This window comes from Stieleria bergensis (assembly GCA_007745635.1).
Classification (GTDB): domain Bacteria; phylum Planctomycetota; class Planctomycetia; order Pirellulales; family Pirellulaceae; genus Stieleria; species Stieleria bergensis.
The window spans coordinates 2,594,937-2,652,607 of sequence record CP036272.1 but is presented as its reverse complement, the minus strand read 5'-3'; the positions used below and the strand labels follow the sequence as shown (position 1 = coordinate 2,652,607).

At 54.9% G+C, this 57,671-nt stretch carries 34 protein-coding genes and 3 pseudogenes (2 of these 37 cut by a window edge); 27 read left to right on the top strand and 10 right to left on the bottom strand.

Features of this window, described 5'->3' with window-relative positions; genetic code table 11:
* The 11 genes and pseudogenes from SV7mr_RS08980 to SV7mr_RS08940 form a co-directional block, all read left to right on the top strand.
* A protein-coding gene (locus SV7mr_RS08980) for a 3-keto-alpha-glucoside-1,2-lyase-like domain-containing protein (RefSeq protein ID WP_145271218.1) crosses the window boundary here: on the top strand, window positions 1-1,144 show its 3' portion. The gene continues 2,084 nt to the left of window position 1, outside the view; only the last 1,144 of its 3,228 coding nucleotides appear in the window; the start codon falls outside the window, past its left edge; it ends in the stop codon at window positions 1,142-1,144.
* A gap of 73 nt (window positions 1,145-1,217) precedes the next feature.
* Window positions 1,218-2,612, top strand: coding sequence for a sulfatase family protein (locus SV7mr_RS08975; protein ID WP_145271216.1), 1,395 nt, complete (start codon window positions 1,218-1,220; stop codon window positions 2,610-2,612).
* Window positions 2,613-2,735: 123 nt separating this feature from the next.
* On the top strand, window positions 2,736-4,151 hold the full coding sequence (locus tag SV7mr_RS08970; protein WP_145271214.1) for a sulfatase: 1,416 nt from the start codon (window positions 2,736-2,738) through the stop codon (window positions 4,149-4,151).
* Between the two features lie 14 nt (window positions 4,152-4,165).
* Window positions 4,166-7,315, top strand: a complete 3,150-nt coding sequence (locus SV7mr_RS08965; protein ID WP_145271212.1) for a DUF1592 domain-containing protein — start codon at window positions 4,166-4,168, stop codon at window positions 7,313-7,315.
* 4 nt (window positions 7,316-7,319) lie between these two features.
* Complete coding sequence (locus SV7mr_RS08960) at window positions 7,320-8,573, top strand: DUF1552 domain-containing protein (RefSeq protein ID WP_145271210.1); 1,254 nt, start codon at window positions 7,320-7,322, stop codon at window positions 8,571-8,573.
* A gap of 739 nt (window positions 8,574-9,312) precedes the next feature.
* The gene (locus tag SV7mr_RS25220; RefSeq protein WP_419188294.1) at window positions 9,313-9,435 is read left to right on the top strand and encodes a hypothetical protein; all 123 of its coding nucleotides are present in this window, start codon (window positions 9,313-9,315) and stop codon (window positions 9,433-9,435) included.
* 1,291 nt (window positions 9,436-10,726) lie between these two features.
* Complete coding sequence (locus SV7mr_RS08955) at window positions 10,727-13,990, top strand: DUF1588 domain-containing protein (RefSeq protein ID WP_145271207.1); 3,264 nt, start codon at window positions 10,727-10,729, stop codon at window positions 13,988-13,990.
* A 5-nt stretch (window positions 13,991-13,995) separates the two neighbouring features.
* On the top strand, window positions 13,996-15,411 hold the full coding sequence (locus SV7mr_RS08950; RefSeq protein ID WP_145271205.1) for a DUF1552 domain-containing protein: 1,416 nt from the start codon (window positions 13,996-13,998) through the stop codon (window positions 15,409-15,411).
* 294 nt (window positions 15,412-15,705) lie between these two features.
* The gene (locus tag SV7mr_RS25215) at window positions 15,706-15,852 is read left to right on the top strand and encodes a hypothetical protein (protein WP_419188293.1); all 147 of its coding nucleotides are present in this window, start codon (window positions 15,706-15,708) and stop codon (window positions 15,850-15,852) included.
* Between the two features lie 12 nt (window positions 15,853-15,864).
* A pseudogene (locus SV7mr_RS08945) lies at window positions 15,865-16,716 on the top strand (sulfatase-like hydrolase/transferase); the annotation flags it as partial.
* Window positions 16,703-17,207, top strand: a pseudogene (locus SV7mr_RS08940) (IS256 family transposase); the annotation flags it as partial. The pseudogenes SV7mr_RS08945 and SV7mr_RS08940, both read left to right, overlap by 14 nt.
* A 213-nt stretch (window positions 17,208-17,420) precedes the next feature.
* On the opposite strand, the gene SV7mr_RS08935 reads toward SV7mr_RS08940, so the two are convergent.
* Both SV7mr_RS08935 and SV7mr_RS08930 read right to left on the bottom strand, forming a co-directional pair.
* A complete protein-coding gene (locus SV7mr_RS08935) occupies window positions 17,421-18,584 on the bottom strand; it encodes a hypothetical protein (protein ID WP_419188292.1) in 1,164 nt (387 codons plus the stop codon).
* 39 nt (window positions 18,585-18,623) lie between these two features.
* Window positions 18,624-18,788 (bottom strand): Lacal_2735 family protein, encoded by a 165-nt coding sequence (locus SV7mr_RS08930; protein ID WP_145271199.1) that lies wholly within the window; start codon window positions 18,786-18,788, stop codon window positions 18,624-18,626.
* Between the two features lie 794 nt (window positions 18,789-19,582).
* Between SV7mr_RS08930 and SV7mr_RS08925 the strand changes: the two are divergent.
* The 4 genes and pseudogenes from SV7mr_RS08925 to SV7mr_RS08910 all read left to right on the top strand — a co-directional run.
* Window positions 19,583-20,670 (top strand): annotated as a pseudogene (locus SV7mr_RS08925) (IS3 family transposase); the annotation flags it as partial.
* Between the two features lie 175 nt (window positions 20,671-20,845).
* Window positions 20,846-21,331, top strand: a complete 486-nt coding sequence (locus tag SV7mr_RS08920; protein ID WP_145271197.1) for a hypothetical protein — start codon at window positions 20,846-20,848, stop codon at window positions 21,329-21,331.
* 339 nt (window positions 21,332-21,670) lie between these two features.
* Window positions 21,671-21,985, top strand: coding sequence for a transposase (locus SV7mr_RS08915; protein WP_145271091.1), 315 nt, complete (start codon window positions 21,671-21,673; stop codon window positions 21,983-21,985).
* A gap of 97 nt (window positions 21,986-22,082) precedes the next feature.
* Entirely contained in the window at window positions 22,083-22,952 is an 870-nt protein-coding gene (locus SV7mr_RS08910) for an IS3 family transposase (RefSeq protein ID WP_145271088.1), read from the top strand.
* A 165-nt stretch (window positions 22,953-23,117) separates the two neighbouring features.
* Here the strand turns inward: SV7mr_RS08910 and SV7mr_RS08905 are convergent, their stop codons facing one another.
* The 3 genes from SV7mr_RS08905 to SV7mr_RS08895 form a co-directional block, all read right to left on the bottom strand.
* A complete protein-coding gene (locus SV7mr_RS08905) occupies window positions 23,118-23,729 on the bottom strand; it encodes a hypothetical protein (protein WP_145271195.1) in 612 nt (203 codons plus the stop codon).
* Between the two features lie 1,771 nt (window positions 23,730-25,500).
* A complete protein-coding gene (locus tag SV7mr_RS08900; RefSeq protein WP_419188291.1) occupies window positions 25,501-28,167 on the bottom strand; it encodes a serine hydrolase domain-containing protein in 2,667 nt (888 codons plus the stop codon).
* Window positions 28,168-28,524: 357 nt separating this feature from the next.
* Window positions 28,525-29,976, bottom strand: coding sequence for a sulfatase-like hydrolase/transferase (locus SV7mr_RS08895; protein ID WP_419188290.1), 1,452 nt, complete (start codon window positions 29,974-29,976; stop codon window positions 28,525-28,527).
* Between the two features lie 459 nt (window positions 29,977-30,435).
* Between SV7mr_RS08895 and SV7mr_RS08890 the strand changes: the two genes are divergently transcribed.
* Window positions 30,436-30,972 (top strand): putative adhesin, encoded by a 537-nt coding sequence (locus SV7mr_RS08890; protein WP_145271191.1) that lies wholly within the window; start codon window positions 30,436-30,438, stop codon window positions 30,970-30,972.
* A gap of 382 nt (window positions 30,973-31,354) precedes the next feature.
* Here the strand turns inward: SV7mr_RS08890 and SV7mr_RS08885 are convergent, their stop codons facing one another.
* The 5 genes from SV7mr_RS08885 to SV7mr_RS08870 form a co-directional block, all read right to left on the bottom strand.
* Window positions 31,355-34,825, bottom strand: coding sequence for an AAA family ATPase (locus tag SV7mr_RS08885; RefSeq protein WP_145271189.1), 3,471 nt, complete (start codon window positions 34,823-34,825; stop codon window positions 31,355-31,357).
* Complete coding sequence (locus tag SV7mr_RS08880) at window positions 34,822-36,081, bottom strand: metallophosphoesterase family protein (protein ID WP_145271187.1); 1,260 nt, start codon at window positions 36,079-36,081, stop codon at window positions 34,822-34,824. Before SV7mr_RS08880 ends, SV7mr_RS08885 begins: the two co-directional genes overlap by 4 nt.
* Before the next feature lie 781 nt (window positions 36,082-36,862).
* Window positions 36,863-37,069 carry a cold-shock protein gene (locus SV7mr_RS08875; protein ID WP_145271185.1) on the bottom strand — a complete coding sequence of 69 codons (207 nt, stop codon included), beginning with the start codon at window positions 37,067-37,069 and terminating at the stop codon, window positions 36,863-36,865.
* Window positions 37,070-37,181: 112 nt separating this feature from the next.
* The gene (locus SV7mr_RS25210; RefSeq protein WP_419188289.1) at window positions 37,182-37,343 is read right to left on the bottom strand and encodes a hypothetical protein; all 162 of its coding nucleotides are present in this window, start codon (window positions 37,341-37,343) and stop codon (window positions 37,182-37,184) included.
* A gap of 92 nt (window positions 37,344-37,435) precedes the next feature.
* Window positions 37,436-38,752 (bottom strand): DEAD/DEAH box helicase, encoded by a 1,317-nt coding sequence (locus tag SV7mr_RS08870; RefSeq protein ID WP_145271183.1) that lies wholly within the window; start codon window positions 38,750-38,752, stop codon window positions 37,436-37,438.
* Window positions 38,753-39,787: 1,035 nt separating this feature from the next.
* On the opposite strand from SV7mr_RS08870, the gene SV7mr_RS08865 reads away from it, so the two are divergent.
* The 11 genes from SV7mr_RS08865 to SV7mr_RS08815 all read left to right on the top strand — a co-directional run.
* Window positions 39,788-40,327 carry a sigma-70 family RNA polymerase sigma factor gene (locus tag SV7mr_RS08865; protein WP_145271181.1) on the top strand — a complete coding sequence of 180 codons (540 nt, stop codon included), beginning with the start codon at window positions 39,788-39,790 and terminating at the stop codon, window positions 40,325-40,327.
* Window positions 40,324-41,712 (top strand): FecR family protein, encoded by a 1,389-nt coding sequence (locus tag SV7mr_RS08860; RefSeq protein ID WP_145271179.1) that lies wholly within the window; start codon window positions 40,324-40,326, stop codon window positions 41,710-41,712. Before SV7mr_RS08865 ends, SV7mr_RS08860 begins: the two co-directional genes overlap by 4 nt.
* A 16-nt stretch (window positions 41,713-41,728) precedes the next feature.
* Entirely contained in the window at window positions 41,729-45,004 is a 3,276-nt protein-coding gene (locus tag SV7mr_RS08855; protein ID WP_419188288.1) for a sulfatase-like hydrolase/transferase, read from the top strand.
* A 117-nt stretch (window positions 45,005-45,121) separates the two neighbouring features.
* Window positions 45,122-46,894 (top strand): outer membrane protein assembly factor BamB family protein, encoded by a 1,773-nt coding sequence (locus SV7mr_RS08850; protein ID WP_145271177.1) that lies wholly within the window; start codon window positions 45,122-45,124, stop codon window positions 46,892-46,894.
* 36 nt (window positions 46,895-46,930) lie between these two features.
* Window positions 46,931-47,962 (top strand): alpha/beta hydrolase, encoded by a 1,032-nt coding sequence (locus SV7mr_RS08845; RefSeq protein ID WP_419188287.1) that lies wholly within the window; start codon window positions 46,931-46,933, stop codon window positions 47,960-47,962.
* 350 nt (window positions 47,963-48,312) lie between these two features.
* Window positions 48,313-50,796, top strand: coding sequence for a virginiamycin B lyase family protein (locus SV7mr_RS08840; RefSeq protein ID WP_145271170.1), 2,484 nt, complete (start codon window positions 48,313-48,315; stop codon window positions 50,794-50,796).
* On the top strand, window positions 50,793-53,237 hold the full coding sequence (locus SV7mr_RS08835) for a DUF1592 domain-containing protein (RefSeq protein ID WP_145271168.1): 2,445 nt from the start codon (window positions 50,793-50,795) through the stop codon (window positions 53,235-53,237). The genes SV7mr_RS08840 and SV7mr_RS08835 overlap by 4 nt, the downstream gene beginning before the upstream one ends.
* 45 nt (window positions 53,238-53,282) lie before the next feature.
* Window positions 53,283-54,545 carry a DUF1552 domain-containing protein gene (locus SV7mr_RS08830; RefSeq protein WP_145271166.1) on the top strand — a complete coding sequence of 421 codons (1,263 nt, stop codon included), beginning with the start codon at window positions 53,283-53,285 and terminating at the stop codon, window positions 54,543-54,545.
* A 111-nt stretch (window positions 54,546-54,656) separates the two neighbouring features.
* Window positions 54,657-55,976 carry a PQQ-binding-like beta-propeller repeat protein gene (locus tag SV7mr_RS08825; RefSeq protein WP_145271164.1) on the top strand — a complete coding sequence of 440 codons (1,320 nt, stop codon included), beginning with the start codon at window positions 54,657-54,659 and terminating at the stop codon, window positions 55,974-55,976.
* A gap of 338 nt (window positions 55,977-56,314) precedes the next feature.
* Entirely contained in the window at window positions 56,315-57,151 is an 837-nt protein-coding gene (locus tag SV7mr_RS08820; protein WP_419188286.1) for a carboxylesterase family protein, read from the top strand.
* A 413-nt stretch (window positions 57,152-57,564) separates the two neighbouring features.
* Window positions 57,565-57,671, top strand: partial view of a c-type cytochrome gene (locus SV7mr_RS08815; RefSeq protein ID WP_145271160.1) — the 5' portion only. The gene runs 2,728 nt beyond the window's last position; 107 of the gene's 2,835 nt are visible here — the first part of the coding sequence; the start codon lies at window positions 57,565-57,567; its stop codon lies off the right edge, out of view.

Below are 57,671 nucleotides of genomic sequence, written 5' to 3'. Positions count from 1 at the left end.
TCCAGAGCTTCAGGTCGAAGCTCTGCTGGCTCTTTCGCGAGTGGCTGGCGTCTGCCCACAGCATCGAGGCGAATCCAGCCCTGCTGTGGACACCAAGATGCGCGACAAACTGCTGACCGCGGTACTGGCGATCGATTGGGCAGAGTTGGATGCCACAACTCAGCTCACGTTGCAACGCACATTGCAAATCATTCTCACTCGCTTCGGTCGTCCCGATGATGAGATGGTTGGAAAGCTGACAGCGGCCCTGGACCCTTTGTTTCCGTCCGAGTCCTTCGAGCTGAACTGGCTGTTGTGCGAAACTCTCGCCTGGCTGGAATCACCGACGGTCGCAGCGAAAGCGATGGCGTTGATCAAGGCCGCTCCGACGCAGGAAGAGCAGGTGCAGTATGCCCGTTCGATCCGATTTTTGAAAGCTGGCTGGAACCATGAGTTGCACACCGCGTACTTTGAATGGTTTCTCAAAGCCGCCAATTATCGTGGTGGAGCGAGCTTCGCCAAGTTCATCGAGTTCATCCGTAACGACGCGGTCGCATCGCTGAGTGTCTCTGAGAAAGAGTCGCTCAATGAGGTTCTGGCCAAGAAGCCAACGGAGAAGTCCGCACTTGAAAATCTCGGCGACATTTTCGCGGGGCGTTCCGAGACGCAGTGGACGCTTGACGAACTCTCGCAAGCGGCTCGCACGGACCTGAAACAGCGGGACTTTGACAACGGACGCAAAATGTTTGCCGCTGCTGCCTGTTACGCCTGTCATCGCTTTGGAAATCAAGGCGGTATGACCGGTCCCGATCTGACGTCCGCCGGCCGTCGCTATTCGGCCCACGACCTGCTCGACCAGGTGATCCATCCCAGCAAAGTCATCAATGACCAGTTCTCGTCGGTAAAGGTGCTTACCGAGGATGGCGTTATCTATACAGGCGTGGTCGTCAACTTGAACGGCGACCAGATTACACTCAATACGGATCTTACTGCTCCCGACAAACGAGTGACGATCAACCGCAATTCGGTTGAACAGATCTTTGTTTCAAACGTCTCTCCGATGCCGGCCGGTTTATTCAATCGGATGACGAAAGACGAGATCCTCGATTTGACCGCCTACTTGATTAGTGGTGGGGATTCAAAGCACGAGCTCTTTAAGAAGTAGGGCGACTTGCGCCGAGTTCATGAGCAGCCATGCTGCTCATGGACAACCATCAAACCAACCATCGGACGACAGCATGAAACACATTCTTTGCGCGCTCTCTTTTCTCTTGATTGTGGCAAACGCAGCCGCCGTTGAATCAAAGCCTCCTAACATCGTTCTGATCCTCTCTGATGATCAGGGGTACACCGATTACGGATTCATGGGGCATCCGGAAATTGAGACGCCCAGCCTTGACAAGCTAGCGAAGGAGAGCGCCTTGTTTCGCCGAGGTTATGTTCCCACTGCGTTGTGTCGTCCTTCTTTGATGACGTTGATCACCGGTCTCTATTCACATCAGAATTTAACGACCGGCAACGATCCAGCGAACACCGCTGCAAATAAGGCTCACGCTCAGAAGGCGGGCAAAGACGCCAAAGAACTTCTCATCTCTCACATCGACAAGACGGGATCGCTGCCGAAGTGGCTGAAAGAGCGAGGTTACGTGAGCCACCAGAGCGGTAAGTGGTGGGAGGGTTCTTACCAGCGAGGCGGATTCACCGAAGGCATGACAGCGGGCTACCCGAATCCTCGCGGGCGACACGGCGATGCCGGGCTCAAGATCGGACGCGAAGGATTGGATCCGGTCTTGGATTTCATCGATCGCTCTGTGAAGGACGAAAAGCCCTTCTTTGTCTGGTATGCCCCGTTCATGCCGCATACGCCACACACTCCTCCGGCTCGACTGTTAGAAAAGTACAAGGCGAAGGGAGTCCACGAGCGGATCGCGAAATATTATGCGATGTGCGAATGGTTCGATGAAACCTGCGGAACGCTGATCAATCACATCGATGACTCAGGGATCAAAGAAAACACACTCGTGTTCTACATCTGTGACAATGGGTGGATTCAGAGCGAAAAAGGCAGCTATGCAATGCGATCCAAACGCAGTCCGAATGAGCACGGCACGCGGACGCCCATCATGTTCCGCTGGCCGGGAACCATCCCAGCACTGGACCGCCCCGAGCTGTGTTCGTCAATCGATTTCGTCCCGACCGTTCTGGCCGCCGCCGGAGCAACTGGCCCACACGACTTCCCGGGACTCAATCTCCTGCCGGAACTGAAGTCTGGCAAAGCCATCGAGCGAGAGACCTTGTTCGGCGAATCGTTCGCTCACGATATCGCCGACATCCAGAACCTTCAGGCATCACTCCTGTATCGCTGGGTGATTAAAGGGGACCATAAACTGCTGCTGACCTATGATGGCCAACCAGGGAAAATGAAGTATCCGCCAACCAGCGGAGAGCCTCAACTGTACAATCTGAAGTTAGATCCCAAAGAAGAAAACAATCTTGCCAGCAGGAATGCCGAGCGTGTCATACAATTGAGCGAGCTCTTGAACGAATGGTACATTCCCGATCAGCGGCAGGTCGGCAAGTTTACGTCGTCGGCTCCCAAGGCAGGCAAGCCGAAACAAGAACCGCGCGGATAACGGCACCAAGGCAGCCAGCCCGACGCGTCATTGAGCGAGAGAACACCGCGCGCTAAGAAGTGGCGGCTCAATGCAGTGGGCTCTCAACTGCCGTCGTTTGGCGGCTTAACACAGGCAACACCCATGCACATCTACAAGCTCATCTTTGCAACAGTTATTCTGTTCGCCGCGTTGTCGAATGTCACGTTGGCCGAGGAGAAGCGTCCCGATATCGTGTTTATCATCGTCGATGATCTGAACGATTGGATTGGTTGCCTCGCTGGGCACCCGGATGCGCAGTCGCCGAACATCGACGCTTTGGCCACAAGCGGCATGCTGTTCTCGCAAGCCTATTGCAACTCGCCGCAATGTCGTCCGTCTCGAACCAGCCTGATGGCCGGCGTCTATCCGTTCAAGACGGGAACCTATTTTAACGCTCGCTTCCGCAAAGAAACCGGCGTCACAACGCCGACTCTGCAGCAGTTTTTCATGAACAACGGCTATCGCGTTGCCAGTGGCGGGAAAGTGTTCCATGGCACGCCCGGCAAACATGGTGATTCGCTGTTTAGAAAGCCCAAGGATCCCGCACCGCCGCCGGGAAAGAATAACTTCAACGCCATGGCAGCGCCCAACGACGGGTTTGCCCTGGATGCCAAAGACGAAGAAATGAGCGACTACAAAGTGGCTCAGTGGGCGACGGAACAATGGAACACTGTCACCGATAAACCGCTCTTGATGACTGTCGGCTTCTTTCGTCCCCATCGTCCGCTGCACGTACCGAAGCCGTGGTTCGAGAAATTCCCGCTCGCATCAATTCGCCGCCCTGTTGAACCGGAGGGCGTGGATGACTGGGATGACCTGCCCGAATTCGCTCGGCGACTCGCTCGCACTCATGCTCACAAAGCGCTTCACAACGGCCAGAGCGATCACGAATACATCGTTGCCAACGACGATTGGGAGGCGACCATTCGAGCCTATCATGCGTCGGTTGCATTCGTTGACCGCCAGATCGGCCGGTTTCTGCAGAGCCTGAAGCAGAACCCTCGTGGACGCGAAACCTATGTCATGCTGGTCAGCGATCACGGATGGCATCTGGGGGAAAAGAAGCATTGGTGCAAAGGAGCGATCTGGGAACAGACAACGCATATTCCCTTCATGGTTCGCGGTCCGGGAATCAGGCCCGGAAGCAAGTGCACACAACCAGTGAGTCTGATCGATGTCTATCCGTCACTGGTTGACCTCGCCGGATTAGGCGTGCCACAATGGCTCGACGGAACATCCATTCAGCCTCAACTGGCTAATCCTTCGGCGTCTCGCGGGCCTGCGATTTCTTCGTATGGTGAAGGCAACACTTCGGTCCGCACCGAACACTGGAGATACATTCGGTATGAGGACGGTTCAGAGGAACTTTACGATCACCGAACGGATCCCAACGAATGGACCAACCTGGCAACCAAACCGGAGCACAACCAAACAAGGAAGAGTCTGGCTCGAATGATCCCGGACAATCAGCATCCAGGACTCAAAGTCCAGACGTGGCTGGATAAGTTTCAGAAGTGAGCATTGCGATTAAAATGAACAACCTTTCTCGTCACAGCCTGCTTTTCCTGTGTGGTTTTGTGGTCAACGAACGAAGCACGCTTCTGTCGCGGCTTGCATTGGCCGTGCTCATTGCGTTTGGGATCGCGATCTTCGCCCCAGTGAGTGATGCGCAACTGAGTCATCAGGCAGATTTGGCAGAGACAATGACCACGCTCTTTGACAAACACTGCGTGGATTGCCACGACGGCGGGGAGGCCGAGGGCGGATTGGACCTTCCATCGCTTGAATGGAATCTTGAGGATCCTCATCTGGCCGGTATCTGGGTGAAGATTCATGATCGACTTGCTTCCGGGGAAATGCCGCCAAAGGATGCAGGCCATTTGAGCAAGGGCCGGCGCGACTCGGCGGTGAAGGATCTGGCCAATCGAATCGTCCGGTTTCAGACAAACAGGGACGCACGTCACGGACGCTCCGTTTCACGTCGGGTGAATCGTTTTGAATACGAGAACATTCTTCGCGATCTTCTGCACGATCCTTACCTCAAGATCGCTGATCAGTTACCCCTGGACGGTCAGGTCCATGGCTTCGCGAAAGTGGGCGAAGCGCTTGATGTTTCTCATGTGCAGGTCGATGCCTATCTGGATGCAGCCGAATTTGCGCTTCGCCGTGCGATTGAGTTTCCCACCAGCAAGCCAGATTCCACGACGCAGCGATATTACGCTCGTGAACAAGCGAAGATGTGGGCCGGGAAAGGGAATCTCGGCTGGGCGCGCTGTTCACTCGCGCTGGAAGGCTTGAACATCAACGAGGATTACTCTTTCAACAAGAGAGGCTTTGCTGCTCCGGTGGAGTCGTCCCCATCGGCGGGAACCATCGTCGACGATACCGAGGCGGAACGCACCGGGCCCTGGATCCAGTCCACGCGTCGATCCAATCACATCGGTGACCACTATCTGGCTGACGACAACAAGCACACGGGCGCCTACGCGATCACGTGGAAGGCTAGATTGCCGAAACCAGGGACCTACGAAGTGCGAGTCAGTTTCTGTGGCGGAGAAGGCCTCGCCAGGACCGCGCCGTATCGGGTTCGCCACGCCAACGGCGAAACCGACCTGTCTATTGATCAAAGACAGAAGCCGCCAATTCAAGGGCGGTGGTTTCCTCTGGGACGTTTCACATTCGACCGCGCAGCGGAGGTATCGCTGAGCAACAAGGATGCCCAGGGTTGGGTGATCGCGGATGCCGTTCAATTCGTTCACGTCGATGATTTGGAGAAAAAGATCACTCAGGTTCGGCCTCTGGAAGATGCGTCCACCGCCATTTTTCGAGGAGCCTATACCCCGTTCTACTATGGCTTCGAAAAATTCAAAGCGCCGGTCCGAGGTGATTACAAGCTTCGCCTCAAGGCACGATCGGTGCTTCGCCAGACGGACTACGTTGATTGGGAAGGCGAGAAGAAGCCGCGTTTCTATCCGGATTTGGTGCTGGATGCCTCGCGACGCTATCCGACTCCTGTCAATGACCGGGTCTCATCCGGAAAACGCAGTGAGCCGGTCAAGGTGTACTCGTCCACGCTGGACGAACCAAACACCCAAAGCAAGTTGCCGATTGGAGTCTTTGAGGCGCCGCCGGAAACGCCAGGGGTTTCTCAGCTAGAAGCGTTTCTGGAGAAAGGGGCCATGGTAAAACTCGATTGCATGCGATTGCCAAGTCCGATGGTTCCCGCGATGCCACATACGATCCAGAAAACGGATGGTGCGTATCCCGGCGTCGCGTTTCATTGGCTGGAAGTTGAAGGACCGATCGTCAAGCAGTGGCCACCCGCTTCCTACAGGGCGTTGTTTGGCGACGTGCCATTCCAGCAAGCGGGCCGCCATGTTCAGGCGGTCTCTGAACAACCAGTAAAGGATGCCGGCACGTTGTTGGCGGCGTTTATGGATCGGGCGTATCGGCGTCCGGTTGCCGAGGCGGAGTTCGATCGATTCTACCGATACACGAAGCAGTTGCTGAAGGAGGGCGAGACGTTTACGGAGGCGATGATCGCGACGTATTCGGCGGTGCTGGCTTCGCCAGAATTCCTCTTTCATTGCGGCGCGCCGGGAGAACTCGATGATTTTGCGCTCGCCGAACGAATCTCATTTTTCCTTGGCGAATCGATGCCGGACCAGCACCTTCGCTCCCTGGCTGGACAAGGAAAACTTCGCGAGCCTGATACGCTTCGAGCGGAAGTCGATCGCCTGCTCGAAAAGCCGGAAGCGAAACGATTCGTAAAGGAGTTCCTCAATTCCTGGCTCAAGCTCGACAAGATCAATGACACCGATCCTGACCGGGAGCTCTATCCGGAATACGCTGGAGACTGGTGGCTGGTGAACTCGATGGTCGAAGAGTCTCGTCTCTATTTCGCTGATCTGATTGATCGCGATCTGCCGGCTCGCAACATCATCGATGCGGATTACACGTTTCTTGATGAACGTCTGGCTCGACATTACGGCGTTCCTGGCGTCTTCGGCCCCGCGTTCCAGCGCAAGTCTCTTCCAGAGAATAGCCCTTACGGCGGAATCCTGACTCAGGCTTCGGTGCTAAAGGTGACAGCAAACGGAACCGTTACGTCGCCGGTCTTACGCGGCGTGTACGTGATGGAGCGACTGCTGGGTGATCCCCCTTCTCCGCCGCCACCGTCTGTCCCCGCCGTGGAACCGGATATCCGTGGTGCGGCAACGATTCGAGAGTTATTAAAAAAACATCGGGCCGACTCATCCTGTGCCAGCTGTCACCGAAAGATCGATCCTCCGGGCTTCGCGCTGGAGAACTTCGACGTCATGGGCCGCTGGAGGCAGAACTATCGCTCACTCGCGGAGGGATCCATGCGAGTCGAGGGAGTGGGCCGAAGTGGTAACGAGTTTGTTCACTACATCGGAAAGGAAGTCGATGCTTCCGGTGTGATGCCCAGCGGTGAACCCTTCGCTGACATTCTCCAATTCAAGAAACGACTCCTGCAGGATGAAGAAGCCATTGCACGGAATTTGACCGAGCAGCTTTTAGTCTATGCCACCGGAGCACCCGTTCGTTTTGCGGATCGCGATGACGTTTCAGTGATTCTCGAAAAGAGTCGGCCGTCGGAGTTTGCCGTTCGTACCATTATCCATGAAATCATTCAGAGTCCATTGTTCCTGCGGAAGTAATCTGATGACAACATCTCGTCGAACAGTGCTGCGCGCCGCTGGTGTCGGTCTGAGTCTACCTGTGCTTGAATCCTTCGGGGCTGAACGTGCAAAGGCATCGCCGAAGCGCATGATCGCGATCAACCAGGATCTCGGCTTCATTCCTAAACACTTCTTTCCGAAAACGTCGGGCAGGGACTATGCCTTGTCCCCTTACCTCAAGCAAATCGCGGCGCACCGAGGGCAGTTCACCGTGTTCAGCGGTCTCTCTCATCCCGGCGTTGACGGGGGACACCGCGCCGACAAAACGTTTTTGACCGCGGCTCCCCATCCCGGGCGAGCGAGTTTTCGGAACAGCATTTCACTCGACCAAGTGATCGCCAATGAATTGGGTCATGAGACGCGTTTCCGGTCACTTTCACTTGGGATCAACGATACAAGAAGCTTGTCCTACACCCAGGCCGGCGTTGAGATTCCCACCATTCAAAGTGCGGCCGAACTGTACAAGAAGATGTTTCTTCAGGGGGATCGCAAGGCGATGCAGCGGCAATTGGTGCGGCTGCGTAAAAAAGGAAGTATTCTCGACGTCGTGATGGGACAGAGCTCTGATCTTAGCAAGCGCGTGAGCGTTTCGGATCGCGAGCGGATCGATCAGTTTCAAACCGCCGTCCGCAGCCTCGAACAGCGGCTCGCCGAGGCCGAATCGTGGGAGACGCGGCCCAAGCCCAACGTGGACGAAGCCAAGCCGGATTACCCAAGCGACAAGAAGGAATTCTTCGCAATGGTGCGCATGATGAATGACATGTCTCGGCTCGCCTTCCAGACGGACTCCACTCGGGTGATCACCCTGTTCCTGGGCAGTGTGCGCACCCCGGGCGTGAAGTTTGACGACGGCAGGTCGCTCGGTGGTTACCACAACCTCTCCCATCACGGCAAAGACGAGCGGAAGTTGAAACAGCTGGAGGAAATCGAAGTGGCGCAGATGGGGTTGTTCGGCGAACTGCTTGGCGATCTGAAGGCCGTTGACGAGCCCGATGGCAGCCTGCTGGATCACACCATGGTGCTCTATGGATGCCACATGGGAGATGCCAACATCCACAACAACAAGAATCTGCCGATCATTTTCGCCGGCGGCGGCTTCCGCCACGGCCAGCACCTCGCGTTCAATCCGCAAAGCAACAGGCCGCTTGCCAATCTCTATCTGAGCATGCTCCACAACATGGGGCTGCAGACCGACCGCTTCGCAAGCAGCACTGGCACGCTGACAGGGCTGGTGTGAGTCAACCAGCAGAACGCTGATGGCGTGCTCCCCAAAAGCTGCTCCCACTGTTAGCACGGTTGACCGGCCGAGATCGTCAGGATCGAGGACTGGTTGCACAGCCAGAAGATCCGCTTGCCTGTCACTGATCACTTGAGTAAACAGCTGCTCTGCGCGTCTTAAGAGGGCTTACTGAATGAGCCAGCGCCGCTGACAACGCATGGCTGAGAAACCTCCGGCGAAAGCCTGTGCAGCAGATAACATTTGCTCTCTGCTCGATTGGCCCGAAACCGCATGTGGAACACCTACGGCGTTCGGCAGCCCAGCGTGACGTTCCTTCGAAGCACATGATCAGAGAAACACGCCCAAGCAACCAGCCAAATCCAAGGTAGTGGCTTTCACAATTGCATCCAGAGTTCCGAACGCCAAAGGTGTTCTACCCCATAGCCCAGGGGCGCGCAGAGCACCCTGGGGACAGGCCCCACACACATCGTCTCCGAACGCCGCAGGTGTTCGACAACTGGTTCGGGATAGTCCCTTGGAATGCAAGCAACGCCAGGGCTTCTCGCCCAAACCCTTGCACTAGAAAAATGACACCAGCGTCGCTGGTCATGCAAGCGCTGATAATCTGCCGAGGACAGTCCACCGAAACTTGCAATCGTCGCGAAACCGGGAATGAACCACGAAGGAGGCGAAGAGCACGAAGGATGCGGTCACAAACATCCTCCGCTGCAAGAACTGTGAGGGGCCTGTGCAGCACATGAACCCGCTGCTGGAAATCCCCGAGCGAGCGCTGGATCAGCTTGTGCGTTGGCAGCACACCGAAGACTGGGCTCACTGCCAGCAAGCGTCAATTCAAGCCGAAAACGCGACCCGCCGATAACACGTCGGCTGAGACCAAGGCATTGGAATCACCTCAATGCTCTGCAATCCCCACTTAAAAAGCTCGTTCGAGTTTTTTGACCTCACGGCGGTCTGCCTTCGGGGAGCGCGTTCTAACTTGCGTGGCGAAGAAAATCAAAACACAGAGGCACCGAGAACATGGAGAGTTTCTTCGAATCTCAGTTCTATGATCCGGGGCTGATCCGGGTTTCAACTCGGTTGCCGCCACACTGGAACGCTCCCGGTCGCGCAGCGGCGACAGTAAACGGGACGCAGGCGGGTGCCGCGCCCGCGAGGTCGTTCCATGACTTATCCCTTCGTGCTCATCGCGTCCTTCGTGGTTCCATTGCCGAGGCCTTGCCCCGTCCGCACAGAGTTGCCTGGAATTTAAACGACGTAGGGTGCCGTGCTTGCCATTCCGGAATGTGTCAACGACTTTGTGACACTTTTGCGATCAGATCTCATGTCTTACGATACCGATAGCCAACGAATCGTCCCATTCATGAGAGCAGTGTCAGTTTCACGGTTGGAATCGGTTGCCAGCGTTGTTCCTCAATGGGATTGCGTCCGCTCTCCGCCGAATTCAACGCTTGAAATCAAGACTTTTTAGAAAAATCAGTTCTGGTCTGGCAGCAGGCGTTGAAAGACTCGCGGTGGCAAAAGGCCGGACGAGTACTTTGTTGGGAAAAAAGCGTTTATCAGATTGCTGATCGCCAGTCACCACCGTCCTTGGTGGCGCCTCCAACGTGTTCCGAGGACATCGGCACCTCTGCGACGCGTCACTGCAACTTTAAGCAAAGAATCACCAGAGAGACGGTCAGTGTTTTGAACAACAGTCGGGGCATCCCACTGAACAGTTCTGGTTCACTGTCATTGAATCGTGGGAAGGTCGAACTCTCGAACCAGTGCTTTTCAATAGCGTTTTGCATTGCGTCAAGAATACGCTGGATTTTGGCTTGTTTCGGATAGCGCTTTAGGCAGCTCAGGTGCGGTTGGTTCGAATTCAATTTTGTCGCGAAATTTGTTGGGTTTTGGCGTTTGTTTCCGGGGAGCTAGCAGTGCGTTGGCGTTTGATGCCAGGAGAGTTTACAATCTTGAAGTGAGGTCTTTTAACCACACGTCTCTTTCTGACGAAGATGCGTTGACTGCCCGATCGAAGCGGCTTACATGCAATTGGGTAGTGCCGCATCGTCTTCTTACATTGCCTGTCAAAAATGATTACGTTTGAAACGTTGGCAGGAACGTGGAAAGCACAACTTCTAGCCTTAGCCATCACTGGTGTGTGAACTGAAATGAAGTCGACGAGTTATGCAATGCTTCTGTGCGGCTTAGAATTGATGGTTTTCGGTTGGCTTTGCAGCCCTCCGCTTGCTGTCCGTGCTGAGGCTCAAGAATCAGGCTCTTCTGATGAGTTGCGCTCTGAGACCACTTTAGCAGCGTCTCAGCTAAGTCCGGTCGAGTTGGAAGATGCGGCCACACGTGTCTTAAGCCGCTACTGTGTTTCTTGCCACGGCCCCGACAAGCAAGAGGGCGAAGTGGAGCTCAACGACTTGGTAGCAATGGACGCAGTCGCGCGGCAGACGCTTCTAGCGAACGTTCATGAACTGGTCCACCTTGGAGACATGCCACCAAAGGACGCGAAGCAGCCAAGCGAGGCCGACCGCAAGGTTCTGTTGAACTGGCTGAACAGCCAACTCAACGGCAAGGCGGCCCAGGCGCTGGCGGAAAAGCTAGAACGCTTTGAGTATGGCAACGTGATCGATCATGATGATTTGTTCTCGGGCCAATACGCTCATGTGCCTGGCTACACTCACGATCGACGCTGGATGATTAGCGAATTCATTTTCAGTGAGAAGGTCAATCGGTTACTGGATTACCAACCTTCGCGAACGATCTATGGTGTTCGGCAGCAGGTCGCTGGAGACAGCGGGGTGCACTGGAGTCCAAAGACGGAACACGGCAACAAGTTTCGTCGCACGATCACCAATCCATTTCTTCTGCCAGAAAAAATCGGCGTGCGGTACTACGGCACGGAATCGCTAACGACGGGGCATTTGCTGACCATGGTCACCAACGCCAAGCGGATCGCGGCGCACATGTCGTCCGAATCCGTGATGAAATCTCAGTTCCCAGCAATGGGCGCATTCATGCAACGCGAACTGAAGGACCGCGAAACACTGCGTTTACGCAAAGCCTTCCTGACGACCGACGGGTACATGGAACAACTGCTTCAAGCGATCTATGGCGACCAACATGAGGCACTTTTACCCACTTTGAAACGCGTTGAAATTCCATTCCCAGGCATGCGACCGAGGAAATTCCCAGGGGAGAAAACGTATCGCATTCAGCGTCCTGAGTTTCTCGGCGGTCTGGATAAGCAAGACGTTGATGCGGTGTTTCGCAGTCTCGTAACGTATAAGACAACGCCCTATGAAGTCACTGAGGACGCAACTAAGACGCTCAAGGATAGCGCTGGTTCGACCTGGACGCCCTACATGGACCAACAGCGCGCTGACTATCAACGCATTGTCCTGCAAGCCGAACGTGATTGGTTTATGGCTGGGGTACCAGAACATCGTATTCGGAATCGTGTTGAGTTAATGAAGTTGTTCTGGGATCACTGGGACATGAATTTGATTTACCGCGAAGCCAAGAAGCGTGGTTCGGCGCCGGTTTACAAACCCCTGAATGACGCCGAGATGCAAGTGATAACTGCGACGATCAAAACGTATCGTCAAAAGGGTGACAGCTACCAAACGATTATTGACCAATGCCTGCTTGACTGGACCGAGTCGCTGGAGCGAGTCAGAGCGGAAGCGGGTGACGCAGATGATGTGTTGATTGATGAACTGATCGTCGAGTTATACGCCTGTGTCTTCGAACGCCCACCCAGCGAATCCGAGCGTGTCCAGAATCGAGAACTGTTTGAGCAACTGATTAGCAAGCTTGGTCGTTCGCAGGCGATCGCCAAACTCATCGAGTCGTTCATCCTGGACACCGAATTTGTTTACCGTCACGAATTTGGGACCGGCACTGCGGATCAACATGGTCGACGATTGATGTCGCCGACCGATGCAAGCTATGCCCTGGCCTACGCATTGACCGACTCAAGCCCTGATGTGGAACTGAAACAAGCCGCTTTGACCGGTCGTCTCCTGACGCGTGAAGACTACGAACGCGAGGTGCGGCGGATGCTCCAGCGTCGTGACCGCTGGACGATTATCGACGAAGCGGTGCAGGCGGCCAACCTGAATCCCAGCGTCACCAATCAGCCGATCCGGAAGCTGCGATTCTTCCGAGAATTCTTTGGCTATCCCAAGGCGATCAAAGTTTTTAAGGACGATAGCCGGTTTGGGGCTGGACGGCACGAACCCGCCGTCAGTCGCCTGATTGAAGAAGCTGACATGTTGGTCGAGTTCATTCTTCAACAGGATCAGCAGGTCTTTGAAAGCTTGCTTACAACGGACAAGTTTTACGTCTTTCATAACGGTGACAATGCGTCGATGAAAGCAGCGTCTGATTCGTTGCATGACATCTACCTCTACTTCAAGGACAAAAACTGGCAGGCATGGGAGCCAGAGGACGTCGCTCCGCACGAGGCTTTCTTAAGGACTCACTGGGAGTTTCAACGCGAGAAGGAGGGCGATCATGTGAAAATCCTTCGGAAACTACAAAAGCTGATGCTCGGACTTCAACTGCACTTCGATGCGGGGCAATCCGGTGCCCTGCCCTACATGAAAAATGGCATGGGCTACTGGCATGGTGGACCAGTGCTCGGTCGCAGTGGGCAGCAGATGCGCGGCGAGCAGGTCACGACCTATTGGAATCTGGACTGGCGGAGCTGGGACTTTCCAACTCAACAGCCGGCAAAGATCCCCCATCGCAAAGGGCTGCTTACTCACCCCGCCTGGCTGATCGCGCATGCACAGAACTTGGAAACCGACCCGATCCACCGCGGTAAGTGGATTCGTGAAAAACTGCTCGCAGGGACCATTCCCGATGTGCCAATCACTGTCGACGCGGTGATTCCGCCGGACAATGGTAAGACGCTCCGGCAGCGGATGGAGAAACGGACTGGCGAGAGTTATTGCTGGAGATGTCATCAAAAGATGGACCCGCTGGGATTCCCGTTCGAGAGCTTCGACGACTTTGGACGATACCGCACAGAGGAAAAACTGGAACACCCCGACAATCTCATCGAGCCTGCCAAACGAGAGACAACGAATGAATTCGGCGCAAGCCTACCGGTCTACAAGACCCTGCCTGTTGATACACGGGGCGTGCTCGACGGGACAAACGATCCCGACCTCGATGGCGAAGTCGACGGTGCATTCGACTTAGTGGACCGACTTGCCAAGTCCGACCGGGTGCGCCAGTCAATCATCCGCCATGCCTTCCGTTACTTCCTGGGACGCAATGAAACACTGTCCGATTCGAAGACACTGATTGACGCCGAACAGGCGTACCTTAAGAGCAACGGCAGCTTTGATGAAGTTGTTGTCTCGCTGCTGACCTCCGACTCATTTATCTACCGTAAGCCAACCCCTGAGGACTAATCGTCATGGTGATCCATCGACGTGAATTCATCAAAACGACCGCCACAGGCGCCGTGACCATGGCCATGACCCCGGCGTTCAACCATCTGCTTGCGGCGCCCGCCTCTGCAGTGGAATTGAACCCCGACCGGCCCCCACACCGCTTTATCTTTATTCGAAAGTCCAATGGCAACCTGCCACAGCAATTTGCACTTCCCTCTTTCTCGGCTGAACAAGCGAAGAAGGACAAGGAGAAGCAGGCGTTCGAAGTTGATCTCGATAAGCACGAGCTCCCCCAGTGGCTCGGGGCGCTTGACGGTTTCAAAGACCGAATGACGATCCTGCATGGCGTCTCAATGTCCGTCAGTGGCGGAGGTCATTACTCCTACTCTGGTTGCATGGGGGCGTTCAAGGCCGGCCGAAATGTGTTAAGCAATATCAAGCGAGCGACGATCGACTTCGAGTTGGCAAAACTGTTTCCGTCGCCGTTTGGCCATGTCGAGATGTCGTTGGCAGTTCCCCACGGTCGTGAGATTCGGACAGGCATTGTCTCGGGTTATTCCGCGCCCGCTGCCCAGCAACGCAATTATTGCTATGCCGATCCAATGACCGCATACAACGAACTCTTCAAGTCGGTGACCAATCCAGACGCCGTCGCTTCTGACAATGCCTTGTTGGATTATCTTCACCAGAAAGAGTCCCGACGTCTCAATGGGCTGCGCGGCGGTGAACGGCTGAAAATCGACAACCAGGTTAACTCACTCAAGTCAACTCGCGATCGGAATGCCAAGGTTGCGGGGCTTGCAACGAGGATTAATAAGCACCTTCCTGGGCTCGATCCCATCCATGCGGGCGGCGGCCAGAATGCAACGCTGCCTCAGAAACAAGCTGCCTTCACTGATGTGATTGTTGGCGCCTTGGCGGCCGGCCTGACCAACGTTGTGACCTACACCATTGATGACCTGGGCACCAAAATTGCATCTCTGCCTGAGAACCAGGAAAAGACGACCATCCATGCAGTCGGCCACGGTGGAGGTGATCCTGGTGGTCGTGCAGCGTTCATGCGTAACGTTATCAAGACGCACCATATCAAACAGGTTCAGACGCTGGTCACAAAACTGATGGCCATCCCCGAAGGCACTGGTACGCTGTTTGACAATACGACAATCATCTATCTGCCAGAGACCGGAGCTGGGCACCATAGCCCTGACACCGAGGCTCCGATGATCGTTATGAGTGGGAAGAACAGCAAGCTTGATCTTGCTGGGCGGTTCATCCGATTGCCATTTCATGGAACGGAAGGCCATAAGACCCTAAGCAATTGGTATACAACGTTGCTCAACGCCTACGGCAACCCCATTGAACACTACGGTGACCAGGACCTAACCATGCAACGCAAAGGTTTGAAACAGACTGGCGCCATTGAACAGTTCTTGGCCTAAGCGGGAATTCAATGCCCCAGCCTAACCGCACGCTATCGCGTTGTGGCTGATCTGCTGTGTTTGGTCGCTTTGGCCGAATCATTGCGCTGTGCCGAACCATTGCATCGGCTTTGTGTGTTGCACTCAAGCAACAGTGTCCCTTTCGAGACAGATGAGAACTACAGAGCCCTACAGAGGTGGCTATTTTAACGCGCGACGACGAGACATCCGATCCTTCAGCGGCAAGACGGATCGATGTAGGGTATACTCCAAAGCCTGTGGACTGAATGAGCCGTGCGTTGAAATGAGCAGTGAATGTTACGCCATCTATCGATCACCTGTGCCGCTTGTCTCCTCCTTTGCATCGACGTCGCTGGACTGTTGGCCGAAGTCCCTTTGAATGGTGCATCGCGACCAAATGTCTTGTTCATTGCGATTGACGACCTGCGTCCCGCTTTATGATGTTATGGTGACCGTCTGGCCAAGTCGCCCAATCTGGACCACTTTGCGAAAAACGCCCGACAATTTAATCCTGCTTATGTTCAACAAGCGGTCTGCGGGCCGTCGCGGACAGCGCTTCTGACTGGCCTGTTGCCAGATCACACTCAGGCTTGGCACAACCGCAATCGTTTCCGTGACACTCTGCCGGAGCATGTGACGCTGCCACAGCTTTTCAAGCAGAACGGTTATCGCACACTCAGTTTTGGAAAGGTTTTCAGCGGCAATGAGAGGGAGCTTGACCCGATTTCGTGGTCAGAACCTGAAGTCCTAAGACGCACAGGCTGGAAGAACTATCTGCTTCCGCACAACCAGGGCAAGGGAAAGAAGCAGGCGGCTTACGAAGTCGCTGACGTGGCGGAAGCTGCCTATCCCGATGGTAAACTTTCCGATCTCGCAGTGAAGACCCTTGAGAATCTAAAGCAAGGCGGTGGGCCGTTCTTCTTGGCGGTTGGATTCTTCAAGCCTCACTTGCCTTTTAACGCACCCAGGAAGTACTGGGATCTGTACGACGGAGCGGCGTTTGAATTGCCGGACGAACTGCGCGATCCAGTGAAATTATCTCCCGAAATCGCCCTGCATTCTCATCGTGAACTGGGCGGTTACAAGGGCGTGCCGAACGACGAAGACCTGGACGTCAACCAAAGTCGAATTCTGCGGCACGGTTACTATGCCTGCGTGAGCTATGTTGATGCACAAGTCGGCAAAGTGCTCGATGCGCTGGAGCGACTCGGGCTCGGCCAGAATACGATTGTTGTGATCAGGGGAGACCACGGTTTCGCCCTGGGGGAAACGAATGGAAGTGTCCCGCTGATTGTTAAAAGTTGAAGGATGGTCTCCCGGAAGGCAGAATACTGCCTTTCGCCATTTCTCAATTTACGTCGGCTGCAACCAACGGGGAGACCATCATGAACGAAGTTAATCTTATTGAATCCCTTGGCCAAGTTCCTGCGTCGGAAACCGGTCGCGTCTTTCGAGACTTTTTGCGAGGCCAAGTGCGTGAAATGATCTGTGAAGTCATGGCCTCTGAAGTCACTGAGCTTTGCGGCTTCAAGCATGCACCCTCCTCCAGTGATCATTACCGCGCTGGCTCAGCGTCAGGGCGTGTGCTCTTGGAGGGCGAACGAGAGGACATCGATCGGCCACGAATGCGTCACAAAACATCTAGCGGAACCAGCAAAGAGGTTGAACTGGCCAACTACAAGGCCGCCAAGGACCCCCAGCAGTTGCAAGCACAGAACGTGCAAGCGATTGTTTCCGGCGTTAGCTCGCGAGCCATCGAGGAGATCAAGCCAATTTCTCCCGGCGTCAGAGCCAGCGAATTCACCGCTGCACAATCAGTGCCAGTAAGCGGCAATTTGAGTCAAAACCGCCACCCGCCGACGACCACCTCGGCTGAGACCAAGCCATAGGAATCACCTCCAAGATCGAACATCTCCAATCAAAAAGCTCGTTCGACTTTTTTGACCTCACGCCATCCACAGTTCTGGCAAGAGTGATCGCGGGCGCCGTCTGATCGACCGACGCTAGACTCAATCCGTCGGCAGCATCACCCATAGCTCGGGTCGGCCGATATTGCAGTGAACTGCTCGGACGAGCATTCCCATGCAAGCCCAGGAAACGAACAGCGTGATCCGGGCCGCATGCCATGCAATTGGGGCGTTACCGGAGGCAGCGGAACGGCGATTATCGACGCTCGGAACGGGATGGAAGATCGTTTCGATCAATGCCGATCGTCGCGGTTCATCATCCTGCAACATATCAAGAGTCTTCACCGTTTGTTTGAAAACCTCCGGTGAAGCTCCAGACTGAAGGACTTTGCCGTCAATCGCATACGATGCCTGGCGGCTAAGTGTCGGCAAGGTCAGCAAGCCTAAGAATGTCCAAAGGTTGAAGCCCAGGCACGTCATCGTCAGCCCGGCAACGCTCGAAACGCTGGCTCCCGGTAAGAGTGTCGACAATGCGAAACCCACGATCACCCAGACAAGTGCCAGTAAAAGGCTACGTGTTCGACTTCCGCTCTGGATCGCTTCCAGTCGTCGCGCTACCACGATTGCTAACTGCTCCGGTGAAAGTTTCGTTAGCGTTGATGCCGGCAGCACGACCGTCTCCATTCCGGGCAAACCGACAATGCCTCCTGTGAAGCCGGTGTCGTGATGATCGAGGGCAGTGACCCGTCGTGACTTCCAACCCCACTTTGAGACTAAGGATTGAGCCTGCTCAATTACAGGGACCTCTTCCAACTTCTCTCCGGCGGTCGACCTCAAGGCTCCCACAAACTTGGCAATCTGAAGTTGCGAACCGACAAGAATGATCGCAAAGCCGGCGACACCCAATGCTGCACCAGATGCGCCCAGCCAACGTCCCATGAAAAGAATCACTAGGCTGGCCGCAACAAAGAGCGTTCCCTGGACAAGAACACCGCGGATCCACCCAGCCACAAAGTTCCCAAACGAAATCGTGTTTGGTCGCCAGCGATTCGGAAGTAGGAAACCACCCAGCAGATCCATAGGAAACAGAGCGGCAGCCAGGAAGCCGAAAAGCGAAACGAGAGACGCAAGGTCATTGCCGCTCCAAGACTCGGAGTTGGGCAGGATCTCGAGCGGGTACTGCCACAGGAGTAGTACCGTACTCAACACTACGATGCAGCCGACAGCGGACATGCCAAGAAGCAGACGAGCGCGGGCGTAGGTCATCGTTGAGTCCCAATGGTAAATTGTAGGTTCAGAAGGGTGCTATGCTTGCTTTTCCAACTCATCGAGATGCCGGCCAATCTCCTCCGCCTCGGTTCGCTTTTGGTCGCTCTTCTTCCGATTCACGGTAGAGAGGTCGTAAGACTCTTGCATAACCTTGTTAGACTTGGCTTGCAATTTGTCTTTGCTATTTGCTGAGACAAACATTGCTGGAGGTCTCCGTTGGGTTTGTTGATGCCATTTTTTGGGCGAGCCGATCACGATTGGGTATTCAACCAGAACACTTTTCACTATAGCGGGCTGGCTAGCAATTCCCGTTCCGGGAATTGACGTTCAGCAATCCTGTGGCACGTCCGTCGAAGAAGAGTTGAGTGCATATCACCGTTACGAGTTGCAGCATCGCTACTTCGAGCTTGCCCGGTGTCGAGCCTCCTCTCCCCGTATACAACTCAATTGACGCCGATTCTCTGTTTCGTGGAATTGAGCAAAGCGTTGGACGGACGGGACTGACGGGCGAAACCAATTCTTCGGTGGCCTCATTCGGTCCCAACTCCTGGGCCTTTCGATGCTGTCTCGGTTAACAGCTTGTGTTAACCGGTTCTCCATTTCTTCGTGGCAATAACGGTTTAACACAAAGAGAGACATCACTTGCCGATAGTGCAATGTGATAATGAGGCGACGGTTGTCCGATCTGAACCGTCTTGGCGACGAAGTTGGGTCTCCTGGTCAACAGGTTTTTACTCTGGCCTGTTAACCGGTCAGCCGGCCGACAGTGTGGCGACTTCTTGCCTAGCCCCTGTGCGGCCTGTGGGCGCGTCTTGATGGCTTTGATCTATCGGGAAAATTGACGCCGAATATCTTCGACCTCTCAGCGGGGTACAAAAACCTCGCCACATCCATTTTTCCAGTGCTTTTAAGCCCCTTTCTACTGGCGTGCTCCCCAAAAACTAATCCATCTGTTATGAAGGTTTACCGGCCGAGCCGGCCAAAGGAGACTTTTTATGACTAAGAAACGCAAACGACGGAAACCCGAGCAGATCGTGAAGGCGATTCAAGAAGGCGATGCGATGATGGCGGCGGGCAAGACAGAGGCCGAGGTGTTTCAAACGCTTGAAATCAGCGTAACGACCTGGGAGCGTTGGAAGAAACTGTATGGCGGAATGAAGTCGGATGAAGCAAAACGACTTCGTGAGCTTGAAGTCGAGAATCAACGACTCAAAGAGCTTCTCGCCGAGGCCGAGCTAGACAAGAAGATCCTCAAGATGGCCGCAGAGGGAAACTTCTGAGCCCGACGCGACGACGTGAGGCTGTTGCAAAGGCTCAGAAATCCTTTGCAGTGTCAGAACGTCGGGCATGCAAAACGCTTGGCCAACCGCGGAGTACTCATCGGTACCAAGCGAAATCCAAGAGCGACGAAGAGCGATTGCTTCGCCGCATTTACGAACTGGTTCGAGAATTCCCCCGCTACGGCTACCGGATGATCACGCGGATGTTACGCCGCGAAGGATGGACAGTGAATTACAAACGAATCTATCGGCTTTGGAAACGAGAAGGTCTTCGAGTGCCACGAAGAAAGGCGAAGAAACGCAGGCTTGGAAGCGTTTCAGGAGGGATCTGCCGTCGCCGCGCCGAACGCATCAATCACGTTTGGTCGATTGACTTTATCTTTGATCGAACAATCAATGGGCGGTCAGTGAAGATCCTTTCGTTGATCGATGAGTACTCACGAGAATGCATCGCCTTGGAGGTCTCACGCCGGTTCACCGGCGATGACTTGGTTGCCCTTCTAGTGGATGTGTTTGCAATTCGAGGCATTCCGGCATTTATCCGAAGTGACAACGGACCAGAGTTCATCAGTCGCCGCGTCCGCGATTTCCTTGGACGCATTGATGTCGGCACATCGTTCATTGAACCAGGTAGCCCCTGGGAGAACGGCTATGTCGAGAGCTTCCACAGCCGGTTTCGTGACGAGTGTTTGTCCTGCGAAGCGTTCAGCACGCTTGCCGAAGCGCAACAGGTAATCGGGCAATGGAGATCGACGTACAACCATCGACGTCCCCACAGCTCGCTGAGCGGGCTTACTCCTGCGGAGTTCGCGACCCGTTGTGCCGCTTCAACTCCAGTCGCTGCGCTCCTTACGTCGAAGCGGCACAACGAATGTGATTCAGTAACCCAATCCCTACCTTCATAACCCTGGACCAAGTTTCGGGGGCATTCCACTACCGCTCGATGCGTGCCCCAGCGATGTTACCGCACACCCCTTTTTGATCCTGCTTGCATCGAGTTCTCGGCAACAATTGGCGGCTCAGAACCGTCTGCTGAAAGCCGAAAACCAAATCCTGCGTTCGAAGCTCCCAAAGAGGATTGAGTTCACACCGAAGGACCGGGAAAAGATCCTCAAACACGGGAAGCCACTCGGAGGGAAGATACGTCAGCTGCTCACTATCATCAGCAATTCGACCTTCCGCCGCTGGGTTCGTGAGTCTGAAGATGGAACAGCAAAGCCGAAGAAAACGTCCAGTAAGGGCGGGCGGCCAAGGATCGAAGAGCCCGTGTCGTCAAAATACTCAGCCGAGCACTTCGTTCGGCAAAAAGCGTCTCAACGTGTTTGCCAAGTAGGGTATTTCGGCCGGTGTGATGGCCATCTAAACACCCGCGATAGCCTCATTATCGATTTGACTGGAGCGAATGCCGAGGCAGGGCTTCGCGGTTTCAGTGATCATGCTTTTCAGGCTGCAACGCATCGATGATTGTGATGCTTTTTGATTAGTCACTGAGGCGAGGATGAAGTTTGTTCTGCAACCTTGGCAGCTAATTGCCATTTTGCTTGCTGGCTGGGTAAATCGGCAACAGCAAGAAACAATCGATTACTTGCGCACCGAAAACGATATTCTCAAAGAGAGGCTTGGCAAAAAATGAATTCTGCTTAGCGACGATCAGCGTCGCCGACTGGCGGTGAAAGGCAAGGTGCTAGGACGCAAGCAACTGCAGTTGATTGGCACACTCTTTACACCCGATACTGTCTTGCCTCTCATGGAATTGGAATTTTGCCTCCGGTGAATTAATCTCACCCCCCGAGGAGAATTCTGATGACAAAAAAACGACGATCTTTCACCGCTTCACAGAAGGCTGATGCGGTTCGCAGGCATCTTAAAGACCAAATTCCTGTCTCGCAGATCGCTGACGAGATGCACGTCCAGCCAACGATGATCCACAACTGGATCAATTCCGTGCTTCAACAGGCTGAACGCTCTTTTGAGTCGCCGCGATCGACGAAGGCTGAAACGTCCAAGCACGATGCCAAGCTCCAGAAGATGCGTGAGAAACTCGACGCTAAGAACGAAGTCATCTCTGAGCTGATGGAGGAGAACATCCGCTCAAAAAAAGAAAATGGGGAGCTCTAACCGGTCGCTGGGTTCCTCACGATACACGAGACCAAATCGTCGATTACATCAACCATTGGACGAAACAAACTGAGCTGCCTGCAAAGCAACTGCTGCTGTGGCTTGGCTTGGCTTGGCGGCCAACAAGTTCCACACCTGGAAGAAACGCTACGGAATGGTCAATGACCACAACGGAAAGATCCCTCGCGACTGGTGGCTCGCGGATTGGGAGCGGCAAGCCATTGTCGCGTTCCATGACAAGAATCCACTGGAGGGTTATCGCCGATTGACTTTCATGATGCTTGACGATGACATCGTTGCGGTGAGCCCTTCGACGGTTTATCGCGTTCTCAAAGCAGCGGGGCGTTTGGACCGCAAATCCGCGACCAAGTCGCTCAAAGGAACAGGCTTCAAACAGCCTAAAAAGCCGCATAGCCATTGGCATACCGATGTTTCTTACATCAACGTTGGTGGAACGTTTTTTTACTTGATCACGGTACTCGATGGCTTCAGTCGTTACATCGTGCACCATGAACTTCGCGAGTCGATGACGGAAGTGGATATTGAGATTGTGATTCAAGCAGCGCTGGAAAAACATCCCGGTGTGAAGCCCCGAATCATCAGCGACAATGGTCCGCAGTACATCGCGAAAGACTTTAAAGCATTCGTTCGCTTCAACGGTTTGACGCATGTGACGACGAGTCCTTACTACCCGCAAAGCAACGGAAAGCAGGAGCGATTTTACGGGACGTTGAAGACGGAGTGCATTCGTCCCAATCCGCCGCGAGATCGTGACGAAGCGGTCAAGCAAATAGCTGCTTATGTGTGTCATTACAACGAGACGCGTTTGCACAGCGGGATCGGTTACATCACGCCAGCGGACTGCTTGAATGGCCTGTCCGGCGAGATCCATGCAGAGCGTGATCGCAAGCTTGAAGAAGCTCGTTCACGCCGTCGCGAGCAAGCATCACTTGCAATCGCGAGCTGATGTGAGAGACTGAGAGAACTTGGTCGGAGGATAGGGCACTGGTGAGGACCAACCCGAGCGCCGTGCCAAGTGAAACGTCGAAGGGCAGCGGTGTCAGACGATGTCGCTACTCTTCCCTTCGATGTTTCCACAATGCGAAAAACCTTCGGGCAGGATGCCTGATCTTCACGGCAGGAAGCCGCCATCCTGTACTACTCGCCGGTTAGCAAATTCCAATTCCCGTTGAACCAAGACATGACGGCGAACTCGCTGGATCGCTTCTAGAAGAATCGTGTCCTGACGGACATTCGATTCTCGATCGAGGCGATTTGCCCGATGCTCCATTTGAGGGTCATGAGTCTTCCCTCTGCACGCCTTGCGAAATCGAGGGTCCTGAGTAGGGTCAAAGCAAAAGAAGAGTCGTGTCGAGTGAGCGAGGTGCCTAGTGACCGGCGAAGACACACTATCAGCCCCTGGAAGAAAGCTTTCTCCCGCGTTGTCATAGAGCGAGACAACACGTGACACATCCTTTGAACGTTGATGGTTCCGATGCTCCTGTGTCGGCTGCAGATGGAACATGAATGGGCGCGGTAGCGTCACTGTGTGATCGCCCATGTTGACTTGATCATACAGATCGCCCTGAGTTTCCGTCTTTGCAATCGCAACCAACTTGTCAGGATCAGAATTGAGAAACTGTTGCTCTTCGTACTGATGAAGCCTCGCGTTAGCGGAGGTGTCTGCGTCCCCGACGGAAACCCCAAAGTAATTCGGCAGTATCTGCCTCAATTTCCAAGTCATGGAAGCCAAGAAGTAGCTCTTGCCACACGCAGGCGCTCCAAGAATCGAGAAGAAACTTGCTGGAACTTGAAAAAAAGGCCGGGGAATCTCAAGGTGGCAGTTGGGGCACGCTAGCTTTGAGCACCTATATCCTTCCGGATCGATCGCATCTCCCTCCATCGAGAATCTTGAAGGTAAAAACCTGAGCTGCGCGGAGTCACCCAGCTTTAAATCACCAATTAAATCAGGGTGCTCAGCAACCCAAAGCGCATCTTCTGAAACTAACTCGTGCCAACAATGTGGGCAAACGACTTGCCTCAGTAGCGTCACGCGAGATGCTGGAATGATAGATGTCATAGCTGTCGTGTGCGTAGAAACGCGTATGGGGTTAAGGCAAGCACATGTCTCGAGAAAATAAACTCGCAATGACGTCCAGCCGGAAGTGAAGTTTCAAATGCTGTCGATGCGGTTCGCGCGATTGCTATTCACGGCCGATAAGTCATCTATTCAGAACAAACAAATTGCGTACTCCGCACTTTAGCTAATTTCGGTGGATGGAAGCATTCCTCATCGCCGTCGCCGCTTTCTACTGGCCAAGCAAATGAAATTAGCGTTTCCAAAATCGCCAGACTCAATCGGCTCTGATCTCAGATCAAGTGGCCACACCTTCTTCACTCGCGGACTTCCAGGCATCGATTGCACGCGAATTTCTCCACGCGTCTCTTCCCAATCATTTCACTTCCACAATCAACGCCCGATTAAAAATGTTAAAGTCCATTGCAGAAACACCTAGCCTGAACAACGCGTCAAAAAGCGACAAGTACACCAAAAAAAAACAAGAATTATGAACATTTACATCCGACGACGCCTCGCTGCATCAGTCCACGGGTATCTGGAGGCGATCGTTGATCCTGAAAAAAACGATGCCCCGAAGAAAGATACAAAATGACGGGCACTCCGTCACGGTTTACAAACACAGCTTAGCCCGTCCCCGTTATCCGACAAGGTGGCGGCCTGCCATCTCGGTGGCAAACTTTTTCCTGCAACGGCCCCGATATCACCAGCGGTACAGATATTCACCATAACAGTGGGGAGCGGACCTCACGGACCCTAGCCGTCGGGCGAGACGTGAAGCATCACCGAAAATCCTCCAACCGCTCGTTGGGTTCCGAAGATGCCCAACCCTGTCTGCTCAGAAAGACATCTGGAACCCGGTAAAACTCACGCCTCTAAGCCAACAGCCTGTCACGAAGCGGAACAACATTCCCAAAGAATCGAAACTTCGGCAGCGAACCGAAAAAGCAAACCTGAAGGTAACGCGGGATGACCCATTGATTGCTAAAACTCCTGATGGTCTCTCTGGTGATTACTTGGGTTAGCTCACAGGGTGCGTGGCTTGCACGGCAGCCTACGTCTTTGCCGAACGCCGTAGGTGTTCCATACTCACAGCCCAGGGTCGCGCAGCGCACCCTGGGTAAGCGTGGCGATCAACCTGCCGAACGCCGTAGGTGTTCTACACTCGTTGCCGAACGAACCAAGGCAAACACGGCACACTACACGGGTTCAAAACACTGGTGCGTGGCTTGCACGGCAGCCTACGTCTTTGCCGAACGCCGTAGGTGTTCCATACTCACAGCCCAGGGTCGCGCAGCGCACCCTGGGTGAGCGTTGCGTTCAACCTGCCGAACGCCGTAGGTGTTCTACACTCGTGGCCGAACGAACCAAGGCAAGCACGGCACCCTACACGGGTTCAAAACAGTGGTGCTTGCTGTCGCGGCTTCAGAGCCCGTTATCAGTTACTGATGTTGATGGCGGGAATGATTCGCTGTGGCGCGGTGCTGAGCATCTTGCCCATCCCCTTGTTGTGTGAGGTGATGGCGATGATCAAATTCAATTCATCGATCATGATGATGAACTGTCCCCCCGCGCCTCGGCCGGACTTGATCTGGTAGGTCTTCCCATCGACATCAGCGTCATGCCGCCACCAAAAGTATCCATAGGAGGTGTCCTGTGGATTGGTGTGGATTCGGGAAGTCGCTTTCTCGATGAAACTGGCCGGTATGAGTTGCTGGCCATCCCAACGGCCAGCATTCTGAACCAACATGCCAAACTTGACCATGTCACGTGACCTCATGCTGCTGCCGGCGGCTGATTTGGGCAACCCGCTCACGTCGTCTTGCCAGCCAAAATTGGAAATCCCCAGCGGGCCGAGCAATTCGCCGTTGATGAATTCCTTTGCTGTTCCAGGCACAACCGTTTCAAGCACCTGCATCACGATCGACGGGTCTGAAGACTGATATTTGTATTGCTTGGACTGTGAAGTGATCGGTGCGGTGTGTTCAAGATAAGCTTGAATCTGACCTTGTCCTTTCAACACGCCCTGCGTCCTCCGCAGTTTATCGACTGTTGCTTTGTCGACGCGAATTCCTGAGTGCATGTTCAACGCATCATTGATCGTGATCGTCTCACAACCCTCTGCAAGCTTGCTCTGATCGATCTCCATCAGATACTCCAGCACTGGCCGATCCAAATCGCTCATTTTCAGATAGCCCAATTCAATGGCGCGTCCCAAAGCCAATGCCGTGTAGGACTTGGTAATTGACATCTGGTAGTGAGGGTAATTGGCTCGCCCACGACGATAGTACGACTCAAAAATCAAGCGACCGTCATGGTGAATCAACAGGCTATCGATTTCACCGTGTTGCCCCGCCGCGATCTCTTGTGCCAGGGCCAGGACCAGATCTTTCTTTCCGCTGTCCAAACCAATTTGGCCGACTTCAATCCCGTCCCCCCTATCCTCAGGAGCAATGTCGATGAAGGGTTGCTTAAGATCAGCCAGGTGTTGCTCTTTGGCGAACGAAACATCATCCGACGACAAATCTGTCACTTCGGGCGCCAGTCCATTGGCCTCCGTGATCGCCACCACGTCTTCTGCCGTCAGCGGTTCGTCGGGCGATGACGTTTTCGACGAAGCGGGTGGTGCGGCAGTCCTTGCCTGTCGAGACGTTCTACGTGGCAACCATTCGGTTTCGTTGACGCCTCGCTTGGGCACGCCCTGATCGATTGACTCCCGTGCCGGCTTGAAATCGTCCGTCATGAAGCTCGATGCAGGCAGGCCGGCTGAATTGACAAGACTGATGGTAGGATCAGGTTCCGGTTTGCGAAACAGGTAACGAACGAATTTGGGATGACTGACTTGCGGACTGGTCACAAGGACCTGGTCGCCATCAATGCTTGCGTTTGCGGGAACATACTTGCCGTCGTCACCAGCGACTTCAAAGAAATCAAGGCTTGAGTCGTCACCGGCTGGATTGCTGAGTCCTCCCGCAACATGATCAAAGGAAAGTACGGCTGTCTTGCCGCGATACTCGACGCTCTTCAATAAGGGGCCAGAGTATTGCAAATCGGATCTGCCGTAGTCCTTGGCCAGTGCCCACAGCGCCAATCGCTCGCCAGCATACCGTTTCTCATGAGGGTGCAAGCTTGGGCCGTGGTCGTAGAAGACTGCCATCCCGGTGTTGGACGTGGTCGCAAGTGCGCGACGCATGGCATCTCGCAGCCACGGCCATTCGCCTTTTGCATCCTGAGTTGGAACCTGGACATAGTAGAAAGGGAACTTTCGCTCAGGCGTTCCGCTGCGACTCGCAAACAGCCCACGCCAATTCTCGATCATGAACGGCAAGAGTTCCCGGTATTCATAGCCCGTCTGTGCTTTGGCATTTCGTTCACCCTGATACCAGATCACACCTCGAAAACAGACCGGCACGATCGGCTGAATCTTGTCAGTGAACTGAACGCCCGGATTACGGTTCTCTTGCACGTCATTCCAACCTTCGGGAATCCCAAGCCGTTTTCGAATCACTTCGGATTCGTCATGGGGGATCCAAGCTTGGATCGGCGTACCGGAGTTGTAGCGAAGAATTAAACCGACCGGCACATCGAGTTCTCGATACAGTTTTTCGCCAAAGTAGAATCCGACTCGGGAGATCGATCGCTGTGTCTTTTCATCAATGCCCGTCCAGCCATGCCGAGTGGAGACTCGCATGCGGCTGAGACCTTGCTCGAAAGACTCCGGTTCGATGAATCGATTCTTGCTTGAGTTGAACGAATCAGCCATGTTCGACTGGCCGCTACAAAGCCAAACCTCGCCAACCAAAACACCCGAAAGCTCGAGGCGGTTGTTTCCTTCGACCTGCAAGGTTTGTTCTTGGCTGGAGGTTGCCAGCGGCTCCAAGCGGACCATCCACTTGCCGTCAGAATCTGCCTTCGTCCGTTTGACCTGCCCAGCAAACCTCACCGTGACATTTTCACCGGGGTCAGCGGTTCCCCAAATCGGAACGGTCAACTCCCGTTGCAGCACCATGTTGCTGGAGAAGATCGTCGGAAGAACCACGTCCGCGAGTGCTGTCACGGGCATGAACGCAAAAAGCAGAGCAACGAGAAGGCTGTTGAGTTTCACCGGTGAAGCATCCTGTTTCGTTTTGTAGTCGAAGCCCAACAGTTGCCTGGGAATGGGCGTTTCGCTGGACTTCGAATCATCATGTTTTGTACAGTCAGAGCGAATCAACCATGACCTGCTGGCAGCAGGCAGGCTTGTTCATTCGATGCAAGCTCCTTGCCCGACAGAGTCAAAGACGACCTGGCAAGCGAGCCCGCTCCAGCAAGTATACCTCGGACCGAATTCGTCATTTGGGTTCGCGAGGTTGACCTGATCATTTCCGGTCAAATGCCCCATGGGCCACGGTGGGGTGAATGGCAGCGCGCAGAGAGCCGTCATCCTGAGCCAACGATTCAAAAACGGAGACGTGCAGGGTACTCAATCGGTTTTCTTTCTTCGCCGCACGGTTGGCGATGGATCAACCACGGTTTCAAGATATGTTTGCAGGCGTGCTTGCAATTGCTTGGCTTTGTCAGCCTGCATCACGGAACGATCATGTTTTTCGGCGATATCCTGAACAACATTGAAGAGCTTTGCCGACTGGATTTCGCGCTTGGCATTCACCTCTGCCAGTAGCTTCCATGGACCGGTACGAAGCGCGGCCATTCGCTGACGGGGCCGCGAAAACACCAAGCCATCCATTGAACGTTCGACGGAACCGGATTCTGGATTGGAAAACAACGTGACAAAGCTTCCTCCATCGAGTTCTTTAGAGAGTTTGCCTTTGCCGCCAGCGAGCTCATAAAAGGTCGGCAGAAAGTCGTAGCCTGCCACGGGGACCCGACAGACCGATCCAGCTTCGATCGACGGGCCTCGAACCATCAAGGGGACGCGAATGCCGCCTTCGAGCAGCGAATGCTTGGCCCCGGACAAGGGAACATTCGGTGCAGGACTCTTAGGATCGCCGCCAGGAACAGTGCCGCGGCCGCCGTTGTCCGTGGTGAACACCACATAGGTATTGTCAGAGATTCCCAGAGCATCCAGCTCGTCCAGCAGCCTGCCAATGCCGCTGTCCAGCTCTTCCAGCATTCCAGCCCATCCCTGCGAATAAGCCCGATCGGGAGCGCCCTTGTCCTGGTACTTTTCCAGTGAGGTCTGCAACAGTTCGGTTCTCAGGTGCACTGCATAGTAACTGACCTGAGCATAGAATGGCTTGCCTGCTTTGGCTTGCTTCCGAATGAATTCAATCGACCGATCGGTGACCGTGCCGGTGCGTTTGGGATCTTCAACGAGATGGGCCGGCTGCATCTTGTCTACCATGCCTCCTGTCACGTTTCCGGTGTGCCCGTCGCTCACGTCATAGCCGCACTCTTCCGGTGAAGAAATCATTTTCTCTCCCCACTTCCCGAAGTGGGCACATTGGTAATCAGGATTCGCTTGCTTGAGTGCCCGCGGAACCGTCAGATGATCCGCCGGCACCCACTGACTGACGAATTCCGATCCGGAGCGTGCCGCACTGGTTCCGCAGAGGATGCTGCGACGAGTCGGAGTGCATAGCGGGGCAGGTGAATAGCCACCAGTAAAACGCATCCCCTCTTCCGCGATCCGATCCATCGATGGAGTGTGAAGATAACCGGATCGGGACTCTGGATTTTCGGGGTCCATGAATCCCGACCGCTGACTCCAGCCCTGGTCGTCGGTCAGAATCAAAATGAGATTCGGTGAATCAGCCCGAACGGCTGCCGTGGCCCCGAACAGGATGACCAACAGGCAATAGAGTTTTTTCATGATGACTCGTTTTGTTGAAGCGAAGATGCGTCGGTCTTTCCCACTGACCGCAAACACGAATTCTAGTTCGGCCAGCAAGGGCAAGGGCAGGGAAGTGCCCACGGTTATTGAAACGGTTGATGCTCTTGCCGGTCGAACTCGTGGACGCGTGCCCACGTGCAGCGGAAAACTGGAGGCATCAGTTTATTGAAATCACGCCAGTTGATGGTGAATCGGTTGATCTGTTTGGCAGCCAGTGGCCGCAGGACGAGTCGCTGTGCTGTTTGATGCACCAGTCATTGACTTCGGCCACCCCCGAGGGCCACTCAAAACACCCCTGCGAAGGCGATGCAAACGCGCCAGATAGAACTGCGCCAAGACAAGACTGGAAAGTCCCACGTCATCGGCGCCGCGACTGGCGAAACAAACCGCATAGTTTAGAGCCCTATCAAATTAGCTTCATCGGCCACCCTCTCGCTTTATCGGGATCGGTCATGTCGCCGAACAGGGAGCTAGCTTTCATTCGAACTGATTACCGATACACATAACGCAACACACTTTCGTTACATCCAAGGAACAAGCATGCGCCAGATTTTTCTTAGTGGCCACGGAGGCTGGACACCTTCACAGGGCTACACCGAAGTTCCCAAGGGTTGCAAAATCAACTTCTACACTCATTTCGCCAAGAATCTAATCACCGGGATGGAGTACAAGATTCTGGACGGATCTTACACCGAAGTCGAACGCACCATTGGCGAATTCAATCAGTGTCCCAACATGGTTCTCTCAGGACAAGAAGCGTCCTGGACGGAACGCTCGAAGGCCAAACTGAAGAATCGCAACGACATTGATTGGGGGCTGATCACTCCGCCTGAAAATGGTCGCTATTCGCTCAGTCAGATCTTTTCCTACTATGGCAAAAAGCAAGAAAGTGTCGAACTGCACTGGATGGCCTGCCAAACGCTCGGCTTGAAACAAGTCGGCGGCCGATCATTGGGCGTCAATGCGGGAGACTTTGCACACGATCACACGCGGCCCGCTCAGTTTCGAATCAAGAAAATCGGTGCCGGCGGCACCGAGTACATTTGGATGACAGGCGACGGCGCAGTCGTTAACTAGATCCACCGAGGAATGCGAATCGCATTCGCTGCGATTCCTTGAAGCAAACGTTGGCGAGAAACAATGCACTTTGCCGGAGGGCAGCCCCTGCCCTCCGGTGTCCCTCTTCTATCAAAGAGAGGGACAGTTCCACTGCATTGTCTGCTACCGGCCGGCCATTGAGACAATCAATTCCCACGCCTTGCAAATCGGAACACTCATCGGCGCGCCACCACCGCAAACCGGCCAACCCTTGTATGCTGAAAGAACCGTTGACTGAACTCTCCCGCTGGCGGGAGCGTCAGCGAGGTGAGGGTGAAGTGGTTGGCAACGCCAACGGTATCCAGTCGCTAACGCCAAAACGACTGATGGGCCCCGGGCGACGACCAAACCTCAGCTAACGCTAAAACAATTGACTGCCTATGTCCAGACGACTGAGAATCCAATCGAGATCCGTTTCACTGATTCGATCCGATTCAATGTCATCGTGAAGCGCGGAAAGAACCTTCAACCGGAGTGCACCTTGCGTCAAAGGCTTCACATCCAAGAGGTATCCCTTGTCTGTGAAATAGGCAATCAGTTTCTCCGTGCTGGCACTCCGCCACCGGGGAGGCGCTTTCTGATCCAATCGTTCAATCAGTTTGCAGGCCTCACCGCCGCATTCCTCTGCCAATTCATCGAGTGCATCCATAAAGGTCTCACTGACCGCATCGGATTCAATCAGTGCCGATCGGTCTACCAGAGGCGGACGCCCAATCGATGCATTGTTGAGCACGACTTGGACTGCCCGAAATACGTACGTCAGAGCTTCAACGCGTCCCTGACCCCCGATCAGTTTCTCCGCATCGCCCTGGTCCAGCATTGTTTTGAGTTGCCACCACGTCGTGATGTCGTGCTCCAACAGCATTTTCAATTGGTCGAGGTCATCAATGACATACCAAAGGTGGACGCTTTGGGGATCGATTCGGTATCGCTCAAGAGCAGGCACCTGCAACACTGTCCCATATTCCTCACGCGACATCCCATCAGGTGACGGTACCGTGGTGCGAACGATTGCCGTTGCCACCGGAGGGTTGGATTGAAACTCCGAATGGATTCGCACCTTCGCAAGGTCGATGCATTGATGCGGAACGACTTCAGAGGCGAGTCGCGTTTTCCACTGCGAGAGTTCTTCGCTGCGCGCGGTGCAGTAGAACACCTGTCGGCCAGTCTTTGCGATCTCAATCACCGTGTCCATGATTTCTTCGGCACGGCGGGCGTCACTGGTCGCCAGCGGCTCATCCAATAGCACGGGCAGCATGACCGGTTCGTCATGTTCCAGAAAGGCAATTCGAATCGCGAGCATGGTTTGCACTCGTTCACCAAGTGATAACTGATCCAGGGTTTTCGATCCGCGAGGGGTGCTGATGTGGAAGGCGGCATCATCGGCACTGTCGTTGACCTGCAACTCCAAACGTCCCTTGGTATAGCGTGACAGCAGTTGCTGTGCTCTCTGGTAGACAACTGGCTTGGAGAGCTCCAGTGAACGTTTACGGAGATGTTTCAGCAGCAAGGCGGACATCCGATTCCGGTGTTCGCCATCACGACATTCTTCGAGCCGATCAGAGGCCTCGTCTCGCGTAGCGATGGCACGATCAATCGCATCGCTGTCCTTGGCGACCCGAATCCGTTCTTCAATGGTGCCAATCGTCTTGCTAATGCTGTCGCGCTGCGCTGCCTGCTGTGCAAACGTTTCGATCTGCGTCGTCAGCTTTTCGATTGGCTGGCGTATCAAATGTTCAGAGCCTTCCAGTTGGCTGAGCAGATTCGTTCGAAGATCGGACCACTTCCGGGATTGCTCGACAATGCGTTTGTACTCAGGCAATTGTTTGCAGAACTGCTTCAGTTGTTGCGCCGTGGAATCGATCAAGCCATACTTGCAGAGCAGTTTCTCTCGATCCTCAGTCGCTTTGGCTAGCTGAGGATGGTACTGTTCGTCCAAGAACCGCTGTGACGAGGCACGCGATGTCTCATTCTTGACGTACGTGCTGTGGCGACTCTTCAGGGCTCTCACTGCAGTTTGAATGGATTCGACCGTCGAGAGCTCTTCATAGCCAAACGGCAGAAGCTGTTCGACGAGAGACTGTTGCAGTTGCCTGAATCGGATGCGTTCATTTCGATAGTTCACGCCAACGACGTCGCGTTTGTCGGACGCTTCACACCACTGGTTCAGCGTGTCCACGAATCTCGGCAGCCATTCGGGATCGATGTCTGGCTTGATTCCAATCTTGTTTTCAATCCCCTGTAACGTCTGCTGAATCTGATTTTGATTGATGCGAGCCCTGTTTAGTTGGCTGACTAGACTGCCATGCCGCGCGTGGATCTCGTGGTTGACACGAGCTTCGGCCAAAAACTTGAAGATCGCGCGAAGTCGTGATTCAACGTCGACGCGCGACCATTGCTTGGGTGGCTGGAGGCCCGTTTGCTGAAAGGCCTGCTGGTGGAGCAATAATGCTTCAGCGACACTGTCTTGCGAGAACATCTTTGCTGCAAAGAGTTCCCATGATGTCAAGCCGACCGGGACGATCAGCCCCCAGTACCAACGCGGGTCAAGCTGGAATCCTGCTGCCCCGCAGCCACCTGCGAGAGCCAAACTGGCTGCAACCGCTGGCCACGAAATCGCCCGCTTGAACACCGCGGATACTGTGGGAGTTGCAAGCCATCGAGTCAACGCAGAGGATGCTTCTTCGATCTCGGAGACCTCTGGCAGACTCTCTTTGTCCCCGATTTGTTCAAGCCAATCCTTCTGCTTTTGCAAGCACAGCATCTCCGCGCGATGAGAAAGCAGTTGGCGAACCACCTTGCTGACATCGTCTACCTCCACCTTGGACAGCCCTTCCAACTGAGCCTCCGTGAGCTGTAAACTAACGAGACGTTTTTGGTTGCGAGAAGCAATTTCGGAGTGTTCGTTCAGTTGTCGACGAAGTTCTCGTAACGATCCCTCCAGTTTTTCCAAACGCTGAACATCTGCCTCGATCGCGTTCTGAAAACGGTCATCAAGAGCGCATTGCAGTTGTGTTTGATCACGCTCTGCAGTGGCTTCTGCAACACGCTGTTCTTCAAGACTGACCTGTTGTGTGTATTTGCGAAGATTCTTGTCTAAGCGTTCCAGCGTATCCGCTTCATTCCCTTGGATGCGTTTGAGCTGCTCTGGGAACGTTTCCAGTTGTTTGAGTTCTGCGTTCGCTTTTTCATCCGCTTCTTTGTACTCGACAACGCGCTGGTGCAGAACTTGCTGGTGGAACGCTTCGTTGGCATCAATCAGGCGTTGGGACTGCTCACTGAGACTTGCAGATTCATTGGTGGTGCCGTCTTCCTTTCGCTTCAACTGCTTTACATCGTTCAGAGCATTTTTGAGCGAGGCTGCCGCAGTGGTGGAGGTAAATTTTTCACTCACCGCCTGCGCGGCAGCATCAAGGTCAAACCCGCCCCGACTTTCGTCTGCAATGACTTTCGCGAATCGCTCTCCCTGCCCGGCGATCATTTCTTCCAACGCCAACCGATACTTGCTGCGATTCACTGCGGGGCCAAGATCGGGGGCAGAGGACTGCTGATGGTTTTGCAGCCAAGTGACATGCCCGGCATCGATATCGACCTGCCATGGGTCACCCGCGACGGTTAGGTCATAACTGATGGTGGGACGCTCGGATTGATGCTTGGTAGCGTCCAGCAATGTTGCCACTGCATGCAACAAGGTACTTTTCCCAACACCATTTGGACCATGAATGATGTTGACGCCCTTGCCGATCGAATCCACTTTGAATTCGTCAACGTCTTGAATTCCGAGGAATCGACGGATGGCAATTCGGTTGACTTCGAGTTGTTTATTGCTCATGAGGTCTGTCCTGCAAGTTGATTGATGATCTGCTGCAATTGGGCTTTTAGCAGGCGATTGGTGTTGTCACGACTTGGAGGTGGGCAATCCAAAGCGCGATAGCTTCGCTTGCGATCCGCCTCTTGAAGGTCTGCCATCGCTTCTGCGATCAGGTCAGCGTTCCCGCCGTCTTCAAGTTCTTTCAGCATTTGCACCGCAACACCGAGTGCGGAGCTAGATCGCAGCAAGTCATCCACGTTGATCGCGGGGGTGACGCAATGCGTGACTTTTTCAACCATCGCGACCGCGTCACCGATATTGAATTGCAGATCCTTTTCAATGCCGGCAACAATCGCACTCACTTGGTTGGCAAGTGCAGTGGCACCGGTGATTTCAACTCGGAAGGAAATGGCAGCGAGGTTGCTCCCCATCGCTTGACGAACGTCTTGAGCGTGCTGTTTAATCGCCGAAACCACTTTTGACTCGAATGCAGCACGGGTCTCAATGCCGTCCACATCAACGCCACAGCGGCCGTACCAAATCGTTGAAAGGGGAATGAATTCAGGAGATTGAACTGAGTTGTCCTGTACGTTGAACACCCAGACGCCGTGTTCTCCGGTTTCTCCTGGATCAAGTGCCTGCGGAGACCCCGGGTAAAGAATCCAGGGGGACGGCGAATGGTGGATCAACTTTTTGGCATGGATATGCCCTAGCACCCAAGCGTCGGCCCCGGAAGTCTCTAATGATCGCAGGTCAAGCGGCGCGTATCGCGAAGTGGGCTGGGCAAGATCGCCGTGAACCAATCCCACCACCGGCACCCCATCGCTGTGGCCTGCTTGGTAAGTATCAAGCGGGCTAGCCGAGGCATGCTCTGCAGGGAAACTCCAACCATCAAGATGCAAGGCAGCGTGACCGCCTTTTTCGACCGTATAGCGTTCCCACTGCCCGTTCCTGCCGAGAAGCCGAAACTGTTCATCGGGCAGATCATCGGCGAGTCGAACCAGGACATCAAAATCGTGGTTTCCGCTCACGGCAATCGTCTGGATGCCGGCCGCTGCAAGCTTAGACGTACCGGCTTCCAGCGGGCCAATTGCTTCCCAAAACCGATTGTCTCGATCCGCGACATCACCGCTAAGCAGGACAAGGTCGACACGCTCTTTGATCGCCGTTTCAACGATCTTCATCCAGGCGTCTCGCGCCCGAAATCCGGTGGCGTTCTCAGGAATTTTGCTTGAACGACGACCAATATGAATGTCGCCAGAGATTAAAACTCGCATTTGGAATCCGCAGAAAGATGGTATTCGAACGAACAAAAAAAAGGAATTTGCCAACGCATCCGCCGGAGGCAACGCAAACCGCAAACACGATCGCCGGCTGGATTGCGAGTGCAATCACGCGGCCGAACGGCTGCAAAGCGCCCGAATCAGTGGGGCCGGATTTTGCGGGGCTGAATTTCAGATGCGGCTGGACTTTAGAGGGTCTGAACTACAGAGCGGCTGGGGCAACACGCACCTTTGCCGCCGCAAAATCAGGCTCGCAGTGTATGCGTCCCCCGTGACACGTTAGGTCAATCGGAGAAGATTTTTTTCAGTCAGAGGACAGCTTTTGGCGATCAGAATTCGCCGCCCTCGCAACTCGCAAGCAGATTCCATGCAGCAAGTGCCCGTGTATTTCTTGCGGGTTCATGAGTCACCGGTATGGAAACGGAGTTTTCCAAGGCGACCATCAAACGGAGTTCAACGAACTGCTGCCGACCCTTGGTCGCTCAGGCATCGTCGTTAGAGATCTGAGTGATCCCATGTGTTGGCCACCAGAGGGTGAAGCCAAAGAAGAGGGGTCGATGCGATGCAACCGGCGAAGGTAGTCGCTCAACAAGTCAGACACACCGATGGGCTGCGTCCTGAGAACAGCGGCAATCGTACAATTGCCGTTGTCAATCAGCACACCACATCGGCGGCCCCGTTCCGCTGGCCAAAGACATGGCGTCAGCGTTATGCGGCATTCAGTGCGCGGCGGACGTCATTGACCTCGCGCCTGCAACAGGTCCGTTTCCGGAGATCAGTTGCCTACCAACTGAACGTTCTCGGCGCGAGGTCCCTTTGGTCCTTGACCAACAGAGTACGTCACTTTTTGGCCTTCACGCAGGTCGTTGAAGTGCGTGCCTTCTACAGCCGAACTGTGAAAGAACATATCGTTGTCGCCGCCCGTAGGAGCGATGAAACCGAAGCCTTTGTCCGTAAGCCGCTTAATAGTACCTTCTTGCATATCGATCTTCCTTAATGGAGATTGGGTGAGAGGGTATTCATTGAAAACCGTTTCCAAGAACACCCGACACACTGGTTGTTGTTAGCCCAACATGGGCTAGTCGTTCGTTTGTTTAAAGCTGGTCATCGGGAGCGTTACCTGGATCTTGAGGCGTCTGCTCTGACACCTCTTGATCGCCTTCGTCGCTCTCTTCCAACTTAGGTGACTCTGTTCCTGCGACCTTTCGGTCGATTCGACGCTGCCGCTTTTCCTCGGCCTTGCGTTTCTTTTCCATTTCACGTTGACGCTTGGCGAATGTGTTTTGGTTCTTCGCGATAACATTGCTCCTTGAAGTGAGTACAGCCAGAGTCGTTTACTGAATTGATTTTAGGGACGACCGTTCATGGAGGCACCTTCGGGTCGCCGTTTCTTCTTGTTCTTTTTGAACTTCCCGCGTCCTTTGTTTCCATTGGAAAAGCCGCCGGACCTTGATTTCGAGCCTGAGCCGTTTGACTTCCCGCGCGGTCCGTTTGATTTCCCGCCTGCGTTGTTTGATTTCGAGTGCCTGGAAAAGCCGATCGAATCGGGATCCGTGATGGCTAATTCTTTGCCGATCAACGCCTCGATTGCCAGCAGTTTATCGCGTTCGTCCAAGGTGCAATAGGAGACTGCGATTCCCGACGCCCCAGCTCGTCCGGTCCGACCGACGCGATGCACATAGCTTTCCGGATCAACTGGCATGTCGTAGTTGATGACGTGAGTGACACCATCGATGTCGATCCCACGTGCGGCAACGTCGGTTGCGACAAGCACAGAGACTTTGTTGTTGCGAAAGGCATGCAGCGCCTTTTCCCGCGCCGCCTGGGACTTGTTTCCATGAATTGCAACAGCGCCGATACCGGACCGATCCAACTTCTTTGCCAGAGCATTGGCACCGTGCTTGGTCCGCGTGAACGTGATCACTCGTTCGGCTTTTTCATCCCGAAGTGCCGTGCAGATCGTATCGAATTTTTTGCTTCGATCAACAATACGAATCGTCTGATCGATCTTGGCAACACCCGTCGACTTTGGACTGACATCGATCGAGACCGGGTTGAACAGCAATTCAGCGGCAAGCTTTCGAATTCCAGGTGCCAGAGTTGCTGAGAAGAACAGCGACTGACGCTCTTCGGGCAATGCTGCAATGATTCTCTTCAGGGCAGGGCGGAAGCCCATGTCGAGCATCCGATCAGCTTCGTCCAGAACGAACATCTGAACCTTGCCCAGCTTGACATCGCCCTGATCCATCAGATCAAGCAGCCGTCCCGGTGTGGCGATCAGCACGTCTACGCCGGCGCGGAGCGCCGAAACTTGCTTCGCTTTGCCAACACCGCCATACACGGTTGCTTGACGAAAACGCATGTGCTTTCCGTACTCAGCAAAGTTCGCGCTGATTTGGCTTGCCAATTCGCGAGTGGGTGCCAGCACGAGTGCCGCTGGAAACTTTGGCGAACACTTGGGCCGTTCATTGCCAATGAAGTCCAGAACGGGCAACGCAAACGCGGCTGTCTTCCCAGTCCCCGTTTTGGCACAGCCGAGAATATCCAGGCCATCCATCGCTGGCGGGATCGTTTTGGCTTGAATCGGGGTGGGAGTTTGGTAGTCCAGTTCCGCAAGGGCTTTCCCCAGCGGAGCGAACAAGTCAAGGTTCTGAAAGGATTCCACGTAGACAACTCGGTCTAAAAGTTTGATGTAATTTGTAGGGTCTGAACCTCATGCGATCGATTCAGTTGCGTTTGGGAATCGCCACGCCAAAGCGAAATAGAGGACCTGCGATCTTCACAATCGCTTGGATCTATTGTTTGATGGGCCTTCTAAAACCAATGCAAAGGCGAATTCAGTCGCCTGCAGGCCCGATATGGTGGCTGAGACTCGTGACGAACAAGAATGTCACGAGAATAGATGCGTCTTCCGTGCGACGCGGCTGCGGCCCTGTTCGTCTAGAGACAGTTGGACTGCAGTAAGCGGCGAATTTCGCCAGCGGCAACAAGCTTCACTCGTCACGACGTGCACGGCCCCAGGCCATCACTCTCGTCCGTTCGTGACTTAAGTAGTAATAAATATGATCTTCAATCAACTTCCGATCAAGGGTAACCGTACACGCGCCATACCGAATCACCAACGTCAGATAGCAAAAAAACACAAAACTCTGGAAATTCGCCGATCGGTGATCGGCGAAGACACCAACGCACGAGGTGCGAGAATTGCCCGCTGGTCAGCAGCCTCGTCGAATATCCTTCGTTCGTTCTCGCAGATGAGGCGACCGGAAACCTGAACTCACAAACCACCGATAAAGTCTTTGAATGTTTTGAATCCCTGATTTCCGGTGGGAAGACCATTGTCCTGATCACTCACGAAAGACGAAGTGGCGGCGCGCGCTAATCGAGTGATTCGTTTGCGCGGCGGCATCGATCGAATCCGAACAACGCAATGAAGTCAGTCCGCCAGTGGACGCTTAGTCCGAGACGTCCTGGAAAGCCTGCCATTCTCGTCAAATGGTTGTCCATTCTTGCGAAGAAACTCTGGTAAATAGACGTCGTAAGATCGTTGTGCCTGGTTTCTCCAAAACGAAATGCAATTGTTGGTGGCCGGCGACGTTTCTTCCAATCCACCCGCCGCGACGCGCCGACATCTCTGCGGCGCCCGCTCGAAACAACACGCTTCCACAACTTGGCAGAAGACTTTCGGGTCACAACTTGAATGGATAACGCTGACGACAAGAGATACCGCGCGCTGAAAGCGGCATTGGAGTGCCGCACAGAACTGCTCGCCTACGCGCGTTCACTGCTCGGTCACTACGCCACTGCCGACGACGTCGTGCAGGAAGCAATGCTGGTCGTCGTTAAGAAGTACGACCAGTTCCAGGAAGGGACATCGATGCTCGCTTGGTGCCGCTCAATCGTGCGGATTGAAGTGATGCGAGCCAAACAACGACGGCAGCGAGAGCGAACGCTGGCGGATCGTCTGCTGGACGACGCGATTGACGCCGCCTTCGATGAATTTCAAACGGCCAGACGACACGACGAAGTGGAGTCTTGGCGAGAGGCACTGCGGTGTTGTTTGGAACGGGTGCCGGAGCGCGGCCAAGGCGTGCTGCGAGCGCGGTTCGCAGACGAGCTGAGCTATCAGCAGATTGGCGAGCGAATCGGGATGACGATTGAGGCGGTGCGGAAGGCGTTATTTCGGCTCAAGAAGCAAGTCCGCTCGTGCGTGGAAACCAGCTTAAGGGAAGTACAGTGAACGACAAGAATCATTGGGATGAGTTCATTGATCGTCACTTGCGTGGCGAATTGAACGAATCCGAAAAAGAGGGTCTTGCGGAACTGCTCGACAGCAATGCCGACGCGCGGCAGGACTTCGTTCAGCATGCACAGTGGGATACCGAATTCGCGGAGGCTTTGCGCGAGAGCAGCCAGTCATCCCACGATGCGAACGTCCTGGCTGTGCAACAAACAGCGGATGGCCAGTGGGCCTCCAAGCCATCCGTGTTGAGGCCGATGCTGGCGATCGCCGCCGTCGTGATCATGGCGCTTTCAGCAGGCTTGATCTACCAGTTGGCTTCTCCACAAACCGGGACTCCTGAAACCGACGTTGCCACAGCCCCTCGGGCTTCGGACATGTCCATTGCCCGGATCACCGGCTTGAGCGGATCGCTGATCTGGACCGGCGACCGCGGACAAATCGTTCGCGAACTAAAAGTCGGCGAGGAACTCGCAGGCGGTACGATTGAAGGCATGGCGCCCGACTCATGGTTCGAACTTCAGTTCAACGACGGTTCGACGGTGATGATCTCGGGCACGTCAATGCTAACATTCGCCGACCTTGGGCAGAAAGAACTACGGCTAAGAGAAGGCACCTTTTCAGCCAATGTCATGCCGCAACCCAACGGCAAACCCATGTTGATCCACACGCCGTCTACGTTGCTCAAAATCCTGGGAACGCAATTCGACGTCAAAGCGAATCTGGCCTCGACCATGCTGAACGTTACCGAAGGCAAAGTTCGGATGAAGCGGCTGAGCGATGGTCGCGAAGTGGACGTTCCAGCAAAGCATCGCGTGATTGCCGAAGGAAGCGGCGAGCTGTCCCTACAGTCGCTTCCTGAGTCCGTCGATCATTGGAACAGCCAACTTCACTTGAAGCCCGGAAGCTATGGGAAGTGGTTGCCAGCGATGCAGGGCAGGGCGGCTGTTCAAAAAGCGATCCCCCTTGTCCCGCCGGACAACCCCAACGCAACGCTGCATCTGCTGGGAATTTCAGTCTCCCGTCGCAACGATCCTCCGGTGGTTGTCCGGCCGGATTCCCGCTTCGTTGTCCGCGGTCGCCTGGATAAACCGGCCCGGGTTTATTTCGGCATCGCAGTCTCCGATTCGGCTGGAGAATTCGCAGGGAAGTTCCGCGGGGACTTTGCTGAAAAACAACCGATGTCCAAGCCCGACGAGAACGGTGAGTTCGAAGTCGTCTTTCGCATCCGCGACTTTACACTCGATCCCTGCGTTCGTGATCGTGAACAAGATTTAGCCGTCAGGCCTGACGATTTGGTTCTCGGTAGCGTCTGGGTGTTTACACACACCGGTAGTCCGAGTGGCCTTGAAGTCAGCGAAGTTGAATTGCTCCCACCCGAGTGAAAGGTCTACGACAGAAATGAAGTTAACTCCAACGAAACTCAATCCAACCGCGCGTCAGTTCAAGCGACTGATGAATGTTTTGGCATTTGCACTCCTTACAACTCTCTTGCCGTCCAGCGAGCCAGGCGTTGCCGACAGCGCGATGAATCGCCCCAACGTTCTGTTCATCGCCGTCGATGACTTGAACGACTGGGTTGGCTGCCTCGGCGGACATCCCCAGGCAAAGACACCGAACATCGACAAGCTTGCTGGCAGAGGGGTTCTCTTCGATCAGGCCCACTGCGCGGCTCCTCTTTGCAGCCCCTCACGCACCTCGATCATGATGGGACTAAGACCATCAACAACCGGTATCTACGGCAATCTGAACTGGTTTCGCGAGATGCCGCAGTACCAGGATTGGGTGACGCTCCCACAATATTTCCGCAAGCATGGTTATGTCGCCTGGGGCGGCGGCAAGCTGTACCATCAGACGCACGGAAAATTCTCCGATGCCGCGGCCTGGGATCATGTTTATTCCACGCGAACGGGCACCCTACCGCCCGCTCAGAGCGAACGCTACAAGCACGGCTTGCGCCCCAAGTTCGAATCCAATCCCATCCTCGCCCGACTGATTGACTGGGGACCGACCGATCACGCGATCGAGGCCAATCCGGATTGGAAGACCGCAGAAGGCGCCGCACAGTTTTTACAGCGTGATCACGACAAGCCCTTCTTCCTTGGCTGTGGCATCTACTTGCCTCACCTGCCATGGTATGCCCCAAAGAAATTCTTCGACATGCATCCACTCGAAGACATCGAACTTCCGCCCTACAAGGCAGACGATTTCGATGACATTCCAGCGATTGGCCGGCGGATGGGCGAACGTCACATCAAGCACATTCGTGAAAGCGGCAAATGGAAGGAAGCTGTCCAGGGCTGCCTGGCCGCGGACTCGTTCGCTGATGCCTGCGTCGGTCATGTTCTCGACGCATTGGAAAAAAGTCGTTATCGCGACAACACCATCGTTGTCCTTTGGGGTGATCACGGCTACGACGTCGGCGAAAAGAAGATCGCTAAGTCGGCGCTCTGGGAACAGACGACGCGCACACCACTTCTCATCGCTGCGCCGGGAACAATGCCGACCGGCACTGCGGCCAATGGTCTGATCTGCAAGAGCCCGGTCAGTCTGGTCGATCTGTATCCAACATTAATCGACTTATGCGGATTACCGGAGAATGAACAACTCGACGGTCGCAGCTTCGCACCGCTTGTCAACGACCCTAGCGTTGATTGGCCTTATCCAGCAATCATCACGCACTCGCCCCACTGGCTGGGCACTAACCACGCTGTTCGCTCACGCGAGTTTCACTACATCCACTACAGCGACGGTGGCGAAGAACTTTACGACGTCAACGCCGATCCACTTCAACGCAAGAACCTCGCTGATGACCCGTCGTACCTCTCGACCAAGGCCGAATTAAAACAATCGCTCCCCACCACGAACGCGCCTCACTATCGGGGACATGTGTCGACAAAGAACCAAACGAAGAAACGTCCCAATGTCGTCACACTCTACGCTGACGATCTTGGCTACCGCGACATCGGCTGCTACGACGGTCCCGTCAAGACCCCTGTCCTCGATCAGTTGGCTGCCGGTGGCGTGCGTTTCACCGATTTCCACTCGGGAGCGCCTACCTGCTCTCCGTCGCGGGCGACCTTTCTGACGGGCCGCCAACACTGCCGCACCGGAGTCTACTCCGTCCTCGACGAGCGTTTTCACCGGATGCACCTCCTGGAGAGCGAAACGACGATCGCCGAAATGCTTAAGGAAAACGGCTATGCCACCGCTCATTTCGGTAAGTGGCACCTCGGCATGCCCGTGCAGAATCGCGAGAACCCCACTCCGGCCGATCACGGCTTTGACGACTGGTTCGCCGTCGTCAACGGCCCGGGGCCAAGCCACAAAGACCCGACCAACTTTCTGCGCAATGGAAAGCGAGTTGGAACCATCAAAGGCTATTCCTGTCAGATCGTGGTCGACGAGGCGCTTACCTGGCTCGATCAAAAGCGCGCCGACAACGAACCCTTCTTCCTTAATCTCTGGTTCAATGAACCCCATGACCCGATCGCGGCGCCCGACGAGATCGTTTCACAGTATGGCGGGCTGAACGAACGGGAAGCAATCTACAGTGGCACCATCGACAATACCGATCGAGCCATCGGACGCCTCGTCGCTAAGCTTGAAAAACTCGGTGAGCTAAACAACACCATCATCATCTACTCTTCCGACAACGGCAGTTACCTGCAAGAGCGAAACGGTGAACTGCGTGGCAAGAAGGGGGCACTTTTCGAAGGCGGGCATCGCGTTCCGGGCATCTTCTATTGGAAAGACGGGATCCCTGGCGGACGCGTCGAGAAGGAACCGGCTGGAGTCGTTGATCTTCTCCCCACGCTGTGTGGTCTGATCGGCATCGACAAACCCAAGGGCGTGCATCTCGACGGCTCCGACCTCGCACCGTTGCTCACTCGCTCCGGTTCCTTCAAGAGGCATCAGCCCCTGTTTTGGATCGCTGGAACAAACATGGTCATGAGAGTGGGTGACCATACACTTTTCGCTTCCAGCACTGCGAAATCGCCGATCGACTTTAAAACTGCCAATCGACTCATGGAGCAAGTCAAAGAAGTCCTTGGCGACGATCTTGAGAAAGAGCTGGGCGGAATGGATCTTCGCTCTCGAATGTTCAACGGAAGATTCGCCAATCCCGAAGCCAATCGACTAAGGGATCAACACCGGAGATTGTTCTATTTCCAGGAGTCCTGGATCCCGGAGCTGAAAAAGAGTGGACTTGGTCGTGTCGGACTGTATGACCTCTCCAAAGATCTCGGTCAGCAAAACGACATTGCGAAAGAGCGGCCCGTACTCGCCGCCCGCTTGAAAAAGCAAGCCGCGACTATCTACCGAAGCGTCATGGCGGATGCTCCCCAATGGCCCGCACCTGAGGCACAGACCGCTGCGAAGAAGTCGCAAGAAAATCCACCGCAACGGCCTGCCCCCGGCGCAGCGGACACCGATACCGCGAAGCTCCTGGCACGCATCGACAGAAACTCTCTTCCCAAAGCCTATGACGGATTCAACCATCAGCGCTATGTCGATCGCATCATGGCCGAGCTCAAACCCGAACAACGCGTCCGAGTCGGTCAGCTCTGGAAAGAAAAACGCCGCCTCGATCCTGACATGCCCAACCCGGGAGCCTCGTTCGTCAAGATTCTCAACCATGTCGCCGAAGCGGCAGCAGGCGCAGAAAAGGAATGACCGACGCACCAGACAAGGATCCACTTGCCGATTCAAGAACCGTCGTGGAAAGTCGCCTGCACCACCGTCCCACTATTTAACAGCACATCAAAAGACACCCCACCATCGGCGTTAGGAATGAATTCCATAGACCATCCGCAATCATGGCACATCCATCGATCCGTTTTGCTGCTTGCAGTCATCTCACTGGTCTTCATCGGCTTGGCAACAAAGGCTGCGGGGCAGACCGTTCCGCCCGTGGTCGACGCCGACTGGGAGAGCTACAACAACGGCGTAGAAGGATGGAGATACAATGCTGACGAGAAAACACTGACGCCGAAGTCTGCTCCGCAGCTAGTCGAAAAATGGCGGTTTCCGGCGGAGGGAGTGACGGCGGAGGTTGGCGTGATCCACGGAACGCCGGCCGTGGTCAACGGGCATGTCTACTTCGGCACCGGATCGTTTCCGGCCTTCTATAAGCTCAAGCCGAACGGGCAGCTGGCCTGGGTGTTCCGTCCTGGTGTTGGGGCGACGGTCGAGTTGCCAAAGGGCGGCCTCAATCGGATCAATGCTGGCGCCGGCTTCCTAGCGTCCCCACTGGTCACGGACAAAGCCGTGTACATCGGCAGCAATGCTGGCGTTTTTTATGCACTCGACCGGCTGACGGGCCGGGAACTGTGGAAGGTTGACACCCGAGCGCCAGGTTTTCCAAATCATCACCACGCCAATCTTTTCAATGCGTCGGCGATCCTCGCGGACGGAAAAGTCATCGTCGGTGGAGGCGGTTACGAGCATGCGCATCCGATCGATCCAAACTACCCGTGCTGCCAAGGGCGTGGTTTCGTCGTCGCCTTCAACCCGGACGACGGTGAGGTCGTGTGGAAGTACGAGGTCGGTGAGAAGCCTCGTCAGTTCAGCAAGCCGATCACGATCGACGACGTCAAGGGATCGCGCACCTACCACTATGGACCATCAACGAGTTCGGTCTGGTGCACGCCGTCCTTCGATGCTGCCACGGGCACGATTTTCTTCGGAACGGACGTGCACAATTCGCCGCGCGAACCAACCGAGGACGACCCTCGGCTCTACACCAAGTACTCTGCCGCCGTTGTCGCGGTGGATGTCAAGACCGGCGCTGAGAAATGGGTCACTCAGTTGAACAAGAATGATGTCTTCAACCATACAATGGCCGGCTACGATCCGGCGTCAGCGGCATACAAAGACTGTTCGATTGGTGACACGCCCAAGATCTATACGCTACCGGCACCCGATGGATCGCCCGCGACGGTGCTTGGCGTTGGCTGCAAGAACGGAGGCTTCTACCTGCTTGGCTCAGGAGACGGGCGAATCCTTGGGAACACGCCAGTCTACAAGGGCAAGCCGAAGTACCCGCTGGATCCAAAACGCCATCCGCGGATGATCGCGTTACCCAGTACGATTGGCGGTATCCAGACGGGTTGTGCCACCAACGGGAAACGTGTCTTCACCAACGGTATCGACTGGCTCACCAGCACAACGACCACGCCAGGATGGCCGGAAGCCGGCCGTGTTGTTTGTCTGTCAGCCAACCTTGCGGAGGAGCATTGGCGTCACGAGCGGCCGCGCGTTCGAGTGCCTGGTTACGACGGCGGTGACCCAATCGCTTCAGGCATCGCCGTGAACGCTGGCGGCATCGCCTGCTTCACCAGCACCGTCAGCGAGCGTTTAGTCGTCGTCGATGCGATGACCGGCAAGATGGTCAAAGACGTGCACGTCGGAACGGTGTGGAGCGGGCCGTCGATCTCAAGAGGTCGAATCTATGTCGGGACCGGAAGCATGCTTTTCCTGAAAAAACAACTAAAGGGCTCCCTGATCTCCTTTGGCCTCCCCGGAGAGGATGAAGTCGATCGCATGGGGGCCGGAACCGAATAACGCAGAAATCACACAATGCTCCAACGGAGAAATACCATGAGTCGAAATCAAATCCTTGCCGTTGCTTTGTGTCTACTGGCACTGCCCTTCAACCTTCCTTGCTTTGCGCAGGAAGACATGTCGCGAGCCGCATGGAAGGAAAAGTCCTATCCGCCCCTGCCCGAGGATGTGACGCGGAAGCAGGTGGTGATCTGGAGCGATGGAACGAGAATGGCCGGCGATGTGTACCTACCAAAAATGGTTGCCGCCGATGCCAAACTACCAGCCATCGTGTTCGTGCATGGTACCGGTGGAGTCAAGAAGATGCCGTGGTCGATCAAGCTTGCCGTCGAGAGCGCTCGGCGCGGCTACGCCTTCCTCAACTTTGACTATCGCGGTTGGGGAGAGAGCGACAGCCGATTGATGATGCTGCAGGAAATGCCAGAACCAGACGCCGAGGGAAATGTCACCGTCAAGGCACGGGCAATCCGCTGGCAGATGGACTTTGGTGACCAAGTGACCGATATCCGCAACGCCATCGGCTTCATCGCCGGGGAACCGAACGTCGACTTCGAACGCATCGGAGTTTTTGGCACCAGCTACGGCGGTGGCCTGGCGACCTGGATTGCTGCGAAGGACCCGCGTGTCAAATGCGCCGTTGCGCAAGTGCCGGGCATGGGAGGCCAACGCGGTCTTCCGTACTATCAACATGCGTACACCCTGATGGCTCATCAGGCTCGAGGCGACGTCGAACCGGTTCCGTTCAAGACGGGAGCGCCAGGCGGCACGATGGCCGCTTATAAGCACATGCGTTACAACCCTTCGAAAAACGTCGTCTACGATGTTTTCCAAGCGGTCGAAAAGCTCAAGACGCCACTGATGATCATCGATGCTGGCAACGAAGAGTTGATGGATATCACCCAGCAAGGTGGGCGTGTCGCGCAAATCGTCGAAGAGAACGACTCACCCTTTGAATACCACATGATCGAGGAGATGTCTCATTACAGCATCTACGGCAAGCACCAGGATGCGATCCTGAAAAAGGAACTCAACTGGTTCGACAAGCATCTCAAAAACCCAAATGATTGAAAAACCAGACTGCAAACGGTTGTTCGACGTGGGATCCGCAGGAAACGGTGACGGAGACGGAAGGCACAGCAGCAGGTGCGACGGAACGATCGAGCAACAGTCATTCAAGACCGCCAGCTCTACTGGCATGCTGGCTGGACCGATCTGATCGAGAAATCTCCTAAAGTCGCCAGTGAATCCTGAGCCTCGCAGTGCTTGAGACCTACGCCAACGCGAGGTGATGATTTCCCGAAAGATTCCTGTCCACACCCCTGCCATTTCCCCGGTTATAGAGACGGATATCGTTTGGATCAGGCTAGCCAAACTTCATCCGACGCGATTCTTTGCCTGCCCTGCTGGAGAACTGATTGATGAAAAGCTGGATTCCCTCGTTGTCATGGTTCACAACGACCATCGCGACTCTTTCTATGGCCGTTGCGGTCAACGCAGAATCCATTCGCGGCACCATCGTTGATGAAGCTGCAAAGCCTGTCGCGGGCGTGATGGTGTCAGCAATCGATGGCGAGCACCGCAAATGGACATCCGTGTTCTCTCAACAAGATGGTTCGTTCGAAATCACAGGGCTGCGGAAGGTTGATCACAGCATCCGCACCCGTCTGATGGGACTGTCAGATGAATGGAGCAGCGGAGTCGCCGCTGGAACAGACGACCTTATCATTAAAACGCATCCGGCCGAAGGCGAGGAACTTAAGCTGCAGCGCCCGGCCAGCAGTGCGTTCAGTATGCTCAGCTTTGACAACCCTCGCGACAAGCTAAACTTCAAGATGATGTGCTCGTACTGTCACCAAATCGGGACACTCGGGTTTCGAACACCCGAAGAGCCGGTTGATTGGGAAACCATGTTACGGCGGATGGACGGGTTTGGCGGCCTTTACCCGCATACTCGGGAAACCATTATCCCGCGTCTGATGAACACCTACAAAGACGATGCCGTCAAGAAGTGGCCGGCGTTTGTCCCGCCACCTGCCCCGTCGGGCGCGGCGGCTGCAGCAACGATCACGATGTGGGAGATGGATGAACCGCTGCAAGGTTCCTTTCATGATCTGGAGCTTGGCAGGGACGGGCTTGTCTACGCGGTCAACATCAGCAAAGGTCGAATGATCGCAATGAATCCCAAGACCAGCGAACAAACCGCGATCAGGTTTCCACGTGGATCCTACGCCCCCCATTCCATTGAAACGGCCAATGACGGCAGCCTCTGGACGACCATGTGTGCCAGTGGACACATGGTGCGCTACGACATCCAAACGAAACAGTTTCAAGTTTACAGTAGCGCCGAAGCGCCCAAAAGACGCGGCGATTATCCGCACACTTTGCGAATCAATCCCAATGATCCCCAAGGCCTGATCTGGTACACCGATGCGGGTTCCAACTCTTGTTTTTCCATTCATCCCAAAACAGGATTCGTCAAAGAATACAAACTTTTGAGTGCCGGCCAGGCGATGGGTGCAGGACGAGGTGAATCGCGTGGCATCACGCCCTACGGCATCGACTACTCACCCGTCGACGGCACGATTTGGTATTCAAAGCTAAACGGTAACCGCATCGGTCGCATTGATCCGAATGCCGCCGATGGCGACATCAAAGAATGGAACCCGCCCTTCCGAGGCCCCCGTCGTTTGCACGTCGCACCCGATGGTATGGTTTGGGTGCCAGGCTTTGGTTCCGGCGTCTTTGCAAAGTTCAATCCCGATACCGAACACTGGACGGTCTACGAACTTCCCGACGCCGAGAACCAGATTCCCTACGCGTTGAATGTCGATCGGGACGGCATTGTCTGGGTCTGCGGCACCGGAAACGACACTATCAACCGATTCGATCCAACGACAGAAACACTGGTCGAGTTCCAATTACCGACGCGCGTTTCTTACACGCGTGAGATAGAGTTTGATGATGAGGGCAACGTCTGGACAAGCACCTCCGGTCCCGCCCGGCATATGGAGCGCGGCGTCGGTGCAGTGATCCGTCTTTCTCTGCCCAAAGATCTGCCCAAGGGCGGAGGCATCCAGCTCACGCCGAAGCACTATGAAGGCAACCACGACATCGGCAACCTCGCCAACGCCCCCAAGGTGAAACCGTCGACAAGTCCAGCGCGGGCTGCGCTGTTCGCAAAGATCGACGCAACACCGCTACCTGAAGCGTACCAAACAATGCCTCACCAGAAGTGGGTCGACTCACGCCTGGCCGCCTTCCCAAAACACAAACGCAGCCTCGCGGGTTCGATGTGGAATGAATTCCGACAAACGCACCCGGACCGCAAAAACGACGGGCGGTTCTACGTGAAAATCATCGACTACTTGATCAAACATGAAACCCCCGTGACGCGTCGCTTTGTCAAGAAATGGCAACACCATGGGTTTGGCAGCACGCCGGACAACCTTGGGAACCGAAATCTTGAACGCGGAAAACTCGTTTTTCAACAAGCGACCTGCAGTCGTTGCCACAATATCGGTCCTGGCGAAAAGAAACTCGGTCCTGACTTGAGCGAAGTAACCAAGCGATTCCGTGGCTCCAAATTGCTGCAACAGATCGTCAAACCATCGGCTGAGATTCACAAGGAGTTTCAGACGCAGATGATTCTCGGCGACGACGGCAAACTCCGAACCGGTCTGGTGATCCAGGAAACCAACGAAGAGATCCACTTCATTCCCAACCTGCTGAAACCGGATAAGATAGAGGTGATGCCGAAGTCGACCATCGAACAGCGCAAAACCGCCGACATCTCAACAATGCCCACGGGGCTACTGGATACGTTTAACGAAGCGGAAATTTACGATCTGCTTGCCTACATTCAGTCCGTCAGTTACCACAAGGATAGCAGTTCCGACCAATGAGCGTCCTTCAGATAACAGCCCCTCGTTGTGTCGTGCTCTGGGTCATGCTGATGTGCGCGCTGTTGACGTGCGTGCAATCAGCTCAGGCAGAGGGTCTCCAATCGCTGATCGACTCCTCCTGCATTGACTGTCACGACGAGCAGACGCAAACGCGACTGGACTTCACGAAGCTCGACCGAAACTTTGAAGATGCCGGCACGTTTGGCGCGTGGGTCAAGATCGTGGACCGCCTCTCTAGCGGAGAAATGCCCCCGGAATCGGAGGCTCGTCCCGACCCACAAACGCAAACCGCCGCGCTGAGGTTTCTGAACAAAAAGCTGATGCAGGTCAATCGCCGCCAGCAACTGGCGCAGGGCCGAGTCCCCTCGCGACGGCTCAGTCGACTGGAATACGAACACACGCTTCACGAACTGCTGAGCATCGGGGGCGACTTCGCGAAGTTTCTTCCGCCGGAAAACAAGTCTGGGGCCTTCGATGTTGTGGCGACCAAGCAGGACATGTCCAGCGTCCATATCAAAGGTTTCCTGGCCGCTGCCGATGCCGCGTTGGAGGAAGCAATTCAGCTGGGCCCGAAGCCGCCGATGTCTCGCGAACTTGATTATCCAAATTCTCGCTTCATGCAGATGTGGTTCGAACGTCCCGTCCGACGAGGCGGTGGGACCGTGTTCCGGGACAAAGAAGATCTGATCATGTTCCGAGGCGAGAACTACAATCTGCGCAGCGACCACAACGGGCTGCGGATTCCTGTCGCCGGCCAATACCGCATCACAGTCACCGGATCGGCTTATCAGCCAAGGTCCTCGGTCACAATGAGCCTCAGGCGTCAAAACGACATTCAGGGCCACAGCGAACTCTTTGCCGCGTGGGATGTCGATGAGAAACTTCGGACGGTTTCCACGATCAAGTACCTCCGCCTCGACGACTACTTCTATGTCAGCGCCGACGAACTGGAACCGGCACCCGACGGAAAAGTGATTTACAATTCGCAGCCGGCAAGCGAATTCAAAGGTGAAGGGGTACGGGTTCGCAAAGTGCTGGTAGAAGGCCCACTGGAATCCACATGGCCGCCACAACGAACGCGAGACTTGTTCCCCGGCGTCCAGTGGGAACCTGCTGCAAACGGTCGCTATTACAAACCGGTGACGACAAAGTCTCATTACGAACAAATCAGGGACGCGGTCGCTGCGCTGGCGCCCAGGGCTTTTCGACGGCCGGTAACCGACCAAGAAATCGAGTCTTTCACCAACCTTGCCGTTCCGTCCCTAAAGGCTCAACGCGGCTTCGTCGCCAGCGCTCGAGTTTCGCTAAGAGCCATCTTGATTTCGCCTCAGACGCTGTTCCTGACCAACGAAACACAAACGTCGGAACCAACTCTGACCGATCATGCACTGGCCAGTCGGCTGTCCTATTTCCTCTGGCGCAGCCCGCCAGATCAGGAACTGATTCAACTTGCCAGTGACAACAAGCTGGCCGACCCCCAAACACTTGACGCACAGATCAACCGTATGTTGTCCGACCGACGCAGTGAACGGTTCATCAACGAATTTCTTGACCAATGGCTGGGCTTGGAATTGATCGACGCCACCACGCCTGACAAGTACCTATACCCGGAATATGACGACGTTCTCCGTCGCGCCATGCTGGCCGAAACGCGATTCGTCTTCAAACATCTCATCGACGAAAACCTTCGCATCGCCCATCTCATCGATTCTGACTTCACGTTTCTGAATCGGAGACTCGCCGAACATTACGGGATCGAAGGGATCGACGGTGAACAGATGCGGAAGGTCATCCTGGACGAGGACAGCGTTCGCGGTGGCATTCTGTCACATGCCTCCATCGCGAAAGTGACGGCAAACGGATCGGTGACGACGCCCGTCAAACGCGGCAGTTTTGTGCTGACAAAGCTGCTTGGATTGCCGCTCAGCCCCCCTCCACCTGGAGTGGGTTCGATTGAACCGGACACGCGAGGTGCAACCACCATTCGCGAAACGCTCAAGAAGCACCAATCAGTGGATTCCTGTGCCGTTTGCCACCGCCGGATTGATCCACCTGGTTTTGCTCTGGAGTGCTTTGACCCAATTGGCAATTATCGTCAGCAATACCGTCAAAGCAAAGACGTCAAACGCCCCGGCACCACGGGACTGCGACTGCTTACGAAAGACTACACCCTCGGCGGACCAGTCGATTGCGCGGGACAAACCGAGGATGGATTCAAGTTCACTGACATTCGCGACTTCAAACAGCACCTCATGAAATCGAAGACACAGGTGGCGCGAAATTTGGTGACACAATTGATCACGTTTGCTACCGGGGGCGAACTCCAGTTTGCCGACCGAGCAGAAGTCGAGGCAATTCTTGCTCGCCATCAGAAGGCCGATTACCCGCTGCGCGAACTGATTCATGATGTCGTGCACAGTCGAATGTTCCGGCAACAATAACTGCGTCCCGCCTTTCTCTCACTGTCTTTTCACAAGAACCGTCTGATGCACAAGCCAATTTCACGACGTACCGCGTTGCGAGCATCCGGGGTAGCTTTAGCGTTGCCGCTGCTAGAAGCCATGAATCCGGCGATTGCGTTCGAAGGCCTGGAGCAACCCAAACGCATGGTGCTGATTTGCAATGCGCTCGGATTGTACGCTCCGTCACTGTTCCCAAAGAGCACCGGAACGGGCTATTCAGACACTGAGTACCTCAAACAACTGAGAGAGCACCGCAGTGACTTCACGCTGTTTTCCGGCCTGTCACATCCCGACCAGAACGGCAAGGACCCTCACGATACCGAAATGACCTTCTTGACGGCGGCGATCAATCCAGGGCTGGGAGGGTTCAAGAACTCAATTTCAGTGGATCAAGTCGCCGCAACACATCTTGGTCACACCACACGATTTCCTTCGATCACGCTGGCAAGCAACACACAGGAAAGCCAATCGTACAACAGCAATGGCGTGATGCTGCCCGCCGAAACTCGCCCATCACGAGTGTTTGCAAAGCTGTTCTTAGCGGGAAGCCCGGATCAACAGCAGCGACAAAGGCAAAGGCTCGCCGAAGGTCGCAGCATTCTTGATGCCGTTGGCGATCAGACGAAAACGCTCAATCAACAAGTGAGCGGAGGTGACCGAAAACAATTGGACGAATACTTCGCGGCCATACGCACCGCTGAAAAGGAACTGGCTGCATCCGACGCTTGGCTGGATCGCCCCAAGCCTGCGGTGAAGGCTGAAATCCCCAAAGACATCGCCGAACCGGCGGAGTTGCTCGGCCGCATTGGGGAGCTCATGAATCTGATTCCGCTAATGCTGAAAACCGACTCCACGCGCGTGGTTAGTCTCATGATTCAAGCTGATCACGGCGTCCCCAACATCCCCGGTGTTCAGGGCGAGCATCACCCGCTGTCCCATCACGGACAGGATCCCTCCAAGATCGCCCAGCTAAACATCATCGAATCCGGCATCCTCTCAGAATTCTCGGCCTTGCTGACACAACTTGGGCAACGATCCGAACACGGGGAACGCCTCTTAGATCACACTGCTGTTCTTTTCGGCAGCAATCTGGGCAATGCGAACGCCCACGACCCGACGAATCTTCCGATCATTCTGGCCGGTGGAGGCTACCAACACGGACGCTACGTCGCACATGACCACAACCGAAACACGCCGCTAAGTAATTTATACGTGACGCTCTTGCAGCGAATGGGCGTCGAAACAGACCGCTTTGCAACCAGCAATGGTGCATTGAATGTCACCTAACGGAAGCCGTCCAGACTTTCGCTCAACCAACCTTCCTCTCGACAAGCAGCCAAACCTGTGGACGAGCCCCGCTGCCTTGCTTCGCATCCAACCGCCCCCAAAGGATCACTGATGAAACTTGCGATTCCCTTCTACTGCCTTTTGCTTTGGTTTGCAAATGTATCGCCAGCCAGTGGCGACAACAATTGGCCTCAATGGCGTGGGCCGTTGAACAGCGGGGTCTCTGAGTCCGGCGACCCGCCAGAGACATGGAGCGAGACGAAGAACATCAAATGGAAGGTTGCCATCGATGGAAATGGCACTTCAACCCCGATCATTTGGGAGGACAAAGTCTTTCTTCTTACCGCCATCAAGACGAATGAAAAAGACACCTCCATCCCCGACCCCGAAGATCAACCAAAGACAAATTTCTTTGACGTCAAGCGTCCCAATGCCGTTCACGAATTCGTAGTCCTCTGCCTGGACCGCAACACAGGACAAGAGATCTGGAGAGACATCGCGACGAAGAAAATTCCTCACGCGGGCGCTCATCACGACAACGACCTGGCATCTGCATCACCGACCACTGACGGAGAACGACTGTTCTGTTGGTTCGGTTCGGCGGGCCTGTTTTGCTATGACCTGGATGGCAAGAAGTTGTGGGAACGAGACCTGGGTGAAGCCAAGGTCGGGTCGAGCCTGGGAGAAGGCAGTTCTCCGGTTTTGTATGGCGACAAACTGGTCATCGTTCGCGACTACAGTCAACAAGGCTCCGTTGAAGTCCTGGAGACGACAACCGGCAAGTCACTCTGGCGCAAAGACCGCGATGAAGACAACGCCTGGGCAACGCCTCTCGTTATCGAACACAGTGGGCGGACTCAGGTCATCACCAGCGCCAGTCAGTTCGTTCGCAGCTATGACCTGAATACCGGCGACATGATCTGGCAATGCAGCGGCCTGACGGGCAACTGCACACCCTGCCCACAGGTCGAAGGCGATTACGTGATCTGCATGAGTGGCTATCAGGGCTATGCAGCCATGGCGATCCCGCTAACGGAGACCGGCGACATCTCAAAATCGGAGAAGATTCGCTGGTCGATGAACAAGGGAACTCCCTACGTGCCCTCGGCCGTGCTCTACGATGGACTGCTGTACTTCAATCAGTCCAATCAAGCGATCCTACGTTGCGTAGATTCGAAATCCGGTGAACTGCAGTTTGGGCCTCAGAGAGTGGATGGAATTTCTAATCTCTATGCGTCACCAGTCGCTGCCAACGGCCGCGTCTACTTTGTTGGCCGAGCAGGCACTACAGTCGTCCTCAACCGCTCACGCAGTTACCAGCCAATCGCCACCAACGAACTGGACGAACGCTTCGACGCGTCACCGGCGATCGCAGGCAAGGAGTTGTTCCTAAGAGGATCAAAGCACCTGTACTGTATCGCGGAAGAATAGCCTGCGTCACCGTTAACGGAACATGCTTTCCGTCACGCCGCAGGTTGACATTGGCCGGCGATGCAGGCCCAATGGCCCGCTCTTGCGGCACGGATCGCATGCAGAACCGACAAGTTTTGGGCAACATCGCTCGATAGAAACGCTCCATAATGCACGACTGACAAGCGAATCTGTGACTCAAGTCAAAAATTCGGCGCCGATTGCTCTCCGCATGGTGATCAGACACAGGCTGTCCAGATCGAACAACAGGCTTGATCCCTAAGAGCCGCGATTTCATGGTACGATGTGCTTCGCTCTGGCCGATCGCTACCCGTTCACTTCTAACATTCGGAAACACAATGAAATTCATCGTGAGTGCCGTTGCACTTTTGATCAGTCTGCAAGCACTGTGTGCGGACGAGCCAGTGAAACGCGAGACACCGGAACTGGTGACCGGACAAGTCTGGATGCGGAGCTACGAGTTCAAGGAGGCGGACAAGGAAATGGAGTACGGCCTTTACATCCCAGAGGGCTACGACGCCAAGAAGTCCTATCGCTTGATGGTCGTCCTGCACGGGCTGCACAGCAACCCTCGCCAGATTCTGAATTACCCCGGCCTCACCAAGTTGGCTCAGCAGCACGGTTACATCCTGGCCGCACCGATGGGATACAACACCAAGGGCTGGTATGGAGGACGCGGACAAACATCGCGACGTTGGGACCCCATGAATCTTGGAGAGCTTAGCGAGAAGGACGTGATGAACGTCTTGCAGATCGCGCGACGCGATTTCAATGTGGACTCGAAGCAAATCTATTTAATGGGCCACTCGATGGGCGGGGGCGGCACCTGGCACATCGGCATCAAGTACCCTGAAATCTGGGCCGGCTTAGCACCCATCGCGCCAGCGACGTTCCGTTCCCCGAACGAATTGACCAAGATCAAGAGCACCCCCGTGATTCTTGTGCAAGGAGACAAGGACCGGCTGGTTCCCGTACGAGGCGCTCAGCGCTGGGCCGCCAAAATGAAAGAACTTGGGATGACCTACCAATACATTGAGGTGAAGGATGGCAACCATATCCAACCAGCCATCACCGAACTGCCAGCAATCTTCGACTTCTTCGCCAAACACGCGAAAAAGGTTCCCTCAACGGAGCAAACGCCAGACACTGACGAAGCGCCAAACGCTGACCAATAGATCCAGACGCCCAGCTCTGATACGATGCCGTTAGCGCTGTCTGGATGACTGGCGAAGGAAACACGCCGCAAAACGCCCCACTGTGGTGCCAAATCAAAGTCGAATGACCTGGGCAAGGTGTCCGCCGACGACCGGAGCGTCGCGGCACCCAGTAGCCTCAGATACATCAGACCGGTGACCATCAGACCGGTGACCATCCGACCAGTGATCGCCCTGAATTTCGCGGCTCCAACGAGGCAGTACCGATTCGGCGCGCGGACAGCGTGAATGCCTGAAGTGACTGGCGCAGATTGATACAATACAAACCTCTTCCCAGCGTTCGGCAGTCGGCCTTGCCTGGGACTATGATAGCGTCACGATGGCGCCCCCTTTGTAACCTAAAACTGCACTGAAACGTTAAAAGACAGCAAGCAATGAAAAACGCGTTGATTGTGATACTGCTCACGGCAATTCTGACACCTTTACTTCACGCAGCTGAATCACTGCCGCCCTTGAAGGAGTCGATCGAAGACCCAGCGAC

What these genes read in the sequence shown, in the direction of transcription:
- SV7mr_RS08880 (WP_145271187.1), bottom strand. Translation starts at nt 36,081, where the DNA reads ATGCGAGTTTTAATCTCTGGCGACATTCATATTGGTCGTCGTTCAAGC.
- SV7mr_RS08835 (WP_145271168.1), top strand. Translation starts at nt 50,793, where the DNA reads ATGAGCGTCCTTCAGATAACAGCCCCTCGTTGTGTCGTGCTCTGGGTC.
- SV7mr_RS08845 (WP_419188287.1), top strand. Translation starts at nt 46,931, where the DNA reads ATGAGTCGAAATCAAATCCTTGCCGTTGCTTTGTGTCTACTGGCACTG.
- SV7mr_RS08890 (WP_145271191.1), top strand. Translation starts at nt 30,436, where the DNA reads ATGCGCCAGATTTTTCTTAGTGGCCACGGAGGCTGGACACCTTCACAG.
- SV7mr_RS08840 (WP_145271170.1), top strand. Translation starts at nt 48,313, where the DNA reads ATGAAAAGCTGGATTCCCTCGTTGTCATGGTTCACAACGACCATCGCG.
- SV7mr_RS08960 (WP_145271210.1), top strand. Translation starts at nt 7,320, where the DNA reads ATGACAACATCTCGTCGAACAGTGCTGCGCGCCGCTGGTGTCGGTCTG.
- SV7mr_RS08970 (WP_145271214.1), top strand. Translation starts at nt 2,736, where the DNA reads ATGCACATCTACAAGCTCATCTTTGCAACAGTTATTCTGTTCGCCGCG.
- SV7mr_RS08885 (WP_145271189.1), bottom strand. Translation starts at nt 34,825, where the DNA reads ATGAGCAATAAACAACTCGAAGTCAACCGAATTGCCATCCGTCGATTC.
- SV7mr_RS08855 (WP_419188288.1), top strand. Translation starts at nt 41,729, where the DNA reads ATGAAGTTAACTCCAACGAAACTCAATCCAACCGCGCGTCAGTTCAAG.
- SV7mr_RS08915 (WP_145271091.1), top strand. Translation starts at nt 21,671, where the DNA reads ATGACAAAAAAACGACGATCTTTCACCGCTTCACAGAAGGCTGATGCG.
- SV7mr_RS25215 (WP_419188293.1), top strand. Translation starts at nt 15,706, where the DNA reads ATGTTACGCCATCTATCGATCACCTGTGCCGCTTGTCTCCTCCTTTGC.
- SV7mr_RS08950 (WP_145271205.1), top strand. Translation starts at nt 13,996, where the DNA reads ATGGTGATCCATCGACGTGAATTCATCAAAACGACCGCCACAGGCGCC.
- SV7mr_RS08965 (WP_145271212.1), top strand. Translation starts at nt 4,166, where the DNA reads ATGAACAACCTTTCTCGTCACAGCCTGCTTTTCCTGTGTGGTTTTGTG.
- SV7mr_RS08820 (WP_419188286.1), top strand. Translation starts at nt 56,315, where the DNA reads ATGAAATTCATCGTGAGTGCCGTTGCACTTTTGATCAGTCTGCAAGCA.
- SV7mr_RS08850 (WP_145271177.1), top strand. Translation starts at nt 45,122, where the DNA reads ATGAATTCCATAGACCATCCGCAATCATGGCACATCCATCGATCCGTT.
- SV7mr_RS08930 (WP_145271199.1), bottom strand. Translation starts at nt 18,788, where the DNA reads ATGTTTGTCTCAGCAAATAGCAAAGACAAATTGCAAGCCAAGTCTAAC.
- SV7mr_RS08935 (WP_419188292.1), bottom strand. Translation starts at nt 18,584, where the DNA reads ATGACCTACGCCCGCGCTCGTCTGCTTCTTGGCATGTCCGCTGTCGGC.
- SV7mr_RS08875 (WP_145271185.1), bottom strand. Translation starts at nt 37,069, where the DNA reads ATGCAAGAAGGTACTATTAAGCGGCTTACGGACAAAGGCTTCGGTTTC.
- SV7mr_RS08825 (WP_145271164.1), top strand. Translation starts at nt 54,657, where the DNA reads ATGAAACTTGCGATTCCCTTCTACTGCCTTTTGCTTTGGTTTGCAAAT.
- SV7mr_RS08975 (WP_145271216.1), top strand. Translation starts at nt 1,218, where the DNA reads ATGAAACACATTCTTTGCGCGCTCTCTTTTCTCTTGATTGTGGCAAAC.
- SV7mr_RS08905 (WP_145271195.1), bottom strand. Translation starts at nt 23,729, where the DNA reads ATGACTTGGAAATTGAGGCAGATACTGCCGAATTACTTTGGGGTTTCC.
- SV7mr_RS08955 (WP_145271207.1), top strand. Translation starts at nt 10,727, where the DNA reads ATGAAGTCGACGAGTTATGCAATGCTTCTGTGCGGCTTAGAATTGATG.
- SV7mr_RS25210 (WP_419188289.1), bottom strand. Translation starts at nt 37,343, where the DNA reads ATGGAAAAGAAACGCAAGGCCGAGGAAAAGCGGCAGCGTCGAATCGAC.
- SV7mr_RS08830 (WP_145271166.1), top strand. Translation starts at nt 53,283, where the DNA reads ATGCACAAGCCAATTTCACGACGTACCGCGTTGCGAGCATCCGGGGTA.
- SV7mr_RS25220 (WP_419188294.1), top strand. Translation starts at nt 9,313, where the DNA reads ATGAACCCGCTGCTGGAAATCCCCGAGCGAGCGCTGGATCAGCTTGTG.
- SV7mr_RS08865 (WP_145271181.1), top strand. Translation starts at nt 39,788, where the DNA reads ATGGATAACGCTGACGACAAGAGATACCGCGCGCTGAAAGCGGCATTG.